Annotated in this window: 47 protein-coding genes and 1 tRNA gene (1 of these 48 only partly in view); 11 read left to right on the top strand and 37 right to left on the bottom strand. The window is 66.8% G+C overall.

All coding sequences use genetic code 11. From position 1 onward, the window contains the following. The 4 genes from Q5064_RS01820 to coaD form a co-directional block, all read right to left on the bottom strand. A protein-coding gene (locus Q5064_RS01820) for a heterodisulfide reductase-related iron-sulfur binding cluster (RefSeq protein WP_302961779.1) crosses the window boundary here: on the bottom strand, positions 1-352 show its beginning. It extends 1,751 nt beyond the left edge of the window; the window shows 352 of its 2,103 coding nt (coding positions 1-352); the start codon lies at positions 350-352; its stop codon lies off the left edge, out of view. Positions 353-376: 24 nt separating this feature from the next. Further along, entirely contained in the window at positions 377-1,360 is a 984-nt protein-coding gene (locus Q5064_RS01815; RefSeq protein WP_302961777.1) for an electron transfer flavoprotein subunit alpha/FixB family protein, read from the bottom strand. Positions 1,361-1,391: 31 nt separating this feature from the next. Next, the gene (locus Q5064_RS01810; RefSeq protein ID WP_302961776.1) at positions 1,392-2,150 is read right to left on the bottom strand and encodes an electron transfer flavoprotein subunit beta/FixA family protein; all 759 of its coding nucleotides are present in this window, start codon (positions 2,148-2,150) and stop codon (positions 1,392-1,394) included. A gap of 216 nt (positions 2,151-2,366) precedes the next feature. Next, positions 2,367-2,861, bottom strand: a complete 495-nt coding sequence (gene coaD / locus Q5064_RS01805) for a pantetheine-phosphate adenylyltransferase (RefSeq protein ID WP_302961774.1) — start codon at positions 2,859-2,861, stop codon at positions 2,367-2,369. Between the two features lie 288 nt (positions 2,862-3,149). On the opposite strand from coaD, the gene Q5064_RS01800 reads away from it, so the two are divergent. Beyond that, positions 3,150-3,914, top strand: a complete 765-nt coding sequence (locus tag Q5064_RS01800; protein WP_302961772.1) for a phage tail protein — start codon at positions 3,150-3,152, stop codon at positions 3,912-3,914. A 75-nt stretch (positions 3,915-3,989) separates the two neighbouring features. Here the strand turns inward: Q5064_RS01800 and Q5064_RS01795 are convergent, their stop codons facing one another. After that, complete coding sequence (locus Q5064_RS01795; RefSeq protein ID WP_302961771.1) at positions 3,990-5,174, bottom strand: acyl-CoA dehydrogenase family protein; 1,185 nt, start codon at positions 5,172-5,174, stop codon at positions 3,990-3,992. 117 nt (positions 5,175-5,291) lie between these two features. Then, a complete protein-coding gene (locus tag Q5064_RS01790; protein ID WP_302961768.1) occupies positions 5,292-7,373 on the bottom strand; it encodes an FAD-dependent oxidoreductase in 2,082 nt (693 codons plus the stop codon). Between the two features lie 417 nt (positions 7,374-7,790). On the opposite strand from Q5064_RS01790, the gene Q5064_RS01785 reads away from it, so the two are divergent. Further along, entirely contained in the window at positions 7,791-8,444 is a 654-nt protein-coding gene (locus Q5064_RS01785; RefSeq protein ID WP_302961767.1) for a TetR/AcrR family transcriptional regulator, read from the top strand. A gap of 193 nt (positions 8,445-8,637) precedes the next feature. Further along, positions 8,638-9,852 carry an acyl-CoA dehydrogenase family protein gene (locus tag Q5064_RS01780; RefSeq protein ID WP_302961764.1) on the top strand — a complete coding sequence of 405 codons (1,215 nt, stop codon included), beginning with the start codon at positions 8,638-8,640 and terminating at the stop codon, positions 9,850-9,852. Positions 9,853-9,986: 134 nt separating this feature from the next. On the opposite strand, the gene Q5064_RS01775 is transcribed toward Q5064_RS01780, so the two are convergent. From Q5064_RS01775 to serC, 6 genes are all read right to left on the bottom strand, one after another. Continuing rightward, entirely contained in the window at positions 9,987-13,028 is a 3,042-nt protein-coding gene (locus tag Q5064_RS01775; protein ID WP_302961762.1) for a YDG domain-containing protein, read from the bottom strand. Between the two features lie 129 nt (positions 13,029-13,157). After that, positions 13,158-14,849 (bottom strand): AMP-binding protein, encoded by a 1,692-nt coding sequence (locus Q5064_RS01770; protein WP_302961759.1) that lies wholly within the window; start codon positions 14,847-14,849, stop codon positions 13,158-13,160. Positions 14,850-14,857: 8 nt separating this feature from the next. Next, positions 14,858-15,436 carry a helix-turn-helix domain-containing protein gene (locus tag Q5064_RS01765; RefSeq protein ID WP_302961757.1) on the bottom strand — a complete coding sequence of 193 codons (579 nt, stop codon included), beginning with the start codon at positions 15,434-15,436 and terminating at the stop codon, positions 14,858-14,860. Between the two features lie 132 nt (positions 15,437-15,568). After that, positions 15,569-17,089, bottom strand: coding sequence for a 2-isopropylmalate synthase (locus tag Q5064_RS01760; protein ID WP_302961755.1), 1,521 nt, complete (start codon positions 17,087-17,089; stop codon positions 15,569-15,571). A 215-nt stretch (positions 17,090-17,304) separates the two neighbouring features. Then, a complete protein-coding gene (gene serA / locus Q5064_RS01755) occupies positions 17,305-18,882 on the bottom strand; it encodes a phosphoglycerate dehydrogenase (protein ID WP_302961753.1) in 1,578 nt (525 codons plus the stop codon). A gap of 48 nt (positions 18,883-18,930) precedes the next feature. Then, positions 18,931-20,013, bottom strand: a complete 1,083-nt coding sequence (gene serC / locus Q5064_RS01750) for a 3-phosphoserine/phosphohydroxythreonine transaminase (RefSeq protein ID WP_302961752.1) — start codon at positions 20,011-20,013, stop codon at positions 18,931-18,933. 414 nt (positions 20,014-20,427) lie between these two features. Here serC and Q5064_RS01745 point away from each other — a divergent pair, with 414 nt between their 5' ends. Then, positions 20,428-20,682 carry a glutathione S-transferase N-terminal domain-containing protein gene (locus Q5064_RS01745; protein ID WP_302961749.1) on the top strand — a complete coding sequence of 85 codons (255 nt, stop codon included), beginning with the start codon at positions 20,428-20,430 and terminating at the stop codon, positions 20,680-20,682. A gap of 95 nt (positions 20,683-20,777) precedes the next feature. Beyond that, positions 20,778-21,554, top strand: a complete 777-nt coding sequence (locus tag Q5064_RS01740; RefSeq protein ID WP_302961746.1) for a dimethylarginine dimethylaminohydrolase family protein — start codon at positions 20,778-20,780, stop codon at positions 21,552-21,554. Between the two features lie 254 nt (positions 21,555-21,808). Here Q5064_RS01740 and Q5064_RS01735 read toward each other — a convergent pair whose 3' ends face one another. From Q5064_RS01735 to Q5064_RS01725, 3 genes are all read right to left on the bottom strand, one after another. Continuing rightward, positions 21,809-22,114, bottom strand: a complete 306-nt coding sequence (locus Q5064_RS01735) for a hypothetical protein (RefSeq protein ID WP_302961744.1) — start codon at positions 22,112-22,114, stop codon at positions 21,809-21,811. Positions 22,115-22,218: 104 nt separating this feature from the next. Then, the gene (locus Q5064_RS01730) at positions 22,219-26,046 is read right to left on the bottom strand and encodes a UvrD-helicase domain-containing protein (RefSeq protein WP_302961742.1); all 3,828 of its coding nucleotides are present in this window, start codon (positions 26,044-26,046) and stop codon (positions 22,219-22,221) included. After that, entirely contained in the window at positions 26,043-28,772 is a 2,730-nt protein-coding gene (locus Q5064_RS01725) for a PD-(D/E)XK nuclease family protein (protein WP_302961741.1), read from the bottom strand. The genes Q5064_RS01730 and Q5064_RS01725 overlap by 4 nt, the downstream gene beginning before the upstream one ends. A gap of 252 nt (positions 28,773-29,024) precedes the next feature. Here Q5064_RS01725 and Q5064_RS01720 point away from each other — a divergent pair, with 252 nt between their 5' ends. Then, complete coding sequence (locus Q5064_RS01720; protein WP_302961738.1) at positions 29,025-29,342, top strand: hypothetical protein; 318 nt, start codon at positions 29,025-29,027, stop codon at positions 29,340-29,342. A gap of 81 nt (positions 29,343-29,423) precedes the next feature. On the opposite strand, the gene Q5064_RS01715 is transcribed toward Q5064_RS01720, so the two are convergent. Both Q5064_RS01715 and Q5064_RS01710 read right to left on the bottom strand, forming a co-directional pair. Next, the gene (locus Q5064_RS01715; RefSeq protein WP_302961737.1) at positions 29,424-30,374 is read right to left on the bottom strand and encodes a tetratricopeptide repeat protein; all 951 of its coding nucleotides are present in this window, start codon (positions 30,372-30,374) and stop codon (positions 29,424-29,426) included. After that, the gene (locus Q5064_RS01710; protein ID WP_302961735.1) at positions 30,367-30,693 is read right to left on the bottom strand and encodes an HIRAN domain-containing protein; all 327 of its coding nucleotides are present in this window, start codon (positions 30,691-30,693) and stop codon (positions 30,367-30,369) included. The genes Q5064_RS01715 and Q5064_RS01710 overlap by 8 nt, the downstream gene beginning before the upstream one ends. A 198-nt stretch (positions 30,694-30,891) precedes the next feature. Here Q5064_RS01710 and Q5064_RS01705 point away from each other — a divergent pair, with 198 nt between their 5' ends. Beyond that, the gene (locus Q5064_RS01705; protein WP_302961733.1) at positions 30,892-31,152 is read left to right on the top strand and encodes a hypothetical protein; all 261 of its coding nucleotides are present in this window, start codon (positions 30,892-30,894) and stop codon (positions 31,150-31,152) included. Between the two features lie 58 nt (positions 31,153-31,210). Here the strand turns inward: Q5064_RS01705 and Q5064_RS01700 are convergent, their stop codons facing one another. Genes Q5064_RS01700 through Q5064_RS01690 form a run of 3 tightly spaced genes read right to left on the bottom strand, consistent with a single transcriptional unit; the run spans position 31,211 to position 34,535 of the window. Beyond that, positions 31,211-32,761, bottom strand: a complete 1,551-nt coding sequence (locus Q5064_RS01700) for a DUF2130 domain-containing protein (protein ID WP_302961731.1) — start codon at positions 32,759-32,761, stop codon at positions 31,211-31,213. Between the two features lie 12 nt (positions 32,762-32,773). Beyond that, on the bottom strand, positions 32,774-33,211 hold the full coding sequence (locus Q5064_RS01695; protein ID WP_302961730.1) for a hypothetical protein: 438 nt from the start codon (positions 33,209-33,211) through the stop codon (positions 32,774-32,776). Continuing rightward, positions 33,204-34,535 carry a DNA repair protein gene (locus tag Q5064_RS01690; RefSeq protein ID WP_302961729.1) on the bottom strand — a complete coding sequence of 444 codons (1,332 nt, stop codon included), beginning with the start codon at positions 34,533-34,535 and terminating at the stop codon, positions 33,204-33,206. Before Q5064_RS01690 ends, Q5064_RS01695 begins: the two co-directional genes overlap by 8 nt. A gap of 367 nt (positions 34,536-34,902) precedes the next feature. Between Q5064_RS01690 and Q5064_RS01685 the strand changes: the two genes are divergently transcribed. Further along, a complete protein-coding gene (locus tag Q5064_RS01685) occupies positions 34,903-36,012 on the top strand; it encodes a 4Fe-4S binding protein (RefSeq protein WP_302961727.1) in 1,110 nt (369 codons plus the stop codon). A 76-nt stretch (positions 36,013-36,088) separates the two neighbouring features. Continuing rightward, positions 36,089-36,451, top strand: a complete 363-nt coding sequence (locus Q5064_RS01680; protein ID WP_302961726.1) for a hydrogenase maturation nickel metallochaperone HypA — start codon at positions 36,089-36,091, stop codon at positions 36,449-36,451. A gap of 507 nt (positions 36,452-36,958) precedes the next feature. On the opposite strand, the gene gdhA is transcribed toward Q5064_RS01680, so the two are convergent. The 4 genes from gdhA to Q5064_RS01660 all read right to left on the bottom strand — a co-directional run bounded on the left by gdhA (position 36,959) and on the right by Q5064_RS01660 (position 43,808). Continuing rightward, positions 36,959-38,290 carry an NADP-specific glutamate dehydrogenase gene (gdhA, locus tag Q5064_RS01675; RefSeq protein ID WP_302961724.1) on the bottom strand — a complete coding sequence of 444 codons (1,332 nt, stop codon included), beginning with the start codon at positions 38,288-38,290 and terminating at the stop codon, positions 36,959-36,961. Between the two features lie 190 nt (positions 38,291-38,480). Beyond that, positions 38,481-39,182: a hypothetical protein gene (locus tag Q5064_RS01670; protein WP_302961722.1), complete on the bottom strand. Its 702-nt coding sequence runs from the start codon at positions 39,180-39,182 to the stop codon at positions 38,481-38,483. Positions 39,183-39,384: 202 nt separating this feature from the next. Continuing rightward, a complete protein-coding gene (gene uvrA, locus Q5064_RS01665) occupies positions 39,385-42,300 on the bottom strand; it encodes an excinuclease ABC subunit UvrA (protein ID WP_302961720.1) in 2,916 nt (971 codons plus the stop codon). Between the two features lie 203 nt (positions 42,301-42,503). Beyond that, positions 42,504-43,808 (bottom strand): MFS transporter, encoded by a 1,305-nt coding sequence (locus Q5064_RS01660; RefSeq protein WP_302961719.1) that lies wholly within the window; start codon positions 43,806-43,808, stop codon positions 42,504-42,506. 285 nt (positions 43,809-44,093) lie between these two features. On the opposite strand from Q5064_RS01660, the gene Q5064_RS01655 reads away from it, so the two are divergent. Further along, positions 44,094-44,318 carry a helix-turn-helix domain-containing protein gene (locus Q5064_RS01655; RefSeq protein WP_302961717.1) on the top strand — a complete coding sequence of 75 codons (225 nt, stop codon included), beginning with the start codon at positions 44,094-44,096 and terminating at the stop codon, positions 44,316-44,318. A gap of 313 nt (positions 44,319-44,631) precedes the next feature. Here the strand turns inward: Q5064_RS01655 and Q5064_RS01650 are convergent, their stop codons facing one another. The 8 genes from Q5064_RS01650 to Q5064_RS01615 form a co-directional block, all read right to left on the bottom strand. After that, a complete protein-coding gene (locus Q5064_RS01650; RefSeq protein WP_302961716.1) occupies positions 44,632-45,573 on the bottom strand; it encodes a tyrosine recombinase in 942 nt (313 codons plus the stop codon). Between the two features lie 13 nt (positions 45,574-45,586). Beyond that, positions 45,587-46,951 (bottom strand): methylenetetrahydrofolate--tRNA-(uracil(54)-C(5))-methyltransferase (FADH(2)-oxidizing) TrmFO, encoded by a 1,365-nt coding sequence (trmFO, locus tag Q5064_RS01645; protein WP_302961715.1) that lies wholly within the window; start codon positions 46,949-46,951, stop codon positions 45,587-45,589. An 81-nt stretch (positions 46,952-47,032) separates the two neighbouring features. Further along, positions 47,033-47,983: a DNA-processing protein DprA gene (dprA, locus tag Q5064_RS01640; RefSeq protein WP_302961714.1), complete on the bottom strand. Its 951-nt coding sequence runs from the start codon at positions 47,981-47,983 to the stop codon at positions 47,033-47,035. 1 nt (position 47,984) lies between these two features. Continuing rightward, a complete protein-coding gene (locus Q5064_RS01635) occupies positions 47,985-49,484 on the bottom strand; it encodes a YifB family Mg chelatase-like AAA ATPase (protein ID WP_302961712.1) in 1,500 nt (499 codons plus the stop codon). A 3-nt stretch (positions 49,485-49,487) separates the two neighbouring features. Continuing rightward, complete coding sequence (locus Q5064_RS01630; protein WP_302961710.1) at positions 49,488-50,069, bottom strand: YraN family protein; 582 nt, start codon at positions 50,067-50,069, stop codon at positions 49,488-49,490. A 250-nt stretch (positions 50,070-50,319) separates the two neighbouring features. Beyond that, positions 50,320-51,108: a ribonuclease HII gene (locus Q5064_RS01625; RefSeq protein ID WP_302961880.1), complete on the bottom strand. Its 789-nt coding sequence runs from the start codon at positions 51,106-51,108 to the stop codon at positions 50,320-50,322. A gap of 115 nt (positions 51,109-51,223) precedes the next feature. Next, entirely contained in the window at positions 51,224-51,571 is a 348-nt protein-coding gene (rplS, locus tag Q5064_RS01620) for a 50S ribosomal protein L19 (RefSeq protein ID WP_016308631.1), read from the bottom strand. A 186-nt stretch (positions 51,572-51,757) separates the two neighbouring features. Beyond that, on the bottom strand, positions 51,758-52,696 hold the full coding sequence (locus Q5064_RS01615; protein ID WP_302961706.1) for an SPFH domain-containing protein: 939 nt from the start codon (positions 52,694-52,696) through the stop codon (positions 51,758-51,760). 211 nt (positions 52,697-52,907) lie between these two features. Here Q5064_RS01615 and Q5064_RS01610 point away from each other — a divergent pair, with 211 nt between their 5' ends. Further along, positions 52,908-54,215 (top strand): isochorismatase family protein, encoded by a 1,308-nt coding sequence (locus Q5064_RS01610; protein WP_302961703.1) that lies wholly within the window; start codon positions 52,908-52,910, stop codon positions 54,213-54,215. A 73-nt stretch (positions 54,216-54,288) separates the two neighbouring features. Here the strand turns inward: Q5064_RS01610 and Q5064_RS01605 are convergent, their stop codons facing one another. The 5 genes from Q5064_RS01605 to Q5064_RS01585 form a co-directional block, all read right to left on the bottom strand. After that, the gene (locus Q5064_RS01605; RefSeq protein WP_302961702.1) at positions 54,289-55,227 is read right to left on the bottom strand and encodes a PLP-dependent cysteine synthase family protein; all 939 of its coding nucleotides are present in this window, start codon (positions 55,225-55,227) and stop codon (positions 54,289-54,291) included. A 268-nt stretch (positions 55,228-55,495) separates the two neighbouring features. Then, on the bottom strand, positions 55,496-56,290 hold the full coding sequence (locus Q5064_RS01600; RefSeq protein WP_302961701.1) for a hypothetical protein: 795 nt from the start codon (positions 56,288-56,290) through the stop codon (positions 55,496-55,498). A 346-nt stretch (positions 56,291-56,636) separates the two neighbouring features. Beyond that, entirely contained in the window at positions 56,637-57,041 is a 405-nt protein-coding gene (locus Q5064_RS01595; protein ID WP_302961700.1) for an HI0074 family nucleotidyltransferase substrate-binding subunit, read from the bottom strand. Further along, on the bottom strand, positions 57,022-57,321 hold the full coding sequence (locus Q5064_RS01590) for a nucleotidyltransferase domain-containing protein (protein ID WP_302961699.1): 300 nt from the start codon (positions 57,319-57,321) through the stop codon (positions 57,022-57,024). Before Q5064_RS01590 ends, Q5064_RS01595 begins: the two co-directional genes overlap by 20 nt. 50 nt (positions 57,322-57,371) lie before the next feature. Next, positions 57,372-57,448, bottom strand: a tRNA-Asp gene (locus Q5064_RS01585). Positions 57,449-57,519 lie beyond the last annotated feature (71 nt).

The raw sequence follows: 57,519 nt of genomic DNA, 5'->3' as shown, positions 1-57,519 counted from the left end.
ACAGGAAGTACAGGTAGAAGTCGCCCTGCACGAGCGGCAGGCCCAAGTCGGCCTGGGCCGCCACCGTCACCGTGGCGATGAGCAGGATGATCATGGCCGCGTACATGGCCACGTGCACGAAGCCCGGTCCGCGGCGCTCGGCCACCTTCACCTGCAGCAGCGCGTCGCGGAACATTCCCAAGAAGCGCCCGCGGGGCCGGTCCGAGCGGTCCTCGGGCAGGCCGATCTTCCACAGGCGCCAGCGGCGCACGAAGAAGTACACGGCGCAGGCGAGCGCCAGAAGGAAGCACGGGTAGATGATCCAGTGCTCGGATATGTTCCACAGAACCTCGCGGGTGGGCACCTCTGCCATAGGGCGAACCTTTCTCGTCAGCGGTTAGGCGCGGCGGGACAGCTCGGCCTCAAGCAGCGGCACGGCCTCGAAGAGGTCGGCCACGATGCCGTAGTCGGCCAGGGCGAATATCTCGGCCTCGGGATCCTTGTTGATGGCCACCACGCACTTCGAGGCGGCCATGCCGGCGGCATGCTGGATGGAGCCGGAAATGCCGCAGGCGATGTAGAGCGAGGGCGCCACCGTCTTGCCGGTCTGGCCCACCTGGTACTGGATGTCGATCCAGCCGTTGTCCACCGCCGGGCGGGAAGCGCCGATGGCAGCGCCCAGCGCATCGGCCAGACCCTCGATGACGGCGAAGCCCTCAGGACCGCCGAGGCCCCGGCCGCCGGCCACCACGATATCGGCCTCGGCGAGGTCCACCCGATCGCTCGCGGCGCGCATCACCTCGGCGATGACGCGGCCCAAGGCCTCGGTATCGGCCGGCACGCGCACCACCTCGGCGGCGCGAGAGCCGTCCGGCTCGGCGGGCGGCAGGGCCGCTCGGCGCACCGTGGCCACCACAGTCGGCGTGCCCGGGGCCGCCTGCATGCGCTCCACCACCTTGGCGGTGTAGGGTTCGCGCACGAACACGGGAGCCGTGCCCGCCGCGGCCTCAATGCCCACCACATCCGAGAAGAGCGCGGCGCCCACCGCCTGAGCGAGCGCCGGTGCGGCCGCACGCGCCTCGGCGCCGTCGGCGAGCAGCACCACGGCGGGCGCCTCGGCGGCGTCGCCGATCATGCGGGCCAGGGTGCGGGCCAGCGTCTCGGGAGGCAGCGGTGATTCCTGCGCCTCCACCACGGCCACGCGGTCGGCGCCCAGCGCCGCCAGCTCATCGGCGTGGCGCCCGGCGGCATCGTTGTACAGCACGGCCACCACCGACGCGCCGTCCGCATCGGCCATCCGGCGCGCCGCGCCCATCATCTCGGCATTCACCTGGCGCAGGACCTCTTCGGCACCGTTCACGCCCACCCACATATCTGCCATAGCTCAATCCCTTCTCCGGTGAAAATCGTCTCTAGAGCACCTTCGCCTCTTCGGCGAGCAGGCGCACGGTCTCGGCCACGGCCTCGGCCGGCGCGCCTTCCACGATGCGACCGCCCGCCCGCGCCGGCTTCAGCTCGCGCGATAGCACCTGCACGCCGAGGGCACCGTCGTCCAGCGCCACAGGCCGCGTGTCGATCTTCTTGCGACGCGCTCCCATCACATCGCGCACCGAGGGATAGCGGGGCTCGGCCAGACCCTGCTGGGCCGCCACAACCGCCGGCAGCGGCATATCAGAGGCCTCCACGCCGTCGTCCACCTCGCACAGCACGCGAATGCCCGTATCGGTCACCTCGCAGGAGGTGGCCATAGATGCCAGCGGCAGCCCCAGCAGCGCGGCTACGCGACCCATCACCTGAGCCGCCGCCGTGTCGCCCGACTTCCAGCCGCCCATAACGAGGTCGGCGCCCATCGGCCGTATGGCATCGGCCAAGGCGGCCGCCACCTCGGCCGCGTCGCGCTCGCGCCAACGGTCGTCTTCCAGGAGCACGGCCTCGGCAGCCCCCATGGCAAGCCCGTGGCGCAGGGCCTGAGCACAGCCCCCATCGCCGAGGCACACAAGCGTGACCGTGCCGCCCTGTTCCTCGGTCAGCTGCACGGCGCGCTCGACGGCGAACTCGCTGTAGGGGTCTATGACAAGGGTCTGCCCCTCCAGGCTCACGGCCCCCTCCCCGTCCAGCTCGATAACGGCCTCGGTATCGATTACCTGCTTCACGCACACGACGATGTTCATCTCTCACCTTTCCGCTCTCAAACGGGTCATATTCCCTATTTTAGGGAAGAGCCGTCCGATGAGATATGCCTACTCGCCGCATTTTGCCCATAACGAATGGACGATACTTCGTATTTGTCCCAAAAACAAGAAGACCCCGATCTATCACCATGGGACAGATCAGGGTCTTTTGTTTCCTATTGGAATTTCTTATTCCCTAATAAGGGAAATTTTGTCCTACTTTTCGGCGGCAAGCTCGGCGTAGCGGCGCCGCAGGGCCTCCTCCACGCAGGGGCTCACGAACTGGGACACATCGCCGCCGAGCGAGGCGATCTCGCGCACGATGGACGAGGAGAGGTACATGTGCTGGGGCGTGGACATGATGAACAGGGTCTCCAGCTCCTTGTCGAGCTGGTAGTTGAGCGCCGTCATCTGGAACTCGTACTCGAAGTCGGTGATGGCGCGCAGGCCCTTCACGACGGCCTGGGCGTCCATGCGGCGGGCGAAGTCGACGAGCAGCTCGTCGAAGGGCTCCACGCGCACGTTGGGCAGATCGCGCGTGGCCTCCTCCACGAGCGCCACGCGCTCCTCCAGCGAGAAGAGCGGCTTCTTCTTCGCCGACACGGCCACGGCGACGATCACCTCGTCGACGAGCTGGGCGGCACGGCTGATGACATCGAGATGCCCGGCGGTGATGGGATCGAAGGTGCCGGGGGTAAGCGCACGTTTCACGGTGGCTCCTTTGCGTTCGGTTGCGTGTGCGGGCAGACGGCCCGCCCGCTGAGTGTACACGAACGCCGCGCCCGCAGCGGCGGCATTCGCCAAAGGGAGCGAAATTGTCGCCCCGCCCGTCATTGTAGGGAAGCGCCCTTCCTTGATAAATAGACATATCTACGATTATGTCCCATAAATTTCCCGTATCGGCCATTATTAGCATCAATAAGCCGCTAAATACCGCCACAATAATAGGATTCATTGCTAGAATAGTCCTATAAATACCGACGAGGAACCGAGGACATCATGCAAGTGCACACTATCCACGAGATCGACTGCGCGGTGGACGTCATCGAGCCTGCCGTGGTGGAGGCCTTCCTCGACGCGGAGCTCTCCGACGACCCCATGCTCGCCGACTCCATCGCCGCACTGGCCGACCCCCTGTGCGCGGCCCTGCGCCCCCGGGGCGTGTACAAGCTGTTCAACCCGGCCATCTGCACGCTGCCGCCCAAGTACACCGAGCCGGCCATCAAGCTCGTGGGCACGCTGGCGGTGCTCCACGGCCAGGACGCCTACGAGCGCATGAGCGAGGCGGAGCACACGGCCATGGCGGTGTCCACCGTGGGCACCGATGAGGAGATCGCCGCCCTGCGCGACAAGCTCGTGCGCAACGACCTCGACGCGCTTCTGTTCGAGGCCTGCCTGGAGGCACTCGCCTCGCTGGCCGCCGACAAGCTGGCCGCCGCCGTGGCCGACGACGCCCACGAGCGCGGGCTGCACCGCGGCAGCACCCTGGAGTGCGGCACGGGCGATTTCCCCCTTGCCATGAACAAGACGCTGTCGTTCTTCGTGCAGACCGAGAAGCGCCTGGGCCTTACCGCCGACGAGGACGGCACTCCGTCGGACCGCTGGAGCACCTGGGGCGTCATCGGTCTGTACAACGAGACCCAGAAGAAGCGCCGCGGCTGCGCCTACTGCCACAACGTGCGCACCTGCACCATCCGCAAGATCGGCATGACCTGCCACGGCCGCCGCACCAAGAAGAAGGCGAAGACGGCGCCCCGAGCCTAGTATCAACCCCCCAACAAAGAAAGGGACCTGCCGCGGCAGGTCCCTTTGCTTCCGAGTTGGTATCGCGGGCGCGATTTAGATGGTCCAGAGGTAATCCGGATCCTCGGCAGCCTTGGCGTACTCCTTGAGGATGCCGCGGCCGGAGATGTGCACCATGATCTCCACGGTACCGCCGCCGATCTGGAAGCCGCGGCAGTCGAGCATGAGGCGGGAGACGCGGGTCTCGTCGGTGAAGCCGAGGCCGCCCATGAGCTGCAGGGCGCGGGAGCACACGTCGGTGAGCGCCGGGGCGCCGTAGCGCTTCAGCATGGCGGCGTCGTTGTTCACCGGAATGCCGTTGTCCATCTTCCAGCAGGTGCGGTACAGGAAGTTGCGGGTGTTGGTCAGAGCGATCTGCATCTCCACGATGTGCTCCTGCACGAGCTGGAAGGTCTTGATGCCCTTGCCGAACTGCTGGCGCTCGTTAACCCACGCGCAGGCGTCGTCCATGGCGGCCTGGGCCTCGCCGAGGAGCTCGGCCAGAAGCACGCAGCGCTCCCACTCGAAGTTCTTCATGAGCTGCAGGAAGCCCTTGCCCTTGATGCCGAGCAGCGCGGACTCGTCCACCACCACGTCGTCGAAGATGATCTTCGAGAAGGGCATGATCTGCATGCCGATCTTGTTCAAAGGCTCGATGGTGACGCCCTTGGCGTTGGCGGGCACCAGGTACATGGACATCTCCTTGTTCTCAGCGGAGGGGTCCTCGTCCTTGCACACCACGATGAAGCCGTCGGAGTTCTCGCCGGAGGTCACCCAGGTCTTGGTGCCGTTGATGTGGATCTTGCCGTCGGCGTCCTTGGTGGCGGTGGTGGTCATCCACTGGTTGGCGGAGCCGGCCTCGGGCTCGGAGATGGCCAGGCAGTACGGCGGGTAGCCGTTCTCCTTGTAGTAGTCGATGGCGTACTGGATCTGCTCGGGGGTGCCGAACTCGACCATGTCGAACATGATGAGCAGGTTGGGAGCCATGGGGATGTTGCCGCCGCAGTGGTTCAGCTCCTCGATGATCATGGCCATGGTCTGATGGTCGACGGGCTTTCCGCCGTACTCCTCGGGCAGGCCGTACATTCCCCAACCGTCGTCGACCCAGGCCTTGGCCACCTCAGGGGCGATGCCGCGGTTCTTGTAGCCAGCCGCGATGACCTCCTCGGTCAGGTGCTTCTTGCCCCACTCGCGAATGCCGCGCTTGATCTCGAGCTGCTGCTGGGAATAGCTGAAATCCATTTCTTCCTCCTTTAAGGCTTTGACTTTATTCAAAACGCTGATGCGTTTGAACCGAATGAAAGGTGGGCGCCGCGCCGATCAAACACGGCGCCCGGTATATCGGGGTTAAGGCCCGAGTTAGATGGCCATCGAGGCCTCGAAGCCGCCCTTGACGGCCTCCAGGGTGCGGTACACCTTGCCGGCCGGGGTGGTGGCGTCGCCGATGAGCTTGGCGTGCGGCCACACCTTCACGATCTCGTCGTACAGATCGGTGTTCTGCTCCACGCCGAGCGAGGTGAGCACGGTATCGCATTCGAGGAGCTGCTCCTCGCCGGTCTCCACGTTCTTCACCTTGGCACCCTTCTTGGTCACCTCAATGAGCTCGGTGAGCGGCATGAGCTTCACGCCCTTCTTCTTGAGCAGGTTGATGGTGGGGTTCTTGTCGATGATGCCGATGCCGTTGCCGAGCTTCTTGGCCGGGTCGATCACCGTGATCTCGCGGCCGTCGCACATGGCCTCGGCCACCTCCAGGCCGGCGAAGCCGCCGCCCACGACCACCACGCGCTTGCCGACGATGGCCGTCGGGCCGGTCTTCATGTTCAAGCCCATGCGCATGAACCCGACGGTGCCGCCCTGGGCCTTGATGGCCGCCACGGCCGCCTTCCAGATCATGCCCTTGCCCTCGGGCACCTTGCCGGCCACCATGTCCTTGATGTCCTCGGACTTCACGACGTTCTTGCCGTCGATGCCGGGCACGTCCAGCGGGATGATGCCGCCGCCGGGAGAGACGATGACCTGGTCGGGGTTCAGGGCCTTCAGGGTATCCACGTCCACCTTGGTGTTCAGCTTCACCTCGATGTTGGGATGCAGCTTGATCTCCTCGTTCCAGTAGTCCACCAGAGGCTCGATGTTGGCGTTGAGCACCTGGGCCATGGAAAGCAGGCCGGTCAGGCGGTCGGACTTGTCGAGCAGGGTCACCTTGTGGCCGCGCTCGGCCGCCACGCGGGCCGCCTCCAGGCCGCCGGGGCCGGCGCCGATGACGGCGACGTGCTGCTTCTCGGTGGCGGGCTTGTCCTCGGGAAGACCCGCCTCCACGCCGGCCCACACGTTCGCGTTCACGGAGCACTGGCAGGGCTTGCCGATGAAGATGTTGTCCAGGCAGCGCGAGCACACGATGCAGGGGCGCACCTGCTCGGGATGGCCCTCGGCCACCTTGCGCGCCGTGGCCGGGTCGGCGATGAACTGACGGGCCATGCCCACCGCGTCGCCGTAGCCCTCGGTGACGACCTTCTCGCACATGTCCAGCGTGTTGATGCGGGTGCCGGGGAACACCGGCTTGTCGGTGACGGTCTTCACCTGCTTGGCCAGGTCGATGAACTCGCCCTCGGGCACGATCTGATTGGCCACGGGGCGCGGTGCCTCGTGGAAGCCGGCCTGCACCGACCAGGCGTCCACACCGTGCTTCTCGACGATCGGGATGATCTCGAGGGTGTCCTCGATGCGGTTGCCGTCGGGCATGAGGTCGTCGGCGGAGATGCGCACCAGGATGGGCATGTCGTCGCCGCAGGTCTTGTGCACCTCGTCGATGATCTCGCAGAGGAAGCGGGCGCGGTTCTCAGCGGATCCGCCGTACTCGTCGGTGCGGTGGTTGGAGTACTTCGACAGGAAGCGCATCACCATGTAGCCGATGCCGGCATGGATCTCGATGATGTCGATGCCGGCCTCCTTGGCGCGGCGGGCGGCCTCGCCGTACTGCTTGACGACCTGGGCGATCTCCTCTTTGGTGTACTCGCGCTCGGGCATGCCCACGAACGGGCCGGAGGGCACATCGGCCGACGGCGCGTAGGACAGCAGCGGCACATCGCCGTTCGGGCGCCACTCGTAGCAGAGCTCCAGCTGGGCGGCCACCTTCGCGCCGTGCTTGTGGGCCACCTCGGCCACGCGGGCGAACCCGGGGATGAACTGGTCGTCCCAGATGCCGCAGGCACCGGTGGTCGTATGGTACTTGGGCTCGGTGCCGAAGCAGTCGCACACGTAGCAGGAGCCGATCTCGATGAGGCCCACGCCGCCCTCGGCGCGTTGCTCGTAGAAGTCCGCCAAATCGTCGGTGATGTGGTAGTTGTCCACCTTCTCGATGGTCATCGGCAGCATCACGAAACGGTTGCGCAGCTCGACGTTGCCGATCTTGAACGGCTCCAGCAGTTTCTGGTACTTCGCCACAGCTAAACTCCTTTCAAATCCTTCCCCATTGCTTGCCAAGGATTATCGGGCCGCCCGGCCCTGCCCTCATTTCTTGGAAAGTCGGACAGAAAGAGCGTTTTTGTTACCCAACGTGACCTGCTTTGTCCACTTGAAACCCTGTGGCATTCTCTTGAGGTCTCCTCGTGACTCATATTCTACGGAGTTCGCTTCACTTTTCGATGGACAGATTTCCATTATTGTGTGGCTTATCATAGGGAAAACTTCTCGAATCATAGGTTTTATAGGAAATGACAGCGGTTTTTACCCCTCAAAATAGGCAAAACTAACGGTGCTATTGAATCTTTCACTGGGCAGACCGCAAAATCTGTCCCACTTTTGCGGCTCTAGTGCCTATAATGGGGACAACTGATCATATTTGTGTCAAAAGGAGGGGCCATGAACGCGCTCACCACCATGGAACTGATCTCGGACGCCTTCGTGGAGCTGTGCAACGAGATGCCGCTGCGCAAGGTGTCCATCAGCGACATCGTGGAGCGCACGGGCAAGAACCGCAAGACCTTCTACTACCACTTCGAGAACAAGGACAAGCTCATCATCTGGATCTTCCGCTACGATTTGGGCAACGTGCTCAAGCAGCACTTCTCCGAATCGGTGCTGCTCTACGAGGACGCGCCGGACGATCCGGTGGCGCGCTTCCCCTACTACATCACCCAGAAGTCCGGCGTGCGCTCCCTCGACCACGCCGAGTTCTTCCAGTGCTTCGCCGAGGTGCTCCAGGGGCGGCGCAGCTTCTACCGCCAGGCCCTCGTGGACAACGGCCCCTACTCCCTGCGCAACTACCTGTATGCGCTCTACCTGGGCGCCATGAAGCGCGATATCGACATCATCCTGTCGAACCGCTACCTGCCCCGCGAGAACATCGACTTCCTCGCGGAGTTCTACACCTGCGCCTTTTTGTACTACTACATCCGCCGCTGCGACCAGAACGGCGTGGAGAGCCTCGCGGCCGACTGCGGGCCCTTCGCCAACATCATCCACAGCTCGCTGGAAAACGAGATCAAGGAAGCCCAGATGCGCCGCAACCTCTAGGGCCGCGGCCCTGCCCCCGCTCCATAGCTTTTGCCTATTTCGCGCCCGAAAATTTCGGGCGCTTCCTATTGGACTTCCCTCTTGCCGCCCTGTCAAACTTACAACCAGGGTATACGCGCGCCCGCAAGGACGTGCATCGAAGGGGCGCGCGGCCGCGGGCCGGCCGTCTGCGCACGGACAGTCAGGAGGATCCATGGGTAAGCTAACCGAGGAGGAGTTCCGCGCGTTTCTGAAGACCTGCCGCGAGCTGGCGGAGGGGCCGTTCGAGGAGATGCAGCGCGAGGTGGAGGTCACCAACAAGTTCCCGCAGGAGTTCATCGACCTGGCCCGCGAGAACAATCTGTACCGCTACGCCCTGCCCGAGGAATACGGCGGATGGGGCTTTACCGAGAAGGAGATCCTGCAGGTGCAGGAGGAGTTCTCCCGCGGCCCGGGCGGCATGCGCATGCACCTGCACTACGCCGCCGACCTGAACTGGCGCATTCTGGACGACTACGGCTGCGAAGAGCTGAAGGCCCAGTACATGGACAAGTTCGCCGACAAGACCATCTTCACCTGCTTCGCGCTGACTGAGCAGACCGGCGGCACCGGCGCCGACGTGCACACCACCGCCATCAAAGACGGGGAGGGCAACTACATCTTGAACGGCGAGAAGTGGCTCATCTCCCACACCGACGTGGCCCAGTTCGCCTACGTTATCGCCGTGACCGACCCCGATGCCGAGGGCGACGCGCGCCTGTCGGCCTTCTTCGTGCCCATGGACGCCGAGGGCTTCGAGCTGGTGGACATGCCCCACATGATGGGCTGCCGCGGCGCGGGCCACGCCGGCTTCAAGATGACGAACGTGAAGCTGTCGCCGAAGTACCTGCTCGGCGCCGAGGGCCAGGGCATGGAGGTGGCCATGCACTCGCTGGCCATCTCGCGCGTGCACATCGCCGACTCGAATCTGGGCATGTGCCAGCGCATGCTGGAGATGTCGCTGGCCCGGGCGCGCGACCGCGTGACCTTCGGCAAGACCATCAATACGCGCCAGGCCATCAAGATGAAGCTCGCGGACATGGCCACCATGACCCACGCCCTGCGCTGCATGGTCATCGACTTCGCCGAGGACTACGACCGCGACCCCCACAACCCCTACATCGCCGAGAAGGCCGCCATGTGCAAGCTGTTCTCCATCGAGGCGGTGAAGAAGGTCTCCGACGAGATGCTGGAGATCTTCGGCGGCGACGGCTACTTCGAGGACTCCCCCTACGGCCCCACCGAGCGCCTCTACCGCGACTGCCGCGCGCTGTGGCTGGAGGAAGGCTCCCCCACCATCCAGCGCATCACCATCGCCCGCGAGGTGGAGCGCCACAACGCCGTGGTGGACTACCCGGCCCTCGACTGGATCGCCGGCACCGATCTATAGGGGCGTCGGCCAAAGAGCCTCCTACGCCGAAGGGGCCCGTCCAAGACGGGCCCCTTCTCGTTTGCCGTAAAGCCGCCCCCCGCCGCGCTGCCTGCCGCGGTCCCCGACAGCCGCCGAGGCGGATTCGGGGAAGCTTAGCCGCGGGCGCGCGAGCGGCGCCTGAGACCGATCGTCAGAAGGGCGACGGCCGCCGAGAGGACCGCCGAGGCGGCGAGGGCGGACGCCGCGGTGTCGTCGCCTGTGGCCGCCAGCCTCAGGCGCGTCTTCCCCGCCGCATCCGAGGAGGCGCCCCCGGCGTCCGAACCGGACGGACTCTCCGCAGGCTCCCCGGCACCGGATGTGCCGGTGCCCGCGCCGCCCTCGCCGAGGGGCGCCACCACGTAGGTGCGGCGTACGATACGCACGTTGCCGTCCTCGTCGATGTAGGTGGCAATCACCACATAGGTGCCGGGCACCGCCGGATCGACGGCATCCACTTCCTCGCCATCGCGCGTGATGGTGATGACCGGCTCCGTCTTCGGGAAGTCGGGGCGGTTGCCGTAATCCTCGTCGATAGCGTCCTTCAGATCGTCCTTGGTGAGGGGATCGGCGTCCGGATCAAGCGGGATGCGGACCTCGTCGTCGACGATGACCTCCCCCTCGTCGGGCTCGCCGACGGTGTACACCACGCGTACGACCTTGTCCTCGCCGCCGTCGGGATCGGGATAGGTGGCAATGATGACGTACTCGCCGGGCTTGGTGGGGTCGATGGCGTCCACCTCGTCCCCGTCCTTCGTGATGACGATGGACGGCTTGACGCCCGCGGGCACCTTATCGCCCGCCGCGTCGCCGACGATCTGCTCCACATCGTCCTTGTCCAGCGGCTCCTTGCCCGGGACGGGCTTCTTGTCGACCGTCTCCTCGATGACATCACCGATGCCGCTGAAGTCCTCGCCCTTCGGATCGTCGGTCACGATGAGCTTCGCGTCCCTGAGCGTGAGCAGGTAGTTGCCGATGTCATAGCGACCGTTCCCCAGCTCCTTCACCGTGATGGCGTCGAAGGAGCCCCCGTCGCGGGCAGCCGCGAGCGCCATCGTCACGGCCGAGCGCCCCCGGGCCGCCGTGAGGGGGTTCACGTTCGCGAACCGCACGGCTACCGTGTAGGTCCCCGTCTGGGGGCTGTCCGCGTCCAGAGCGGCGCCATCGCCGTCCCGGCTGCACGCGAGCTCGGCCTCGCCCAGAATGGACTCCAGCGCTCCGTCGACGGCGCGGCGGGCATCGCGCGGCGCGAGCATGTTCGCCGCCCAGGTGCCGGAGGACCAGACGTCCTCGTCGCTTGAGAACGACACGGCCGCGCCCGACGAGTCAGCGAGCGGGCGGCCGGCCAGGCCCCAGCGCACCGAGGCTGATGCGGAGATGACCAGCTCGCGCGGCAGAATGCGCGCCGGCACCGTGAGATCGCCGTCCGACACCCCGGCAAGCGTGTAGTCGGCCGCATCCGCCCCGGCGAGCGAGACGCCCTCGAGCGTGACCGTCGTCTCCCCCGCCGCCACCGTGCTATAGCGAGCCCCGTCGCAGGCGACGCGCACGTCGGCCCCGGCCAACGCAGTGTCCGCCAAGCTGATAGAGGACGCGTCGAAGGCATCGGTGCCGTCGTAGACCTTCACGAAGGGACGCGGCACCACACCGTCGGGATCGGAGGGGTCGGACGGGTTGGCAGAGTCCACCCCGTCAGAAGAGAAGTCGATGGCCTTCGGGCGGATGGTGAAGGTATCGGAGCCGGCTTTGTAGGACTCCACCGTGCCGTCATCCTTCACCGTGTGCACGGCACTCGATTCCACTTTGTAGGTGCCCGCGTGCACCGGCTCGCCTTTCTCGTTCATCTCGTCGGGCCGAAGGTCGCGCCAAGCACCCGTCTCGGGATCCTTGATCTGGTAGGTGTGCTTCACCTCGGCCGGCTGCTGCACGCCGCCCACCGTCGTCATCACGTTCTCGTCCCCGTTGACGTTCTCCTGCACGCGCAGGGGGTCGCCCACCGCCACGTCGTAGGCCTCGGTGGTGATGGTCTTGCCCGTGGGATCCACGTCGATGTCCACCTTCACGAACACATCGACGTTCGCATCGCCCGAAGCCGTGTCGTCGGGATCCTCGTCATCCTCGAGGCCGCCGTACTCGACCACGTAGTTCACCTTGTAGCCCGCGTTGGTGTTCGCGAGGTCGTTCCACGAGCCCGGCTTCGAGGGATCGCCGGTCCAGAACTGCATGTAGTACTCGGTCCCTCCCCCGCAGTCGGGCTGCACGGGATTCCAATTCAGGAAGAACGGCTCCTTCGTGGCGGGGTTGGTGCCCGCCACGTGCGTGTGACTGGTGGTGTCGCTCGTGCAGAGCAGCTGGCCCGCTTCCGGCCCCGTTACCCAGTAATAGGTCACGGAGTGGCTCGAGGGGTTGGCCGTAGAGGCGCCCCCGGAGTAGTCCTTGGTGTAGTTGTTGTCGCAGGTGGCCCCCATCCAGCAGTCGGTGCCCACGAGCGAGTAGACGAAGTCGTTCTCCTCTTTGCTCGTAATGGTCACAAGGTACCCCTGCATGCCCATGTAGTTGTAGCCGGACGCGGCAGCGAAGGCCTCCCTCCAGCCGATGCTCCCCATCACCGCCTCGTAGTAATGGCCGTTTAACGAGTTGTAGTCGAGGGTGCGCGTGACAGGGTCGAAGCTGGCGATCATGCGTAAGCTCTTGGTGTCCGTCTCGTTGGCAAGCTTGATCTGCAGGTTCTCGCGCAGGTAGTCGCGCCACTGATCGGCCGAGGCGCCATCCTTGTTGTTCACCGACTTGTTGCCGTGCTTATCGGCGTTGAATACCTTGAAGTCGCCGGAGTCCGTGAAGTATATCTCGTCGTCGGCCGTAATGGCGGAGGTGAACTGCACCGTAATGCCCTTGATGAGACGGGTCGGATCGGAGGCGATCACCTCCAGCTTCGGAAACGAGTACGTGTTGGCCTGCCCCGCCACCGGCGTCGCAGGCCCCGCCTTGATGGTGAGGGCCGGGCCGGCGGCCTGGGCGCTCGCGGTCGGCTCGTCGGCCCAGGCCCTCTCGGGGCAAGGCCCCGCGACCGATGTCGAGCCGATGACGGAAACCGCCATCGCAGCGGCCAAAACCAACCGTCCGAAGGCGCCCCGTCCCCGTTTCATTACGTGTTTCATACCAGGTCACTCCCTGCAATTGTCTGCATAAATGTGAATATTGTACTCCCCAAGAAACAAGTTGCCAACAAAAAGACGCCGACGGGCCTGAAGCCCTCGGCGCCTTTCGGGCGGAATCGACCGGTTTCCCTACTGCCCTGCCCGCACCAGCTCCTCAGCCATCTCGCGCAGCTTAAACTTCTGCACCTTCATGGAAGGCGTCATGGGGAAGTCGTCCACGAAGAACACGCGCTTGGGCACCTTGTAGCGGGCGATGCGCGGGATGGCGTACTCGCGCACGTCGTCCTCGGTCATGGCCTCGAAGCCGGGGCGGGTGCGGATGAAGGCGCCCACGATCTCGCCGAGGCGCGCATCGGGAATGCCCACCACCTGGGCGTCCAGCACGCCAGGCATGGTGAGCAGGAAGTTCTCCACCTCGAGCGGATAGATGTTCTCGCCGCCGCGGATGATCATGTCCTTGATGCGGCCGGTCACGCGGAAATACCCGTCCTCGTCCACCGTGCCCATGTCGCCGGAGTGTAGAAAGCCGTTCGCATCGATGGCCTTGGCCGTCTCCTCGGGCATCTTGTAGTAGCCCTTCATGACGTTGTAGCCCTTACAGCACAGCTCGCCGTGCTCGCCGGGCGCGCAGATGTGCCCGTCGTTCACGTCCAGCACGCGCACCTCCACCGGCGGGTGCGCCCGCCCCACGGTCTCGCACTTGTGCGGGATATCGTCGTCCACCGAGGTCTGGGTGAACACCGGGCTCGTCTCGGTGAGGCCGTAGCAGATGGTCACATCGCGCATGTTCATGCGCTCCATCACCTCGCGCATGGTCTCGGGCGGGCAGGGGCTGCCGGCCATGATGCCCGTGCGCAGATGCGACAGGTCGAAGGAGTCGAAGTCGGGGTGGTTCAGCTCGGCGATGAACATGGTGGGCACGCCGTAGACCGCCGTGGCGCGCTCCTTGTGCAGGGCCTGCAGCACGAGCCCCGCGTCGAAATCCTCCACGATGATCATGGTGCAGCGGTGCGTGAGCGACGCCATGACGCCCAGCACGCAGCCGAAGCAGTGGAAGAACGGCACCGGCAGCGTGACACGGTCCTCAGGCCCCAGACGCTGGCCCTCGCCGATGTAGAAGCCGTTGTTCAGGATGTTGCGGTGCGTGAGCATGACGCCCTTGGGAAAGCCCGTGGTGCCGCTCGTGTACTGCATCATGACCACATCGTTGTTGTCGAACTGCCCCTGGGCCCATTCCAGCGAGCTGTCGGGCTTGTGGCGCCCGAGCAGCAGAAGCTCCGGCACGCTGTAGAAGCCGCGGTGCTTCTCGGGCCCCATGTAGATGAGGTTCTCCAGGAAAGGGTATTCTTCCGAGCGGAGAAATCCGCGCTGCACGTTCAGCGACTCGGGCACCAAATCGCGGATGATCTGCAGGTAGTCCACATCGCGGTAGGCGTCGATAACGCAGAGCGACTTCATGTCGGACTGCTTCAGCACGTAGTCCAGCTCGTGGGACTTGTACACCGGGTTCACCGTGACCATGACCACGCCGATCTTGGCGCTCGCGTACATGAAGGTGAGCCAGTCGGGGATGTTGCGCGCCCACACGCCCAAGTGATCACCCGGCTTCATGCCGATGGCCAACAGGCCCTTAGCCAGGTTGTCGGTGCGCTCGTCGAAGTCGCGGTAGGTCCAGCGCAGGTCGCGATCGGGATACACCACGAACTCGTGATCGGGGTCTTTCGCCACCTGCTCCTTCAGGTAGGCGCCAAGGGTCAGCTCCGAGTGCAGCGGGTAATCCGGCGACCCGGGCACCGGCGCGGCGTTCTGCTCTTCAGTCATCGCGCCTCCTAAAAGGGGGTATATACACAGGCGAGGAACTTCGCGTTCTGGCCGTTGTGGGCACGCACCTGGTGGGGCACGATGGAGTCGTAGTAGATGGACTCGCCCGGCCCGAGCACGTAGGTCTCGCTGCCGTACTCGATCTCTATCTCGCCCTCCATGCCGAACAGCCACTCCTCGCCCTCGTGGGAGTCCAGCTTGTGCGTGGCCTCGCCGGTGGGCGTCACCGTGATGATGAAGGGATCCATATGGCGCGAGGGACGGCCCGCTGCCAGGCTGAAGTAGGCCAGATCGCCGGCGTCCTTCGCCGTCTGCAGCGACTTCACGCGCTCCACCTCGGCCATGGCCTCGGCCGAGATATAGGCGGGGCCGAAGTCCTCGTCGTCGTCCATGAGCGTGCCGAGGCGCACTCCCAAAGCGCGCGTGAGCTTGATGAGAGGCGCGAGCGATGCGGGCACCTCGCCGCCTTCCAGCTGCTCGATGACCGTAACATCGCATCCACAGCGATCGGCCAGGTCCTGGGCCGTGAGGTGATGCGCCTCGCGCAGGGTCGTGATCTTGCGGCCGAGCTTGTTGTCCTCTGCCATAGCCTCTCCTTCTCCTTCGGGTATCGGCGTATCATACACGAAAACACCTGGGAAAAGAAGAAGCCGGCGGACGGGCCGCCGGCTTCGCGCAAGCAGGATGATGCGCCGTGCGGCGCGCGGGCAGAGCGTGCCCTAGCGCTTCTCGGACAGAAGGCGGTTGAGCGCGTTCAGGTAGGCCTTGGCCGAGCTGACGATGATGTCCCCGTCGGCGCCGCGGCCCACGTACACCTCGCCGCCGGCGGCCTTCACGCGCACCGTCACCTCGCCGAGCGCGTCGATGCCGCGGGTCACGGCCGTCACCGCGAACTCGGACAGGTCGTTGTCCACCTGCACGATCTGGTCGATGGCCTTGTACACCGCATCGATCGGGCCGGTGCCCCAATCGCACACGGTGCGCTCGTCGCCCTCGGGCCCGCGCAGGGTGACCGTGGCCGTGGGCTTCAGCGGGAAGCCGCAGCTCACCTGCACGCCCTCCAAGCTGTAGAGGGCGGCCATCTCGCGGTCGCTCTCGTTGACGAGCGCCTCCAGGTCCTCGTCGTAGACTTCCTTCTTCTTGTCGGCCACGTCCAGGAAGGCCGTGTAGATGCGGTCGAGCTCCTCGCCCTCGAACTCGTAGCCGAGCTCCTCCAGGCGGTGCTTCAGGGCCGCGTGCCCGCTGCGAGCCGTCAGCACGATCTGGCTGGCGCCCACGCCCACCTCGGCCGGGTCGATGATCTCGTAGGTGTCGCGCTTTTTCAGCACGCCGTCCTGGTGGATGCCCGAGGAGTGCGCGAAGGCGTTGGCGCCCACAATAGCCTTGTTGGCCTGCACGTTCATGCCGGTGATGGAGCTCACCAGACGGCTCGCCTTGATGAACTCGCGGGTGTTGATGTCGGTGTGGGCATCAAGTTCCTCGCCGTGCATGCGCATGGCCATGACCACTTCCTCCATGGCCGTATTGCCCGCACGCTCGCCGAGGCCGTTGATGGTGCACTCGATCTGGGTGGCGCCGTTGCGCACGCCCGCGAGCGACAGCGCCGTGGCCATGCCCAGATCGTTGTGGCAGTGCACCGACACGGTGACGTCCTCGATGCCCTTCACGTTGTCCATGAGGTACTTGATGCGCGCGCCGAAGTCCTCCGGCAGCGAGTAGCCCGTGGTGTCGGGAATGTTCACCACCGTGGCACCGGCGGCGATGACCGCCTCGATGACGCGCGCGAGGAAGGCGAAGTCCGACCGGCCCGCGTCCTCGGCGTAGAACTGCACGTCGTCGACGAACTTCTTCGCGTAGCTCACGCACTTCACGGCGCGCTCCACGCACTCGTCCTCGGTGATGCGCAGCTTGTCGCGCATGTGCGAGGGCGACACGCCGATGCCGGTGTGGATACGGGGGCGCTTGGCGTAACGCAGCGCGTCGGCAGCCGAGTCGATGTCCTTCTCAACGGCGCGGGTGAGCGCGCACACCGTGGCGGCGTCGCCTGCCAGCTCGGCGATGCGGCGCACGCTCTCGAAATCGCCGGGGCTCGAAATGGGGAAGCCCGCCTCGATGACGTCGACGTTCAGGCGAAGGAGCTCACGCGCGATGACCAGCTTCTCCTCGGTGTTCATGGAAGCGCCCGGCGACTGCTCGCCGTCGCGCAAGGTGGTGTCGAAGATGTCGATCTTGCGTGTCATGCCGTTCCTTCTTTCTTTCCGTGGCCCCGCGTCGCGCGGCGCGGGCAAAACTGACCGAGAGCATCATAGCAAAACGAGCGGCGCCACCTCGTGATGGCGCCGCTAAAAGCAGTTAAAACTTCCGATAGCCTATCATCGGCACGCCCGATGGCGCCCGAACCCGCATCCGGCACGGCTCGGGCGAGAGAGCGGCCGCGCGGCCGCCAGGCTCTCCCCTACAGCGCGATCTTCCACAGGTTGCGCAGATCGATGGCGTCCCGCAGGCGGCCGAGCACCGCCTCGTCCACATCGCCCTCCACGTTCATGTACACGAGCGCGCAGGACTCCGCGGGCTTGGTGCCGATCTGCATGGTGGTGATGTTGGCCCCAGCCTCGCCCAAGATGGTGCCGATGGTGCCGATGCGGCCCGGCGCGTCCACGTACTCGAAGATGAGCGAGGTGGTGCCGGGGGCCATGTCGATCTTGTAGTCGAGCAGCGAGATGATGCGCGGAGTGTGCTCGGTGCCGAACAGGGTGGCGGCCACCTCCACCTCGTCGGCCACGATGCGCACCGAGCTCGCGTACTCCTGGGCGTCGAGCACCGAGGCCGTGGTGACGGAGATGCCGTGGCGCGAGGCCACCGACTCGGCGTTGGCCGCCGAGAACGCGCCGAGGCGGCGGTAGGACAGGCCTCCGTCCAGCACGGCGGCCAGAAGCGGGGCCGGATCGGCGTCGGCGATGGCGCCGGCCAGCTCCAGCTTGAGGTTTTTCGGCGTGTGCCCGAGCAGCTGGCTGGCCATGGAACCGAGCATCTTGCAGGCGTGGATATAGGGCCCCACGATATCGAAGGCCTCGGGCGGCAGCGGCGAGAGGTTCACCGCCGTGGCCACCATGCCGCCCTCCAGGCCCGCGGCCACGTACTCGGCGATCTGGGTGGAGGCGCGGCGTTGGGCCTCGTGGGTCATGGGCGACAGGTGCGGCGTGAGGATGGCGCGCTCAAACTCGTGCAGCGGCGAGGAGGTGCAGGGCTCGCACTCGAAGGAGTCGATGGCCACGCCCGCCACCTTGCCCGCCGCCACGAAGTCGGCCAAAGCCTCCATGTTGAAGATGCCACCGCGGGCCGCGTTCACGAGCACCACGCCGTCTTTCATGGCGGCGAACTCGTCGGCGCCGAACATGCCCAGGGTATTCACCGTGCGCGGGAGATGCACGGTGATGAAGTCGGCTTGGGCGAGCACGGGGGCCATGTCCTCGTAGAGGGTCACGCCCAGATGCAGCGCCCGCTCCGGCGAGCAGTAGGGGTCGTGCCCGATGAGGTTCATGCCGAAGGCGGCGGCGCGCTCGGCCACCAGCCCGCCCACGCGCCCCAAGCCGAAGATGGCGAGCGTCTTGCCGTACAGCTCACTGCCCATGAAATCGCCGCGACGCCACTGGCCGGCGTGCATGGAGGCGCTCGCCTCGGGAATACGGCGCGCGGCGGCCAGCAGGAGCGCCATGGTGTGCTCGGCGGCGCTGATGACGTTGGAGGTGGGCGCGTTGCACACCACAACACCGCGCTCGGAGGCGGCCTCCACGTCGATGTTGTCCACGGTCACGCCCGCGCGGCCCACGATCTTCAGGTTCTCGGCCGCGTCGAGCAGGGCGGCGTCCACCACCGTGTTCGGGTGCACGATGAGCCCGTCGTAGGGCGCGATGGCACCTGCGAGCTCGTCGGCCGAGGGGTCGATGAGCACGTCCACCTCGTAGCCCCGCTCGATGAGCGCGTCGATGCCCTCCTGCACCAAGTCTTCCGTGACCAGAATCTTCTTCGCCATGGCGCGTCCTTTCGCCTTTCGCCCTGCCGCTTCCCTGCGGGTCTTCCCCTATGCGTTGTTCTTCTCGAACTCGGCCATGAAGGCCACGAGCGCCTCCACGCCGGCCTTCGGCATGGCATTGTAGATGCTCGCACGCATGCCGCCCACCGAGCGGTGGCCCTTGATGGACTCGATGCCATGGCTCTTCGCCTCGGCCACGAACAGCGCGTCCAGCTCGTCGGAGCCGGTGACGAAGGGCACGTTCATAAGCGAGCGATCCTCCTTGCGGGCCGTGCCGCGGAAGAGCTTGCTCTGGTCCAGGTAATCGTACAGGAGCGCCGCCTTCTCGCGGTTGCGCTCGGCCATGACGGAAAGGCCGCCCATCTCCTTCAACCACTTGAACACGAGCCCGCAGATGTAGATGCCGTAGGCCGGCGGCGTGTTGGAGAGCGACTTGGCCTTCACCTGGGTGGTGTAGCGCATGATGGACGGCGTGAAGGGCAGCACGTCCTCGCGCACCAGGTCGTCGCGCACGATGACGATGGTCACGCCGGCCGGGCCGATGTTCTTCTGGGCGCCGCCGTAGATGAGGCCGAACTTCGACACGTCCATGGGCTCGGAGAGGAACATCGAGCTCACGTCGGTCACGAGCGGAATGTCGCCGGTGTCGGGCAGCGCGGGATAGGTGGTGCCGTAGATGGTCTCGTTCTGGCAGATGTACACGTAGTCGGCCTGGGGGTCGAACTCAAGGCCCGCCACATCGGGCACGTAGGAGAAGTTCTCGTCCTCGGAGCTTGCCACGCAGCGCGCCTCGCCGTAGAGCTGGGCCTCCTTGAAGGCCTTCTTCGACCAGGAGCCCGACACGATGTAGTCGGCCTTCTTGTTCTGCATGAGGTTCATGGGAATGGCCGCGAACTGCTGGGTGGCGCCGCCCTGCAGGAAGAGCACCTGGTAGTTGTCGGGAATGGCCAGAAGCTCGCGCAGGTCGGCCTCGGCGGTCTCGATAATCTCGGCGAAGGGCTTGGAGCGATGGCTCATCTCCATGACGGACATGCCGCAGCCGTTGTAGTCGAGCATCTCGGCGGCCGCTTGGCGCAGCACCTCCTCGGGCAGCACGGCGGGACCGGCGGAAAAGTTGTAGACGCGAGCCATGGGCGGTTCTCCTTCGTCATAAGCCCGAAGCGACCTTTGCGGGCGTGGCCGCGGGCTTTCCTGAGCTAACGGGGCCATTGTACCCCCAACCATGAGCACGCTGCCCCACGTAAGCGCCGAGCGGTTCGTTCGCAGCGAGCCAGCAGGCAGCCCCCGTCCAGACGGCCGCCCCATCGTTCCCCGGGATTCCCGTCAGCAAATCGAGCCATTCTGAATTTTTGGCCAAAAGAACCCTCGAGTGCGCTCGCCGAAGAGTCAAAAAAGGCATAAACCCGCGGGTTACGCTTTCCCAAACGCTTTCATTCGCCCGATTTGCCGCGAAACGGCGCGATTACAATCCGAATCGGCCGCTCTCGAGCGCACTCGAGGGTCTTTTTGGCCAAAAATACGAAACGACTCATGAAAGGAGCGATCATGTACCTCGACAACATGGTGCTGTACTACAAGCCCACCTGCCCGTTCTGCCAGAAGGTGCTGGCCTTCATGGAGGAAGAGGACATCGCGCTACCCATGCGCAACACGCTCGAGCCCGGCGTGAAGGACGACCTTATCCGCCTCGCCGGCAAGGGCCAGGTGCCGTGCCTGGTGGTGGATGGCGAGCCCATGTTCGAGTCCGACGACATCATCCGCTTTCTGGGCGACCTCATCATCGAACGCGAAGAAGGCTAAAAAGTAAGGAAGATTCTCCCCCGCTGACTCCTTGTTAGGGATACACTGTCTTACACACGCACGGAGGCGTGTTCCGCGAAGACAAGGAGTCAGCTATGACCAAGTTCACCAACGTCATCGTCCGCAAGCCGGGCCGGTCGCTGTGCGACGGCATCACGAGCGCCCCGGAGCTGGGCCAGCCCATCTACGAGCGCGCCGTGGAGGAGCACGACGACTACATCGCCGCTCTGAAGCAGTGCGGCGTGGAAGTGACCGAGCTGCCGGCGCTGGAGGCCTACCCGGACTCCTGCTTCGTGGAGGATCCCGCGGTCATCACCCGCTGCGGCGCCATCATCACCAACCCCGGTGCCGCCAGCCGCAACGGCGAGAAGGACGAGATCGAGCCGACCATCCGCCAGTTCTTCGACGACGAGCACGTGGCGCACATCGTGGCCCCGGGCACGCTGGACGGCGGCGATGTGATGATGGTGGGCGACCACTTCTTCGTGGGCCGCTCGGCCCGCACCAACGAGGAGGGCATCCGCCAGTTCATCGAGATCCTCGAGGGCTGGGGGCTTTCCGGCTCCGAGGTGCCGCTCGAGGAGGTGCTGCACCTGAAGACCGGCGTGAACTACCTGGAGGACGGCAACATGCTCGTGTCCGGCGAGTTCATCGACAAGCCCGACTTCGCCGAGTACAACAAGGTGATCGTCCCCGAGGACGAGGCCTACGGCGCCAACTGCATCTGGGTGAACGGCACCGTCATCGTGCCCGAGGGCTACCCCACGGTGCTGAAAGCCGTGCAAGATCTCGGCTACAAGACGCTCGTGGTGGACACCTCCGAGTACCGCAAGGTCGACGGCGGCCTGTCCTGCCTGAGCCTGCGCTTCTAAGCGCGGCCACAACCTCAAGTGCACGAAGGAGCCCTACGGGGCTCCTTCTGTTTCAGTTCGCAGTTCCCCGCCAGTGGGAGACACGGGGTATTGTGATTCGCTCAGACAGTCTTCGCTTTGCGGAAATGTCCACGGGGCGTTCCCGGTCGCTGCGGAACTCGCTCGGTCAGAACACCCCGCGCCTCTTCTACACCCAGCCGCAGCCTCGGAAGGGGACGCCCCATCCGGGCAGCGAGGATCGAGTGTTCCCGAGGCTACTCCACGGTGCCGTAGACTTGGCCCCAGGCATGTCCCGCGATGGCGGAGTTCAGCTGGGTGCACAGGCGGGCGCGGGTGTAGTCGCCGGGCGGCAGCAGGGTGACAATGCGCAACAGCTCCTCGGGCAGGTCGGCCGCCTCGGCGGCTACCACCACGTCGAGCCGGCGCACCTTGGCGCCGATGGCCTCGGCGATGGTCGGGTCCATATCGCCGTACTGCGCGAACAGGGCGTCCACGATGTCTTGCAGCGCGCCGTAGTACTCGCTGCGCTCGCGGTTGGTTCCGGTATGCTCACGGGCCACGAGGGGCCTCCTTTTCTCGGAGAATGGAACACCGTACCCGGTAGGAAATGGGACACCTTACCGGGCAAGGCGTCCCAAGGGCGGGTCGGTGCGGGAGGACGGCCCTAGCCGGCCGCCTCCCTCTGCATGCTGATTATAAGCGCTTCCAGCGTGGGGAGGTCGGCCTCATCGAAATGATAGGGAACGATCTGCGGGTCGCGGGGGTTTTCGGCCGAGGGCCGCTCGATGCGCAGGAAGTGGGCGTCCACCGAGGTGTAGCCCGCGCGTATGAGGGCGTAGGCGTAGCAGCTGGCCTGCAGGCGGTGCTTGGCATCGAGCGCCTCATCGGTCTCGTCGTCGCGGCCGCCGGTCTTGTAGTCGATGAGGAAGGCGGCCCCATCGCCGTTATCGGCCAAACCGTCGATCTCGCCTTCCAGGAAGAAGCCCTCCGCCGCCTCGGCGACCGAGCCGTCGGCTGGGGCGGCAGGCACGCGCACGATGAAGGGCACCTCGGCGGCGCGGTACTCAAAGGAGGCGAAACGGGCGGCCTCGTCGCTTGCGAGCCAGCGGTCGAGCGCTGCGCGCAGGCGCGCCTGCTGGCCCTCCGACAAGCCCTCCTTCTGGATCTGAGCCGCCACAGCCGCCTCCCCCGGGACAAAGAGCGCGCCTTGCCTGCTGAGCTCGATGGCCTGCTGGGCGAGCCGGTGGAAGGCGGTGCCCAACGCCGTGGCGCTCTCGGGGGCGGCATCCGCAGCGGCCGCGGCGCCGTCTGCGCCTTCGGCGTCGGACGCTCCTGCGCCCTCGAGGGACAGCGCGTCGGCCGCAGACGCCCCGGAGGCGGTGACCCCCTCCTGATTCGCGAGAGCCCCACCCGCAACCTCAGCAACAGACACCGCACGGCCTTCCTCGTCCTCGGTCGCCGGCTCGTCGCTGTGGGCATGGGTTCCCGAGAGCGACGTGTAGGAGTACAGGTGCGCTCGGGCGAAGTTGAAGGGAAGCAGCGCGGGCGCGGCCAGCTCCTTGCGCACGGCGACGACAAAGGAGTCGTCGGAATCCTCGCCGCCAGCGCCGCCTTCGCCGAGGGCACCGGCGCAGGCGGCCTCTCCCCCGCCGCGGGCGTCGGGGGCGGCCGCATCGTTCGCGCCGTCCGCATCTGCCGAAGACCCCGCACCTTCCGCATCTTCCCCATCGCCGAGCAGGCGGAACACCACCCGAGCCGGGGCGCTTCCACCGTAATCAAGCTCGCTTACCGCGCGCGCACCCTCGCTGCTCCAGGGCAGTGCGCCGTGAATATCCTCGAAGATGCCCGTATCTTCGTAGCCCTTGGCGGGGTCGCGCTTGAACACCATGGACACGAACAGCGAGCGGCTCGCGCGGGTGAGCGCCACGTACAGCAAGCGTCGCGCCTCGGCGAGCGCCTGGGCGCGCGCATAGGCCGCCAGGGCCCCGTAACGGCGCCCGCAGCTGAGTGCCCTCAACCGCTCGGGCGCCGCGGCCGCGTCCTCGAAGAGCGCGAGCAGCTCGTCATCGTCGTCGAGCCCGAGTTTCTTCGCCTGGCGGTCGTACTTCGCCGCCGCATCGGCCCACGGCCCCTCGGGCGAACGGCTCGCCGCCGCAAAGCTGAACGAGCCCACGTTTTCCACCACAAGGGGCCCGGCGCTCTCCCGGCCGTCCTTCAGATCAGCCACGGCCACATGGGGAAACTCCAAGCCCTTGGAGGCGTGCACGGTCATGATGCGCACGAAATCGCCCTCGGCGGCAGCGAGCGCGCCGGGCGCCTCCTTAGCGCAGGCCAGGTGCGCGTCGAAGGCGGCGGACAGCGAGGCGATGCCCTGGCTGGCCGCTTCCATGTCGGCCACGAGCCGCAGGGACTTGGCGAAGTTCGCGCCCTGGGCCAGGCCGTCCACCCCCGCGCTCTGCAGGCGGTCGAGCAGCCCCGACCCCGCGAGAAGCCCGCGCAAGGCGCCAGTGGCATCACCGGCGTGGGCGCGGCGGCCGAAGGCGAGAAGCTGGCGCCGGGCCATGGCAAGGGCCGCTATGTCGTTCTCCGACAGCCCAAACGCGCGGGCCTCATCTTCCATGGACGGCGAGAGGAAGCCCGACGACAGGCGCCGGCGCCGAGGAGCGCCATCGTCGCCTGTCGAGGACGCCAGCGCCAGAAGCGCGTCGTCCGACACGGCGAACAGCGGCGAGGCGAGCACCTGGTAGAGCGCCTCATCGTCGGCGGCGTTCACAGCCCAGCGCAAAAGCGCCGACACGAGCGCCGGCTCGGGCAGGCGCGAGAACACCGAGCCGCCGGCGATCATGGAAGGAATACCGCGTGCCCGCAGCGCCGCGGCATAGCGGTGGGCGTGGGTCATCTTCCCCAGCAGGATAACCATCTCACCGGGACGCGCCCCGGCGGCCGCGAGCTCGGCGAAGTGGTCGGCCACCGCCTCGGCGCCCGCATCGCGCGCCCGGGAGGCGTCGAAGCCCCGCGCCGGGTAGTGCACCGCCGAGAGGGAGACGCGCGGGCGCACACCTCCATCGAAGAGCGCGTCAGGCTCGGCATTCACCGCGCCCTTTGCCTCCAGGCGCAGGAAGTCATCGCCGAACACCGTCGGCTGCGAGAAGACGCGCTCCACGAGCGCCAGCACGTCGCCGTGGCTGCGGAAGTTCCAGTCGAGCTGCACGAGGGCCTCTTTCCCGGCCCGCGCCTCCAAATCCGAGCGGTACTCGGTGAACACGTTCACATCGGCGCCGCGGAACCGGTAGATGGACTGCTGGGCATCGCCCACCGTGCACACGTTCGAGAACCCGGGCTGCGCGATGCGGCCGATAATGTCCACCTGCAGGCGATCGGTGTCCTGGAACTCGTCCACCATGATGATCCTGAAGCGCTCCCGCAGGCTCTCGGCGATGGAGGGATGCTCGGAAAGCGCGTCGGCGCAGCGCGTGAGCAAGTCGCCGTTGTCGAGACGCGAGGGGCCCTTAACGCGGGCGAACTCCTCCTCGATCTCGCGGGCGAGCATCGTCACCGCAGCCTGCCAGCGCACCGAAAGCCCCGCCCGCACCTCGCGTTCCAACTCCACCATGGCGGTCTGCCATGCCTCGAAGGCCGGCGCGTCGGCCTTGCCCACCGCGGCCCCCGTGGTGAGGGGAAAGCCATAGAAGACGGCGCCGAACCCGTCGGCGTCGAAGTCCGCGTCGGCGAAACCGCTGCTCGGCGCATCCGCGAGCCACGCCTCGGCGGCCTCTACGGCCGCCTCCAGCCGCTCGAGGAAGGCCACCTTGGTCTTCGACGGCTTCGCCCACGCCTCGGCGGCCGCGCGCATCTCGACAGCCGCCTCGCAGGCGCAGCGCACCACAAGCGAGGGCGAGACGGGCTCAGGCGCGTCGGCGAGCCCCTCGAAGCCGCGGGGCATGGCGTGCACGCGCTCGGCGATGGCCAGGGCGAAGTCCACCGCTCCCCTGTCGTTGAACGAGGAGCCCTGGAGCTTCTCACGGGCCAAGAGCTCGTGCACCGGCCCGGCGCCGGCCTCGCGCGCCCGGGCCACCACGCGCTCGGCGGCCTCGGCCAGAAGCTCGCCGGCCTCCACCTCGCCGATCACCTGGAAGGCCGGATCGAGCCCCACCTCCAGGGCGTGCTCGCGCAGGATGCGGGCGGCCATGCCGTGGATGGTGGACACCCAGGCGTCGTCCACCTTCAACGCCTCGGCCTCAAGCCCCTCGGTCAGGAGGAGCCCTTTGATGCGCCCCTTCAGCTCGGCCGCAGCTTTGGTGGTGAAGGTGATGGCCAGAAGCTCGTCCACCGATGAGAGGCCGGCGCCTCCCGCCTCGGGAGAAAGGGCGAAGGCCACTCGCTGGGTGAGGGTGAAGGTCTTGCCGGAGCCGGCGCCGGCCGACACCATGAGCGGCGCGTCGAGCGTCGTCACCACCGTTCGCTGGCCATCGGTGCAGCGTTCGAGATTCATGCGAGCCTCCTTTCGCAGCCCACGGCCGGGCAGTAGGAGCAGATGCCCGCAAAGCGCGGATCGGGGGCGATGTCCCCCGCGTACAGGTGACGCACCCGCTCGGCCACGAGCGCCTCCACGGCATCCAGGTAGGCGTCGAAGTTCATGGGCACCACCGAGGCGCGGCCCACGAAGGGATCTTCCCCGAAGACCGCCGCGTCGGCGGCGCCCGCCACCATATCCTTGTCGGCGCGGGCGCGGTAGGCCAGATACAGGGCGCCGGCGCAGTGCAGATGCGGAAGGGAGGGACGCAGCGCCTGGGCGTAGACGAGCCCCTGGATGCGCTTGGGCAAGGGAGGCGCCTCGGCATCATCGCCCATGGCGGCCGCGTACTCGGCACCTGCCGTGCCCTTGTAGTCCACGACGGCGAAGCGGCCGGAGGCCTCGTCCACGTCGATGCGGTCCACGCGGCCGTTCACGCGCACGCCGGCGTAGTCCACGCCGTCCTCGGCGGCTATGACGTGCTCGTGGGACCGCACCGCGAACGACGGCGCGAAGCGGGCCTGGCGGTGCAGGCTCTCGCGCAGCTGCGATCGCAGGCGCGCAAGCTCCAGCCCCTCGGCCTCAGTAAGCGCCACGAGCCGGCCGCTGCCCGGCTCGAGCCCGCTCTGCTCGGCGGCCACCGCGTCGAAGGTCGCCTCGAACAGCGGCTCCCATGTCGCGGCGGAAACGCCGTCAAGGCGCGCGATGCCGCACCGGGCCGCCTCGTCGTAAAAGCGCGCAAGCACGCTGTGGGCGAAGCTGCCCTTCTCCAGGGGGCCGAACTCCTCGTCGAGGGCGGACACTCCCACGCGTCGTTCCAAAAACCACGCGTAGGGACAGCCCACGTACAGTTCGAGCGCCGAGGGGGACAGCACGATGACGGCGCGCCCCTCCTCGTCGGCCGTGCGCAAGAAGCGCACCAGGTCGAGCCTGTCGAGGCGCCCACGGTGCACCGCTTGCAGGGACACGCGCTCCGCCACGGGCGCGAAGGCACCGCCGACCGAGGCCGGCAGATCGTCCTCGCCGAGACGACATGCGTCGCGCAGAAGGGGCACGGGAAGGCCGAAGGCGTCCTCATCGCACTCGTCCCACGCGGCCGCCTCGGCAACACGCCCCGCAGCCCGGGCAGCCGCGCGGGCCTCATCGGCAACCGCCTCGGCGAATTCCTTCAGGAAGAAGGCGGGATAGGCCTCCTCCCCCTCGGCCGTACGCTGGGCCACAACGAGGGCGAGGCGCCGCCGCGCGGCGGCCTTTCCGGCGCAGAAACGACGACGCTGCCGCTCCAGAGCGTCGGCCGATGCGGGAAGCCCCAGCTTCCGGGCCAGGCCGTCCAACGCCGTCCGCGTCTGGGCGGCGGGAAAGGCCGCATCGGTCGTATCGGCCAGAACCACCGCGTCGTAGCTTTCCGGCAGAAGCGACGTCAAGCGGTCGAGCTCGGCGAACTCCACGGACGCGCCGCGAGCGCCCCCGACGCGGGCGCTCACAGAGACCTTGCGGGAAGCGAGAAGGGCCCCGGCGTCTGCGAGCGGAATGCCGAGAGACCAGGCAGCCTCGGCAAGCTCGGCGATGGCGGCAGCGGCAGCTAGCTCCCGTGCGCGCTGGACAGGCGAAAGCCCCCGGGCCTCGCGCACTGCCTGCTCGAGCGCCCGGAGGTCGGCACCGACGGCAGCGCGGGCGGCAGCGGCATCGCTGACGGAGAAGGCGCGCTGCAGGCGTTCGAAGACGGCGAAGGCCGGGGAGGCCTCGCGCAGAAGCGCGGCAGCGGCCGGCCCGTCGGCAAGGCGGTCGCCGCGCAGCGTGCCGTTCAGGCGGCGCCCCGCCACGGCATCCATACCGGAGAGCGCGTTGTAGGCGAAATCGGTGGCCGCGGCGGCAGGGCGCGCCGCGGAGCCGAGGCGCCCTACGGCATCCCATGCCCGCCCGACGAGCGTCTCCCCCCACGGCGCAGCGCAGCGAAGGGAGCAGCCGATACCGTCGGCGGCCAGCGACGGCGCCAGCATATCGTAGAGCGAGCGAGCGTCGGGAGCGCACACGAGGGCCGTCTCAGCGCCCTCGTCCAGCGTCCGGCGCAGCTCGCCCAACACGAGCGCCGGCGTGGCCGCCGGGCCCGCGGCCAAAAGCACGGAGAGCGCCACTCCCGCAGGCAGGCCGCCGACGGCGAAGGGCTCGCCGCCCTCGTCGCCCCCGCACCCGCACTGGCCCAGCAGCGCCATCACGCCCGGCCCGGCATCTACCGGATCGACCGCCGTGACGGGGTGAAGGCGCACCTCGCCCGCGCGAGCCGCCTCCGCAAGCAGAAACGCCGCCTCCTCCGCCTCGACGAGGGAAACTTCCTCGAGGGCGGCGCGGTAGTCGGCGGAGGCCCGCAGCACGGCACGCTCCCGCTCGGTTAAGGCGGACTCGTCCCCGCAGCGTGCCAGAGCGCTGCCGTAGCGGGCGAAGAACCGCGCGAGCAGCTCCGCTGTTCCCGCCGAGGCCACAAGCGCGTCCCGGTGTCGCAGCGCGGCGCCCACGAGCAGCTCCCGCTGCGCGCGGCTCACAAGCGCGCGCCCGTCGCCCCACAGCTCCCACAGCTCTGCCACGAGCGTGGTCGGCGTCGCGCGCGCGGTGCCGAGCGACGCCGCCTCGCCAGCGGCCGCGGCGCGCTTGGCGGCCGCGTGAGCCTTCTCGATGGTCGTATAGAGCTCCGTGACGGATTCGCGCACGCCCTGTTCCTTCCTCGCAGGTATTTCGACCGATTATTGTACCCCAACTGCACGCCGCCTCCATGCTCCCCTCCTCCTGCGGACCGTACAGCCAACGTGAGGGTTTGGCAACGAGTCGCCCTCCGCGCGTTGACCCCGCGCGCCCTTTTCCGGGAAAAGCCTCGGGCCGCGCCTATCATGAAAGCCAGCCCGACCGCCGCGGTCCGCCGCATGTCGCCGGGCGCTACCGGCAAACACCTTAGGAGGCGCACCATGACCTATCAGGAACTCGTCGTCAAGCTCATCGAGATTCAGAAACACCTGATGCCCGACCTGGAGAAGCTCGAGCGCGAAGACCGCCTGTCCCACGATCTGAAGGTCGCCAAGGCCGAGATCATCGAGTGGGAGCACACCGTGGACGGCAAGGGCGGCCTGGAGGAGGCCCCCGAGATCTGGCCCGTGGAGAAGTTCGCCCGGGCGCTGCGCGAGCACTACGACGACTTCAACGACTTCATGCGCCGCAACGTCGCCGAGTACGAGACTTTGGCCGGCCAGCTGCCCGCCGCCTTCGACAACCCGCTCGGGCAGTAAGGCCGACGACACCCGATCGTGCGCCGATGCGCACGCCGCTCCCTCAAGGCCGCCGCTTCCCCGCGGCGGCCTTTTCCACGCTCAGTAGCAGCCGGCCAGCTCCTGGGCCATGCGGGCCACGCCCCGGCGGGCCTCCAGGCGCTCGCGCTTGAAGTGCCACTGCCCGGCATCGAAAGCCGCGCCGAGGGCCACGGCCGCCACGCGGTACCACGTGCGAGCGCGGCGGAAGCTCTGCTCGCAGCCGCGGCCGCACTCGAAGGCCCGGGCCAGGCGCAGGGCGGCATTGCCCGTCTGGGCGCGGTCCTCGTCGACGCGCCCGTTCTCCGCGTCGAAGGCCTGGCGGTACAGCGCGAGCGCCCGGGCCTCGTCGGCGGCGCACCCGCGCCCGGCCGCCACCAGCTCGCCGAGCCGCCAGGCGCACTCGCCGTGGCCGTGCAGAGCGCCGAAGGTGAAGTGCCGGTAGGCCCGCTCGTCCAGGGGCGTGTCGGCGGCGTGGAGCGCGCGGCATTCCAGCAGCCCGCGCCAGTACTCGCCCTCGCACAGGTCATCGGCGTAGATGATGCCGAGCCGGCAGTGGGCTCCCACGCTGCCCCGGGCCGCGGCGTGCAGAAGCAGGATCTCCGCCGCCCGGTAACAGTCGATGCGACGGCGGCGGCACTCCGGGCCCGCAAGCCCCAGCGCCTCGGCGAAGCACGCCTCGGCCAGCTCCATGGCCCGCCAACCGCCCCGATCGGGGCCAGCGGGATAGGATGCCGTGAACACCCGGCCGGGGCCGTCCTGGGCAGGCTCGCTCACCCAGATGCGCGGCAGGCGCTCGGCGGCCTCCGTGCCCTGCCGGTCGATGGCGAACACGCCCGCATCGGCCTGGCGACGACGCCAGCGAGGGCCGCGCAGCACCCGAGGCACGAAGCTCGTCTTCGCCCCGCCGTTGGCCCGGCGTACGCTGGGCGAGCCGAACACGGCGCGGGCCGTGCGCTGGCCGAGCGTGATGGCGCCGTCCCGGCGCTCCAAAACAGCGGCGGCGCTAGTCATTGAGATGCACCTCCATCACCAACCGGCACCACGAACCCACCTGCTCGCGGGCCGTCAGGCGCCCCTCCACCGACTTGCCGCCATCCAGAAGCCGGCCCACGAACTCGTTGCACTCGCAGGACACGTACCCGATGCGCCGGTCCTGTCCGTCGCGCACCTCCACGGCCCAGGGGTCGAAGCGGTTCGCCGCGTCGCGCACGAGCGAGAAGCGCTCGCCTTTCGCGTAGCCCTCGGCCATCTCGGCCACACCGGCCACGTGCCGCGTGCCTGCCACCGTCGTGTTCTCCACGACGCAGATCGATGATGCTGTGTTTGCCATGGCGTCCTCCGTTTCGTTGAATGCGATAGGAGCATCTTACGCCGCGGCAGTGTTCCATGTGTACCTTTTCTGGTACAGCAATGGGTTCTTGTGCCAAGATGGCATCGGATTGCCGGCCCCGGTTGATCACCCTGGAAGCCCCATGGTACACTGCCCGTCGATCACTGGGGAAACCGTGCCCGACGATGAGGAGCGTCCATGAAGGACCAGAAGAAAAAGAAGGACAAGAAGCAGCGCAAGGCCGAAGGCGACAAGAAGGCCGCCAAGCTCGATCGCAAGAAGAAGCACACCGGCTGCAAGGGCGAGAAGAGCGCCGCGGGCTGCAAGGGCTGCGAGAAGGCGAAGGCCGCCCTCAAGATAGAGCACTGCACCTGCTGCAAGAAACACTGCCCGCTTTCCAAACCCAAATGCGGCAAGGGCCGCCGCCTCGCCGCCGCCCTCAAGCTGCGGGAGAAATAGCCTCGAGGCTTCCATTACAGACTCGGATTTAACCCGTTTCCGTAGAGCCGGAGCCTCTCTAGTCCTCATCCAGAGGCTCGGCGTCCACGACCTCGCCGTCGCTTACAGCGTCGGCGCGACCCGCTGCCTTGGCGTCGCGGGCCTCGTCCAGCAGGGCCTTCATGGTGGGGTTCTTGCGGGTGAGCTTCTTCACCGTGAGATCCTCGGCCTTGTCGTTGGCCAGGCGCAGCTGGTTCTCGCTGCCGAGCAGGTTGTCCTTGATCTTCTGCAGATGGTCGATGGACTTGTCGATCTCCTCGATGGCCTTGCGGAACTTGTCGGAGGCGATGCGGTAGTTGCGGCCGAACTTGTCCTTGAAGTCGGCCAGCTGGTCCTCGAAGTTGGTCACGTCGATGTTCTGCTGGCGCACGAGCGCGAGCTCGCGGCGGTACTGCAGCGACGAGAGCGCCGCGTTGCGCAAAAGCGTGATGAGCGGGATGAAGAACTGCGGGCGGATGACGTACATCTTATCGTAGCGGTAGGACACGTCGGTGATGCCGGCGTTGTACAGCTCGTTGTCCGGCTCGAGCAGCGACACGAGCACCGCGTACTCGCAGCCCTTCTTCGCACGATCGCTATCGAGCTTCTTGAAGTGCGACTCGTTGGTCTTCTTGTGCGTGGAGTCGTCGGCCTCGTTCTTCATCTCGAACATGATGGAGACGATCTCGTTGCCCTCCTCGTCGAAGTCGCGGAAGACGAAGTCGCCCTTGGTGCCCTCCACCACCTCGTTGTCCTTCTCGAAGTAGGCGCGCGGGAAGGCCGTGGGGCGCAGGCGGTTGAACTCGATCTCGCAGTGCTGCTCCAGCGTCTCGCCGAGCATCTTCGTGGACAGGCGCGCCTTCATGTCCTGGATGCGCTCGATCTCGCGCTCGCGGTCGGCGATCTGCTCGTCCTTCAGGCGCATCCGCTCGGCCAGGTCGGCCTTGTGCTCGGCCTGCACGCGCACGAGCGCGTCCTTCTCGCGTTCCACCTGAGCGCGCAGCTCGTCGCGCTCGCGCTCCACGGCCACCTGGGCGTCCTTCGCGCGCGCCTCGGCCTGCTGCACCGCCAGCTGCGACTCCACGACCGCCTGGCGCTGCTGGGCCTCGAGGCGCTGGGCCAGCTCGTCGCGCTCGCGCTCGGCGGCGCGCAGCTTCTCCGCCTCGGCCGCAATGGCGTCGGACACCGCCAGCTTGCGCGCCGTCTCGGCCTCGCTCGTCTGCGCGGCCAGCTGCGCCCGCAACGCGGCGAGCTGCTTTTCCAGATCGGCCTTCTCGGCCTGAGCCGACAACCTGAACTCGCTCGCCTGGGCCTTGAACTGCTCGGTCTGGGCGGCCAGCTTCCGCTGCTCCTCCGCGAGCTCGGCGGCGCTCTTCTCCCGGCTCTCGCTCAGCTGGCGGCTCATCTCGTCGCGCACCTGGGCGCGGGCAAGCTCGATCTCCTTGGCGCGGCTCTCGTCCAGCAACCGCTCGCGGTCTGCCAGTTCCCGCTGGAACTCCTGGTCGCGCACTTGGTTCAGAATGGCCGCGTACCCGCTCTCGTCCACGGTGAAGGCCTTCCCGCAATGGGGGCACTTGATCTCGTTGCTCATAGGGCAATCCTCTCAGCCGACGACTTCCAAGGCGCACAAGCTCGCAAACGGAATGCGCGTCCGTACAATCCATAGGTCATGATAGATCATATCAACCTGGCTCACTGTCCCGACAATGGTTCGGTAAGCGTCTTTTTCGTAAAAGACGGCTTTCACCATAGCGCCGCGGCGGAGGCTCGCGACGGCCTCATCGAGGGTGCGGGCCTCCTCCTCGGAAAGAGGTTGGCGCGGCTCGACCACCTGCTCCCGCTCGTGCACGAGCTCGTAGTAACCGCGCAGGGCGGCGAAGGGCGAGAACTGCCGGGCGCGGTCAGGGTGGGGCCGCCCCAGGCCCGCGGGGACGGGCCGGTCGATGCCCTGCGGTGCGCCTTCTCTTACGGCGCCTCCGCCGACCGCGGCTTCTCCCACCCCTTCCCAGACGAGGTTCTCGAAGGCCCCTCCCCTAGCCATGGTGGCCTCCCACCATCTCGTTGCGCTCGCGGCCGAGGGCGTGCTCCCTCAGGCTCACGCCCTTGATGAGCGCGTTCTTCCCGAACTTCCCCTTCACCGCGAGCACCGCCTCCTGGCGCCGCCGCTCGCGGGCGGCCGCTTCCACGTCGGTGAACAGGTCCGCTGTGGCCAGATCCTCGTCCACCAAGTTCCCGAAGCCGACGCTGATCTTGCGCATGGTGCGCGCCGGATCCACCGTCTCGCGGAAGAGCGCCTCCACATACCCGAGCAGCTTCGCGAAGGAGTTCGTGCGCTCGGGAATCTTGCGCGATCCTCCCCCGTGCGGGCCGCTGCGGCCGTCTGCCCGGCGCAGGCCATGGCCGCCCTCGAAGAGCCCGCCTGCGGCCGCGCCGTCGATCCGCGCGTCGCGCACATAGCTCACGTGCAGCGAGATATGGTCGGTCACCAGGTGCTTGTCCACCAAATCGAGCACCGTGTCGTCCACCATCTCGCGCAGGACCATGAGGGTGTCGTCGAAGCTGTAGCCGCAGGGCAGAATCTGCCCGTTCATGAGCGAGGTCGTCTCCGGCTCGTAGGCCTTTATCTCGGCGATGGTGCAGGGCTCCAGGCCCCAGGCGTGATCGATGAGGTACTCGGCGTTCACCCCGAACTCCCCGTAGAGCACATCGGGGTCCATCTCGGTCACGCCGCGTAAATCGAACACGCGGTACTTCGCCAGCCGCCGCGCAATGCCCGGGCCGATGTTCCAGATGTCGGTGATGGGCCGGTGCGGCCAGATCTGCTCGCGGAAGGTTCGCTCGGTGAGCTCGCCGATGCCGTCGGCGGCATGCTTGGCGGAAATATCGAGCGCCACCTTCGCGAGGAACAGGTTCGGCCCGATGCCCGCCGTGGCGGGGATGCCCGTCTCGGCCTTCACGGCGGCCCGCAGGGTGTCGGCGAATCCGCGCGCGTCCATGCCGTAGAGCTCCAGGTAGGGCGTCGCATCGATGAAGCACTCGTCGATGGAGTACGGGTGGATGTCGTCAGGACTCACGTAGCGCAGGTAGGTAGCGTAAATATCTGCCGACACCTGCATGTACGTTTTCATGCGCGGGCGTGCAGTGATGAACTCCATCCCCTTCGGAATCTCGTGGAGCCGGCAGCGGTTCCGCACGCCGGCCGCCTTCATGGCGGGGCTCACCGCCAAACAGATGGTCATCTCCGAGCGCGTGGGGTCGGCCACCACGAGCTTGGTCTCCATGGGATCAAACCCGCGCGCGACGCACTCCACCGAGGCGTAGAAGCTCTTCAGATCAATGCAAACGTATGTGCGCTCTTGTTCCATGCCCGCAGTATATCATGGAACATCGGTTCGCCTCTTATATTCTCGGGCATTCCGCGGCAGTGCGAGTGCAAGCGGAAGCTCGTCCGCTGCGAGGGGCGCCCCCTCAGGACGCGCAGTAGCCCTTATCGGCATGGGGAAACGAGAAGCGCCTCGATATCCTCCTGAATCGCCATCGATCTCTTTCTCCGGCGACCCCCATTGGGCGCATCGCTGCATCACGGGTGCGCAGAGAGCTAGGCGCCCACAACCGAGAACAGCTCGGCCCCCTTGCGAACCTCCGCCTGCTTCTTGATGGCCAGCGCCGCCGCCTTCACCAGAAGTCGCCGGATTCGGCTCCTACATCACCAAGGATCACCAGCTCGATCTCATGCCCTACTTGTTCAGCGAGGACGAGGCCCTCGCCTACAGTCAGATGCCCCACTACCGCAACTTCCCTGCCGCCGAGTTCGCCGAGGCGTCGGGGCGCGCCGAGGACGAGTGCCTCGCCATCTGCAACGCGCTCGACGACCGCGCGCTTTTGCGCCGCATCTACGACAACGGCACGCCCAAGTTCCTCACCCTCGACAGCGAGTACGGCTACTACGAGGCCTACGTCCAGAACTTCGACACCGAGCACATCGGCCTGAAGGACCTCAACGCCGGCGCTGGAACGCCCTTCACCTTCCTCGATGCGAAGTACACCATGTACCGCACCGTGCCGGTCGACCTGAGCATCGTCGTCGACGGCGACTACACCGAGGACGACGACTGGCACGCCATCCTCGACCGCCACGACACCTTCGCCGTCTCGCCCTGCATGTGCCGCGTGAGCACCCTCATCCGCGAGGGCGAGGCCACCAACACCCAGGAGGCCATGGAGCTGTTCGGCGACGGCATGCGCGACTGCAACCACCCCATGGAGACCTGCCTGGTCACCGGCAAGCAGGCCGAGTGGTTCATCGAGATCGGTGCCGGCCGCGAGCTGACGCGCGACGAGGCCGAGGCCCTTCTGCAGCGCTCCGTCGATGAGGGCATGGTCCTCGACTGCCTCTACACCAAGGAGGCCGAGAACATCTGCAGCTGCCATGCCGACTGCTGCCTCTACGTGGGTGCCGTCCGCAAGCTCAACGGCGGCCCGGCCCTTGCCGACTGCAGCCACTTCGAGCTCGTCCACAAGAAGGACGACTGCATCAAGTGCGGCATGTGCGAGAAGCAGTGCCCCATGCTCGCCATCACCATGGACGACGAGGGCTACCCCATCGTCGACAGCGCCTGCGTGCGCTGCGGGCAGTGCGCCACCGTGTGCCCCCAGGGCGTGCGCGGCCTCAAGATGAAGCCGGTATCCGAGCACCTCGAGATCCCCGAGGATCTCGCCGACTACTACGAGAAGAAGGCCCGCGTCCGCGCCAGCAAGGGCTACCTGTTCGATATCGAGAGCCAGGAAGCCATGGCCGCCCGCGTCGCCGAGGGCGAGGCCGCCGGCCTACAGTTCAGCTAATATTCAGCCCTCCCTTAGCGCCCCTGTCCCAGGCGGGGGCGCCCCCCCTTTACGGAAAGGAGCCGCCATTCACGAGATGGCACTGTGCACCGAGGTCGTGGACACCGTCCTCGACGTGGCCCGCGACGCCGACGCCGTATCCGTCGACGGAGTCACCATGGTCATCGGGGAGATGCGCGACATCATCGAGGATATGTTCGACAGCTTCTTCCATTACCTGACCCGCGGGACCATAGCCGAAAACTGCACGGTCTCCTTCCTCACGGTTCCCGTGATGGTTACCTGCAAGGACTGCGACGCGGGCTACCGCGTCGACCTTCACAGCGGCGAGCCCCTCTCCTGCCCCCAGTGCGGTTCCCGCGAGTACCAGTTCGCCTCCGGCAACGAGTTCCTCATCGAGTCCATCGATATCACCACCCGCGACGAGGCCGCCGCTTGAGGCGCGCAGCCGAAACCGCCGCGATCCTCCCGTCCCGCGTCGAAAAAGCGCCGCCGATGCACGGAAAGTCGCCCGTTGGGGCGCTCACGGCACACCTGGTGTGGCAAAGCGGCTCACTCTGATCGCGTTTCCCCAGGTCGCTTTGCTCCCATAGACGAATTGTGCGGAAAGTCGCCTCGCAGCAGGGCGACTTTCCGTCGTTAAGCGGCGCTTTTTCGCACCAGCGGATGAAAAGGGCGACTTTTCGACATCCTGCGGCACGCAGCAGGTGCCCCCCCCCAGCGCGCCCAGTGGAGGGCAGAACGGCACTAAAGCCGCGCGTCTCGCATACCGTCCCAAAGACAGAACCCGAACGCCCCTCGACAAGCGAACGAGCCGCAAAAAAAACCGCCGCCCGCAAGATGCGAGCGGCGGTAACGGGGCGGAGAACCGGCGGGTCTGGATCGAGCCCGGTCTTCGGGGCTCTTCTCGCACCCGCGAGCGGTAGGTCGGCGTAAGCGGGCGTCCCTACACGATGCCCTGGGCCATCATGGCATCGGCGACCTTCTCGAAGCCGGCGATGTTGGCGCCCATGACGTAGTTGCCCTCGTGGCCGTAGCGGCGGGCGGCGTCGTCGATGGCGTGGTAGATGCTCACCATGATGCCCTTGAGCTTCGCGTCCACTTCCTCGAAGGTCCAGGAGAGGCGCTCGGAGTTCTGGGACATCTCGAGGCCCGAGGTGGCCACGCCGCCGGCGTTGGCGGCCTTGCCGGGGATGAACACGACGCCCTGCTCCTGCAGGTACTCGGTGGCATCCAGCGTGGTGGGCATGTTCGCGCCCTCGGCGAGGATCTTGCAGCCGTTGGCCACGAGCGTCTTCACGTCGTCGATGAGCACCTCGTTCTGGGTGGCGCAGGGCAGCGCGATGTCGCAGGGGACGACCCACACGCCGCGGCCCTCGTGGTACTCCACGCCCTCGCGGCGGGCGGCGTACTCGGTGAGGCGGGCACGCTCCACTTCCTTCACCTGCTTGAGCAGCTCCACGTCGATGCCAGCCGGATCGTGCACCCAACCGGTGGAGTCGGACACGGTGACCACCTTGGCACCGAGCTGCTGGGCCTTCTGCGTGGCGTAGATGGCCACGTTGCCGGAGCCGGACACGCACACGGTCTTGCCCGCGAAGGAGTCGTCATGGCAGCGCAAGTACTCCTCCACGATGTAGACGAGGCCGTAGCCGGTGGCCTCGGTGCGGGCCAACGAGCCGCCGAAGGAGAGGCCCTTGCCGGTGAGCACGCCCTCGAAGACGTTCTTGATCTTCTTGTACTGGCCGAACATGTAGCCGATCTCGCGGGCGCCCGTGCCGATGTCGCCGGCGGGCACATCGGTGTCGGCGCCGATGTGGCGCTGCAGTTCGGTCATGAAGGCCTGGCAGAAGCGCATGACCTCCATGTCGGACTTGCCCTTCGGGTCGAAGTCGCAGCCACCCTTGCCGCCGCCCATGGGCAGCGTGGTGAGGCTGTTCTTGAAGATCTGCTCGAAGCCGAGGAACTTGATGATGCCGAGGTTCACCGACGGATGCAGGCGGAGTCCCCCTTTGTAGGGGCCGATGGCGCTGTTGAACTGCACGCGGAAGCCGCGGTTCACCTGCACCTTGCCGGCGTCGTCCACCCACGGCACGCGGAACATGACGATGCGCTCGGGCTCCACGATGCGCTCGAGGAGGCTCGCGGCCTCGTACTCGGGGTGGGCCTCGATGACCGGCTCGAGGGACTGGAGCACCTCGGTGACGGCCTGGATGAACTCGGGCTGCTCGGCGTTCTTCGCCTTCACCTGCTCGATGACGTTATCGACGTAACTCAATGCGGACCTCCTTGACGTGTCGGGGCGCCGCGGCGCGCGCACGCCCGCTGGCTTCTGGCCGCATTATAGGACGCTCGTTTTCCAAAACGATGAGTTATTAACTGAGCCGAAACAAAGCCCGAAACCAATGGCGGCCGGAACCAGCCAGCGGCAGAAGGCAGAAGCGGGTCCAGACCAGGCGGAACGGGCCCTACAGCGAGGCGTACACCTTCGACGAGGGCACGTTCAGGGCCGTGAGCAGCACGACGCCCACCGAGCCGCGCTCGGGCGCGTACACGATATGGGCGCCCTCGCTGCCCTCCCCCGCCCCGGGCGTCGCCTGGTCGTCGTCGGTCACGATGACCGCCTGGAAGCCCTCGATGGTGGCCAGGCACGACAGGCGCGGCACCAGGCAGACGAGCGACTGGGCTCCGGCCTCGGTCAGCTCGCGGCGCACCTTCTCGAGCTGCTTTTTGGACGCGTAGTAGTCGATGGCCACAACACCGATCTTGCGGTCGCCGGCCATGAGGATGGTCGGCTCCTCGTAGCGGCGCAGGTCGGCGGCGTCGAGCGTGATGGCCCCGGCGCCCTTCTCCTCGTAGAGCGTGCGCACGTCCGAGGCGTACACGGGCCTCTCGCGCATGGACAGCGGCAGCCGCGACAGCTCGGCGAGCACCATGCCGCCGAGGCTCGTGGGCTCCTCCGCGCCGATGTCCTCGTGGTCCATGGCGGGGCGCAGGGCGTCGAGGGTGTCGAAGGTGCCGTCGTAGACGATGGCGGTGTAGCCCTTCATCTGCCCGAAGGCGTCGTCCACCACCGTGGCGGCCATATTGAGGGGGCGGCCCGTCTCGAAATAGCGCAGAAGCACGCTGCCGCCGAGAACGACGAGCAGCGCGAAGACCAGGAGGGCCACTTTTTCCCTTGTGCGTTTCTTCATGCCCCAATTATAGCGAAGCCCCGCCGCGGCGGCGCGGCGGGGCCCGAGGCTCCATATCTGCGACGGGGCGCGATGCCGGCCAGGCGGCCGCGGAGGGTGCCGACGGCCGGCCACGGCCCCGCGAGGCGCTCCCCTCGCCGACGAGCCCGACGGCCGAGCCCGCAACAGCAGGCGCGCGTTAGCCCACCGGCGGCAGCTTGGCCTCCTCGAGCATGCGGGCGACGAAGTGCCCGGTGTAGGAGCCCTCCACCTTCGCCACCTCCTCGGGCGTGCCCGTGGCGATGATGGTGCCCCCGCGGTCGCCGCCCTCCGGCCCCAAGTCCACGATGTGGTCGGCGCACTTGATGACGTCCAGGTTGTGCTCGATGACGAGCACGGTGTTGCCGGCGTCCACCAGGCGCTGGAGCACCTCGAGCAGCTGGCGCACGTCCTCGAAATGCAGCCCCGTGGTGGGCTCGTCCAGGATGTAGAAGGTCTTGCCGCTCTGGCGCTTCTGCAGCTCGCTCGCGAGCTTCACGCGCTGGGCCTCGCCGCCCGAGAGCGTGGTGGCCGGCTGGCCCAGGCGGATGTAGCCGAGCCCCACGTCGAAGAGCGTCTGCAGCTTGCGCTTGATACCCGGGATGTTCTCGAAGAACGCGAGCGCGTCCTCCACGGTCATGTCGAGCACCTCGGAGATGTTCTTGCCGCGGTAGGTCACCTGCAGCGTCTCGCGGTTGTAGCGCTCGCCGTTGCACACCTCGCAGGGCACGTACACGTCGGGCAGGAAGTGCATCTCGATCTTGATCTGGCCGTCGCCCTTGCAGGCCTCGCACCGCCCGCCGCTCACATTGAACGAGAAGCGGCCCGGGGCGTAGCCGCGCGCCTTGGCCTCCTGGGTGCTGGCGAATAGCGCGCGGATATCGTCCCAGAGCCCGATGTAGGTGGCCGGATTGGAACGGGGCGTGCGGCCGATGGGGCTCTGATCGATGTTGATGACCTTGTCGAGCTTTTCCAGCCCGGTGATCTTGCGGTAGGGCCCCGTGCGGCGATGCGCGTGGTTCAGGCGGTTGGCGAGCGCCGGCGCCAGCGTGTCGGTGATAAGCGAGCTCTTGCCCGAGCCGGACACGCCGGTGATGACCGTGAGGGTGCCGATGGGCACTTCCAGCGTCACGTTCCGCAGGTTGTTCTCGGTCGCCCCGGTCATCTTCACCGATCCGCGGCCTGGGCGCCGGCGTTCGGCAGGCACCTCGATGCGGCGGCGGCGCGCCAGGTAGTCGGCGGTCACCGAGCCCTCGGCGGCCATCACCTCGGCCGGCGTGCCCGCGGCGATGACGTGGCCGCCGTGCTCGCCGGCGCCCGGCCCCATGTCCACCACGAAGTCGGCGGCGCGGATGGTGTCCTCGTCGTGCTCCACCACCACGACGGTGTTCCCCAGATCGCGCAGGCGCTCGAGCGTGGCGATGAGCCGCTCGTTGTCGCGCTGGTGCAGGCCGATGGAGGGCTCGTCCAGAATGTAGAGCACGCCCATGAGCCCGGCGCCGATCTGGGTGGCAAGGCGAATGCGCTGGGCCTCGCCGCCCGAGAGCGTGGCCGTGGCCCGCTCCAGCGTGAGGTAGTCGAGCCCCACGTCCACGAGGAAGCGCAGACGCTCGCGGATCTCCTTCACGATGGGCAGCGCGATGACCGCGGCCTGGCCGGTGAAGTGCAGCCCCTCGAAGAAGCCGAGCGACTCGGCCGCCGACATCTCGGTCACGTCGTGGATGGATTTGCCGTCCACCGTGACGGCGAGGATCTCCGGCTTCAGGCGCTTGCCGCCGCAGGTCTCGCAGGGCACCGTGGCGAAGTAGGCCGCCAGCTTCTCGCGCTGGGCGTCGGACTGGGCCTCCTGGTAGCGGCGCTTCACCGCGGCCAGCACGCCCTCCCACTCGATGTACCAGTAGGTGTCGCGGCCGTCCACGGTGCGGTAGTCCACCCGCACCTTCTCCTTTCCCAGGCCGTTCATGATGGCCTTCTGGGCCTTCTTGGGCATATCCTCCCAGGGGGTGTCGGCATCGGTGCCCACGTGGGCCGCCACGGCGCGCAGCACCTGGGGATAGTAGTTGCCGCTCTTGAACGGCGCGATGACGCCCTCGTTCAAGGTGAGCGAGGGATCGGGCACCACGAGCGAGGGATCCACCTCGTCGCGGCTGCCGATGCCGAGGCAGTCGGGGCAGGCGCCGTAGGGGGCATTGAAGGAGAAGTCGCGCGGCTGCAGCTCGTCCATGGAATGCCCGTGCTCGGGGCATGCGAGGGCCAGCGAGAAGAGGTGCTCCCCCGCGCCCAAACCGCCCGTGGCACCCGAGGACGTGCCCCCCGCCTCGCCGAGGGGCGCGCCATCGGGCCCGAGCACCTGCACGAGCACGCGCCCGCTCGCCAGCTTGCAGGCGAGTTCCACGGCCTCGGCGATGCGGCTCGTGGCCGACTCCTTCAGCGTGACGCGGTCCACGACCACGTCGATGAAGTGCTTGATCTTCTTGTTCAGGGTAAGGGGCTCGCCGGTCAGCTTCACGATCTCGCCGTCGATGCGCACACGGGAGAAGCCCTCCTTCTGCAGGTCGGCGAAGGGCTTCGTGAACTCGCCCTTGCGGCCGGCCACGACCGGCGCCATGAGGATGGCCTTGGTGGCCTCGCCCTGGGCGTCGTCGCCCAAACGCAAAATCTCGTCGGTCACCTGGTCGGTGGTCTGCTTCTTGATCTCGCGGCCGCACTCGGGGCAGTGGGGCACGCCTACCCGCGCGAACAAAAGGCGCAGGTAGTCGTAGATCTCGGTGGTGGTACCCACGGTGGAGCGGGGGTTTTTCGAGGTGGTTTTCTGGTCGATGGACACGGCCGGCGACAGACCGTCGATGGAGTCCACATCAGGCTTGGACATCTGCCCGAGGAACATGCGCGCGTAGCTGGAGAGGCTCTCCACGTAGCGGCGCTGGCCCTCGGCGTACATGGTGTCGAAGGCGAGGCTCGACTTGCCCGAGCCGGAAAGCCCCGTGATGACCACCAGCTCGTCGCGGGGAATGGTGAGGTCGACGTCTTTGAGGTTGTGCTCGCGGGCGCCCTTGATGACGATTTCGTTTGCCATGGATCGCTTCGTTTCCTTCGCGGACGTAACGCAGCGGGCGCCCCAAGGGGGCCACCCGCCGCATTGCTTCTTGTTTTCGCAGGTTATTTTAGGGGGCCGCGCGCAGAAACGCCAGCCTTAAAGGGAACTTCTGTTCGCCTTCATGGAATCTTCGCAGTCTGTTCGGGATGGAAGGCCGTGCGAGGGCCGATCGCGGCAACCGGTCAGGAGAGCGCGGGGGCCGGGGCCTCTTCGGAAACGGCGCCGGCATCCTCGCCGGACGGCGCCATCGCGCCGCGCTTCCGGTGGAAGTGGGCCAGTGTGAGCCGCTTCGACTTACGACGCGCGGGAGCGGCGCGCACGGCCGAGAACACGAAGGCGCAGGCCGCCGCCAGCACGAACGCCATGACGGCGAACACCACCGCATAGGAGGTCGCGCCCAGAAGCGCGCCACACGCAAGCCCCGTCACCGCCGAGCCGGCGTAGGCCACGAGGTTCACCGACGACAGGATGGCCGACAGCTGCAGCACGTTCACTTCCAAAAGCAGCATGCGCAGCGCCGTGGCCAGAGCCGCGCCGGACGCCACGCTAAACACCGCGCAGACTCCCATGAAGGCGAGCTCCGCCCGCGCGGCCACGGTAACCGCGAGAGCTGCCGTGCACGCAAGCGAGAGCACCATGGCCGCGGCGAGCGCGCGGCGCGAATCGAGCCTCTGCACGAGAGGTCCGCCGAGCACGCTCGGCGCCATGACGAGCGCCAAGATGATGGAGCCGGCCAGAGGCGAGGTCTCCCCGAAGCAGGTGTAGGCGATGGGCGAGGCGAAGGACTGGAAGAAGCAGCTCACCATCCAGGTGGACAGGTACACCACGGCCACCGCCGCGAACAGGCACCGGCAGTCCCGCGGCACGAACACGCGGGGACGGATGGTGGCGCGCAGCGAGACGGTGCGATCCAGAGGCTCGTGGACGAAGTTCACGAGGAACAGGCACACGGCTAGAAGGGCGATCATCGTGCCGTAGACGACGGTCAAGTCGGGCACCATGCCGTAGAGCACGCCCACGCCCACCGAGCCGATCATGATGCCGAACATGGCGCCGCAGCTGGCCACGGTGGAGCCCCAGCCGAGGTGACGCTCCCCCACGCAGTCGATGACGAGGGAAGAGACGGCGCTCATGCCGAAACCGGCCGCAAGCCCCTGCACGAAGCGGGCGGCGAGCACGTCGGTGCCGCTTCCCGCGCGCAGGAACATGATGCAGCCGAAGATGGCGAGCATGATAGTGAGGCTCGTCACCGGCACGCGCCCGAAGGAATCGGAGATGCGGCCGGCCAGAAGCAGCGTGAGGGTCACGCCGGTGAGATAGGTGAACATCGTGTTGGAGATGTCGGCCGTGGTGAGCCCGATGGTCGCCTGATAGTCGGCGTACAGTGGAATAGGCACCGCCGTCGAGGCGAAAATGGTCAGAAACGCGAAGGTCGCGAGCAGAAAACCGCGCAGCGACTGCGCATTGGTGAGCTGAGCCTTGTGCATCCTCTTCCTCCATGAACCGACGAGCCAGCCTGTCGCCTTCCACGGGTCGTACCCGAGATGGTGCGAGCAGTATGAACCTCGCGAACGCAGAATTCAAGGGGGAAAGATCACTTCGCCACTCAGCGATGAATAGGCCCCTTTGGGCGCCGGCAACCGAGCCTCCTCGCGCCGTCCGCCGCCCGGAGAGACCGCCTATCCGCAACAGATGCCCAAGGCGGGCGGCAAACGCCGATTTATGCGAGTTCTGGCATACGTCAAAGAGGGCATGACCCTAAGATGGTCGCCATGAACAGAGCAGCGACACGTCAGCGAATCATGGAACTGGGCGAGGAGATCCGCCGGCAGCGAAAGGACCAGGGCCTGTCCCAGGACAAGCTGGCCAAGATGATCAGCACTGACCAGGCCCACATCCATCGCATCGAGAAGGGCCAGCACAACCCGAGCATCGCCATGTACATCTCCATCGCCGATGCGCTCGGCATGGAGCTTCACGACCTCATCAAGTTCTAGATTCCGCACGCTGCCCTACATGACAATGGCGTGGCCGGCAGTCTGCATGAGGTAGGGAATATAGGCGAGCACGACGAGCGCCGCCCAAAACAGCATTTTCGCCTTCTTACGACTCATGGCCCCTCCCTTCGGCGAGGCGATCCGCTCCGATCGCCCGGATCATCTTTGGAGATATGATCCCACGGCGCGAGAGGGAGCCACAGGGCGCCGCGAAACCGTAGACGACGGGCCACCGATCCGAAATTTCCGCGCCATGAAGGCGTTTTCGGCCCGTCAAGCGAGGAAGCCGCCGAAGGGCGCGTCCGCGGCCGCCCTAGGCGCGGGGGTGCGCGAGCCCGTGCACCTGCTTGAGCCGGTCGGGACTCACGTGGGTGTAGATCTGCGTGGTCGACAGGCTCGCATGGCCGAGCATTTCCTGGACGCTGCGCAGGTCGGCATCACCCGCGAGCAGCTCGGTGGCGAACGAGTGGCGCACCGCGTGGGGCGACAGGCTCTCGTCCAGGCCGGCCGCCCGGAGCGCCCGCTTGAACATCTTCCTGATTCCGTCGGGGCTCATCCGGCCGCCCCGGTTCGACACGAAGAAGTAGTCGCTCTCCCGCCCGGAAAGGAGCGTCGGGCGCGCCTCGCGCAGATACCGCTCCATGGCGCGGGCGCCCTTCGACGACAGGGGGACGATACGCTCCTTCGACCGCTTACCGAACACCTTCACCTCCCCCTCTGCGAAGTTCACCCACTCCACGAGCAGCCCCGAGGCCTCGGACACGCGGGCGCCGCAGGAGAACAGAAACTCCAGCAGAGCCGCGTCCCTCATCTCGGCGGCCGTCTGCTCCCGCGGCGCGCCGGACGCATCGCGCTCCCCCCACACGGCCAGGAGCGCCGCCATATCTTGCCGCGAGATGGTCTTCGGGAGCCTCTTGGGAGCCTTGGGGGCCTGGATCACGCTCGCCGGATCGCCAGTGGCGAGGCCCTCCCGATTGGCCCAGCGGAAGAACGCGCGGAGGGAGGACAGATGGCGCTTGATGGTCGTGCGCGCGTAGCGAGCCTGATCGAGCTCGGCCAGATACCGGCGAAGCTGGCGGTAGGACGGCTGCAGGGGCGCGATGCCGCCGCGGCGCGCCCAGCGCAGGTAGGCGATCAGGTCGTCGCGGTAAGCGCGCACGGTGTGCTCCGACGCCCCCTGCTCGACGACGAGGGACTCGCAGAAGTGCTCCACCTCGCCGAAGCCGGCCAGATCCTCGTCCCGAAGCTCCCCCATCGCCGCACCGCCGCTACGCCATGAGGCCGGCTGCGTCGAGCGCGTCCCGGTAGGAGGCCAGCGCCGCGTTGGCCCTGGCCGCGTAGGCGGCGTAGCGGTCGCGCTTGTTGCGAACAGGGACGTCGAGCGGCCTCATGAGCCCGAAGTTCACGTGCATGGGCTGGTAGCCGGTTGTCGCCGGGTCGGAGGCGTAGGCCACCAGCGCCCCCCACACCGTGTCGGCGGGCAGCGCGGGCAGCTCCGCTCCGCGCAGCTCGGCCGTCACGGCCAGGGCCGCGTGCATGCCCGACCGAATGGCCTCGCAGTACCCCTCGGTGCCGGCGAGCTGGCCGGCCACGTACACGGGGACATCCAACTCGGCGGCCCTCCCGCCGACCAGGCGACCGCGGGCGTCGAGCAGACGCGGGGCGTCGATGAACGTGTTGCGGTGCATCACGCCGTAGCGGGCGAACTCGGCGTTCTCCAGGCCTGGGATGAGCCGGAACACACGGCGCTGCTCGGGGAAGGTGAGGTTCGTCTGGAAGCCCACCAGGTTGCAGCTCTGACCGCATGCATCCTCAGCGCGCAGCTGGAGGGCCGCCCAGGGGCGGCGCCCGGTACGCGGGTCGGTGAGCCCCACCGGCTTCAGGGCGCCGAAGCGGGGGGCGTCGCGGCCGGCACGGGCGATCTCCTCGATGGGCTGGCAGGCCTGGAACAGCTCCCGGCTCTCGAAATCCTTGGCGATCACGCGCTCGGCCGCGAGCAACTCGTCCACGAAGCGCTCGTACTCCTCCCGCGAGAAGGGGGCGTTGAGGTAGTCTCCGGCCGCGCCGGCATCTTCGTAGCGGCTCTGCCGGAACACGCGCTCCATGTCGATGGAGTCCGCCATCACCACGGGGGCCGCCGCGTCGTAGAAGGCCAGGGCGTCGCTGCCCGTGAGGCCCATAAGCGACGACGAGAGCGCATCGGAGGTGAGAGGGCCGCTCGCCAGGACGACCGCATCGGCGTCGCGCGTGAGCGTCGCTATATCGGTCGCCTCGCCGCGCACCACCTCGATGAGGGGATGAGCCTCCACCTGATCGGTCACATCCCGGCTGAAGAGGGCCCGATCCACCGCCAGGGCGCCCCCCGCCGGCACGGAGTGCCGCCGGGCCGCCGCCAGAAGAGGCGACCCCAGCGCCGCGAGCTCCTCCTTGAGGAGCCCCGCGGCGCTGTCGGGCTTCGTGCTCTTGAGAGAGTTGGAGCAGACGAGCTCGGCCAATCCGCCGGTATGGTGGACCGGCGTCTGCTTCTGCGGGCGCATCTCCCACAGGCGCACCGCGATGCCGCGGCTCGCCAGATCGAGCGCCGCCTCGCTGCCGGCCAGACCGCCGCCTGCTATGGTCACATGGTATGTCATAGCCCAGAAGGATACCAAATAACGGCACCGCGACCCCCGTCAATCCGGCAGCGCCGCCCCCGGGCACGGAAACGGCACGACTCATGGCCGCACCCCCATCCCGGCGCGCAGGCGCGGGCCGTAGCGCCCGTCGGGATACTGGGCGATGAGCCCGTCACGCTGGGCGGTGGTGAGCCACACCATGAGCCACGTGAGCGAGTCCGATCCCGGCCCGTGCTCGCGGGCCAAATCGCGCAGCGCCTCCATGCCCAAAGGCTCGGCCTGGAGGGCCGCGAGCAGGGCGGCCTCCCCGCCGCGAGCGCGACGCCCGCGGCGCGCGGGGGCGACGGGGACGGGCGCCTCCCTCAGGCAGCCGTAGGCGGAGAAGAGCGCATCGGCGAAGGAGTCGTCGTCGATGATGGGCACGGCGCCCTGGTACAGGAGCCGGTTGGCGCCCCGGGAGTTCTCGGAGGTGATGGCGCCGGGCACGACCCACACCTCCCGGCCCGCGGCCAGGGCCTCGTCGGCGGTGGAGAAGGTGCCCGAGGGCAGCCCGGCTTCCACGATGAGGGTCGCCCGGGCCAGACCCGCGATGAGCCGGTTGCGTTCGCGGAAGGTGTAGGGCTTCGGGGGAGCCTCCCACGGCTGCTCGGAGACCACCGCCCCGCCCCCTTCGACGATGCGCTGGAACAGTCCGGCGTTCTCGGCCGGGTACAGCTGGTCGCATCCCCCTCCCAGAAACGCCACCGTGGGAGCTCCCGCCGCGAGCGCCGCCTCGTGGGCGACCGCATCGCAGCCCCGGGCACCGCCCGATACGATGGGAATTCCCCGATCGGCGGCGAGGGAGGCGAAGTGGCGGGCGGCCGAGCGGCCGTAGGGCGTGGCGCGTCGGGCACCCACGACGGCAAGCCCCTCCCTCAACGCAGCCGGGTTCCCCACCCCGTACAGGCAGGCCGGGGGCTTCGGGATGGCCCGCAGCAGCCCGGGGAAGGCATCGTCGGACATTCTCAGCTCGAAACGATCTCCGTCGAGCCGCTTGGTCAGCACGGGCATCTCAGCATCCTCCTATTCCGTCGCGGACGCGGTAACTCACCGCCTCGGCGAGGTGCTCGCACCCCACCGAGTCCGCTTCCTCCATATCGGCGATCGTGCGGGCCACCGCCAGCGTGCGCACGATGGCCCTCCCGCTCATAGAGTGCAGCTCGGCCACCGAGACGAGAAACGATCGCGCCTCGTCGGTCATGGCCTGATCGCCGACCCGATCGGGAGCGCCGCCTCCTGCGGCCCTGCGGCGCTGCGCGAAGGCGCGGCCCCGCATCACCCCCTCGCGCAGCTCGTCGGAGCTCGCGCCGTTGCGCGGGGCCAGCACCTCGGACGGCGGCGTGCGCCGCACGTCCAGGTGCAGGTCGATGCGATCCATCAGCGGCCCTCCGATGCGGTTCTGGTAGGTCCGGATCTGCGGCACAGTGCAGGTGCACTCGTGCCGATCGTCCCCGAAGTAGCCGCAGGGGCACGGATTGGTGGCCGCCACGAGCATGAACCGGGCCGGGAACACCACGTTGCCGTCGGCCCGCGTGATGGTCACCGAGCCCGTCTCCAAGGGCTGCCGAATTCCCTGGAGAACCGAGGCCTTGAACTCGGCGAGCTCGTCGAGGAAGAGGACGCCGCGGTGGGCCAGCGAGATCTCCCCGGGGCGGATAGGGCTGCCCCCACCCACGAGCCCCGCGAGCGACGCGCTGTGGTGGGGGCTGCGGAAGGGTCGCACCCCGGAGATGACGCCGGCGATGGGCTCCCCCGCCACCGAGTGCACCACGGCCGCCTCGAGCATCTCGTCGGCGGCGAGCGGGGGCAGCACGGAGGGCATGCGCGAAGCCAGCATGGTCTTCCCCGCGCCCGGCGGCCCCATCATGAGCAGTCCGTGGCCCCCGGCCGCAGCGATCTGGAAGGCCCGCTTCGCGCCCTCGTGCCCCGATACCTCCCGGTAATCGGGAGCCGCAACGGCCCCGCCCGACCGCTGCTGCCGCCGATGGGGACTCAGGCAGGCCGCAGGTCCCCCTTCGAGCGCCGCCACGTCGAGTCGGTCGATGCCGAAGATGCGCACCCCCTCCAGCGGCACTGGATCGCTTTCCCGGGCGCAGACGAAGTCGAGGCCCATCGAGCGGGCGCAGATCCCGCAGGCCAGGGCGCCCGCCACAGGCCGCACCGCGCCGTCGAGGGAGAGCTCGCCCACGTAAAGCGCACCCTTCACCCAGGCCGGGTCGATCTGCTGGGTCGCCGCCAGGATCCCCAGCGCAATGGGCAAGTCGAACCCCGAGCCGGTTTTGCGCAGGTGGCTCGGAGCCAGGTTCACGACGATCTTCTCGCCGGGCATCTTGAAGCCGGCCGCCCGGATGGCCGCCCGCACGCGCTCGCGCGCTTCCTGGATGGCGGCGTCGGGCATGCCGACGATGGCGACTCCCGGCAGCCCCGCCGAGACCACCACCTCCACCGTCACGGGGATCACCTCCACGCCGCGCACCGTCGCGCTTGTCACCGCGCATTGTCCGAAGGCCATGGCTCAGCCCGCCGAGTAGGCGCCGACATGGTGGCGCACGAAGGCGCGGTCGCCGGGGATCACCGTGATGGAGACCACGTCGAAGCGCACCACGGCCTCGCCGAAGAAGTGGTCGGTCACGTAGGCCAGGGCTATCTTCTCGTACTTCTCGCGCTTGGCCTTCCCCACCGCCTCGGAGGGCAGTCCGCAGATATCGCCGCGACGCGTCTTCACCTCGACGAACACGAGCGTCGCCTCGTCGGCGGCGATGATGTCCGCCTCGCCCGCGAAGCAGGTCCAGTTGCGCTCGAGGATATGGTAGCCCCGGCTCTCGAGGAAACGTGCGGCGGCCTCCTCGCCGCGCGCCCCCAGGGCCTGGTTGCGCTTCCCGCGGCGCTCCCCGGACGTCTTCGAGGCCCCTGCCCTCCCATCGGCGCCTTCCCGCTGCCGAGCAGATGTTGTCCCCTCTTCCGCCTCCTTATCCCCCTGCGCCTGGGGCGGCCGTTTCCTGCGGCCCCTCTCAGCCGCCTTCCGCCCCGCCAGCTCGCCGGGCGCGGCGGCGCGGGGCGCTTGGCGCTCGCGCGCCTCAGCTGTTGTCGTCACCATAGGGTTGTGCTCCTTTCTCGGCAGCACAACCCTACTCTCCCAAAACCGCACTTATGACGCGGGAAAGTCGCATCCTACTCCCGCCGGGAACCGCCGTCGCGTCCCGCCGGCGGCCCGCTCGCCTCCCGCCGGCGTCGCGCCGAAGGCCCGGGAAAGGGCACCGCGGCCGCCTTCGCCCCGTAAAAGCCGAGGGGGCGCTCCGGCGCGAAAACGCCGGGGCGCCCCTCGAGACCCGGAATGCGGCCATCGCTCAGAACAGCGACTCCTGGGCAAACGCCGTGCAGAAGCTGCGCCGGTGGATGGGCGTGAGCCCTTGGGCGCGAATGGCCTCCATATGGCCCTCCGACCCGTAGCCCTTGTTCGATGCGAAGCCGTAGCCGGGGTACTGCGCGTCGTACTTTTCCATGAGCGCATCACGCGCCACCTTGGCCACGAGCGATGCCGCCGCGATGGAGGCGCACTTGGCATCCCCCTTCACCACGTTCACCTCGCGCTCGTCCACATGGAGCGGATTGCCGTCCAAAAGGACCACGTCCACGGCCACGCCCTCCTTCTCCACGGCGGCGATGGCCCGCCCGAACGCCTCGCGCAGAGCCGCCGTCATGCCCATCCGATCGATGTCCACAGGCTCCACGTACTGCACCGTCCACACCCGCGCCCGCTCGCGCACCGCCGCGGCCACGGCCTCCCGCTCGTCGGGTGCCACCTGCTTGGAGTCGTTCAGTCCCGCGATGACGTCGTCCGGATCGAGCACCACGCCGCCCACGGCCAAAGGCCCGGCCAAAGGCCCGCGGCCCACCTCGTCGAGCCCGAGCACCACGCTGCCGCCCCGCTCGGCGGCCAGCTCGCGCTCGAAGGCGTACATTCCCGCCAGACGCTCCGCCTCGGCGGCCTCGGCCTCCAGACGGCGCCGGGCCACTTCCACCGCCTGGCGCACGCCCTTGCGGGTGTCGGCCACAAGCGAGCGCTCGAGCACCGCGAACTCCTCGGCCGAGGCCGCCTGCAGCTTGCGCCGAATCTCGGGGACCGTCAGATCGATCACGCCGGCTCCTCTCCCTGCTCCTCTTCCCCGCTGCGCTTTCAAGCACACTGTCGGGGCTCATCCACGAAAAAGGGCCCCCGAAGGAGCCCTTTGCGATACACCGAAGTAAGGCCTAGCGGAACGCCTTCTCCTTGATCTTGGCGGCCTTGCCCACCTTGTTGCGCAGGTAGTACAGCTTGGCGCGGCGCACGTCGCCCTTGCGGGTGACCTCGATCTTCTCGATCTTGGGAGAATGCACCGGGAAGGTACGCTCCACGCCCACGGCGAAGCTGATCTTGCGCACGGTGAAGGTCTCGCGGACCGAGGCGCCCTGGCGGCGGATCACGTCGCCCTGGAACACCTGGATACGCTCGCGGTTGCCCTCCTTGATGCGGTAGTGGACCTTAACGTTGTCGCCCACGTTGAACTCGGGGAGGTCCTGCTTGATCTGCTGCTGCTCGATAGCGCGAATGATATCCATTGCCTTTTCCTACTCTATACTCACATTCGGTCTTATGAATCATCTTGGTAAAGACGCGATTTGACAGTATATCGCCACACCCCGTCCCGTGCAAGGGGAATTTTCCTTCCTCCCGGTGAAAATTCACGCGAACGGCACGGACCGGCCGCCGCGGCAGCCCGCGTCGGAGGAAAGCGGCCCCGCGTCCTAGGCGCGCGGCTCCTCCTCCACGATGACGAACTCGTCCTCGCCTTCGGTCTCCTGGGCCACGAGCATCTGCTCGAACATGCTCGCCGTCTGGGAGAAGTCGCTCGGCAGCACCACGGTGGACTGGCGGCCGTTGCGGGCGAACTCGCTCATCATGTCGGTCCACTGGGTGAAGATGAACAGCTGGTTGGCCTCGGCGGCCGACACGCCCGAGCTCTTGATGACCGCGAGCGACTCGGAGATGCCGTCGGCGATGGCCTTGCGCTGGGCGGCGATGCCGCGGCCGGCCTGCTCCATGGCCTCGGCGCGAGCGCGGGCCTCGGTGACCACCTTGATGCGCTCGGCCTCGGCGAGCGACTGGGCCGCTTCCTTTTCGCGCTGGGCGGAGTTGATGCGGTTCATGGACTGCTCCACGTCGGCGGGCAGGTCGATGGCCGTGATGAGCGTGCTCACCACATCGTAGCCGTAGGCCACCATGAGGCCCGACACCGTCTGGTTCACGTCGGAGGCGATGGCGTCCTTCTTGTCGAACACCTCGTCCAGCGTGTACTGGGGCACGCTGGAGCGCAGGGCGTCGATGAGGTAGGAGCGCATCTGGGCCGTGGGGTTGGCCAGCATGTAGTAGCTGCGCCACACGCCCGAGGGCTGCCCCTGGGCGGCCGGCTGGGCGCTCACGCGGTACTGGGCGGCGATAGCCATGGTCACCGTCACGTTGTCGCGGGTCTTCGCGTCGATGGTGAACTGCTCCTGGCGCGTGCGCATGTCCACTTTGGCGGCCACGGTCTCGAAGAACGGGATCTTGATGTTCAGGCCCGCGCCCACGGTGCGGTTGAACTTGCCGAGCCGCTCGATGATGTAGACGTTCTGCTGCGGCACGATGAAAAAGATCTGCGGCGCCAGCAGCACGAGCAGCACGATGAGGATGCCGAGGACGATCATGGGGATTCCCTTTCTCTCAGTTGCGCGGTGAGAATATTGGTGGCAGTATAACACTCCCGTACTCGTCGCCGATCGGAGGTGCGGGACGCCCTGATTCGCTCAGACAGTCCTCGCCCGGAACATGCCGCGTATGTTCCGGCTGCGGAACTCGCTCGGTCAGGGCGCCCCGCACCTCCTCTACGCGTTGACGCCGTTGAAAGAAGGAGTTTCCATGACCGACGCTGCCCGCACCGCGCTGATCCTCATCGACATGCAGAGGGGCTTCATCGATGCCGCCTCGCCCCTGTGCATCGCCGGCGCCGCCGCCACGATCCCCGCCTGCGAGCGCGCGCTTGCCGCGGCGCGAGACCAGGGGCTTGCCGTCTACCACGTGCGCCGGGAATACGCCGTCGACGGAAGCGACGTGGAAGCGGTGCGCCACGGGACGTGGGCGGAAGGCGGCCGGCCCCTCTCGTCGGCGTGGCCCGAGAGCCTCGCCTGCCCGCTCGATCTGGCGCCGCGCGAGGACGAGCCCGTTATCGTGAAGCCGAGCTGGTCGGCCTTCTTCGGCACCGATCTGCACGAGCAGCTGCAGGCGCGCAGCATCGGCACCATCGTGCTCGCGGGCACCACGACGCCGAACTGCGTGCGCTCGACGGCCTACGACGGCATGGCCCTCGGCTACAACGTGGCCGTGCTCGCCGACGCCACCTCGTCGCGCACGCCGGAGGTGCAGCAGGCGAACCTGGCGGATATGGCATACGTCGGGGTGCAGATTCTGACCGCTGACGAGCTGGCGGCAACGGGAACGGCGAGTCTCTCAGATGTCGAAGGCGCCGCAGCGGCTGCCTCCCCCGCCCGGCAGACCGCGACAACGGCCAGCGTCACGTCCGAAGACGCGACCGAGCCCCGCGAGGCCCTTCCCTCCTTCGACGCCGCCCCCACTCCCCGCCTCGCCTCCATCGAGACCGTCTCCACGGGCTGGATCAACAAGTACCACCTGCACTACACGATGCCCGACGGCCGCCCCTACGCCTACGAGGGCGTCTCGCGCAAGGGACCCGACGCCTACCGCGCGGCGCTCGACGCGCTCGGCGCCGGCGAGCCTCCCACGCCCGATGCCGTGTGCATCGTGCCGATTCTACCCGACGGCTCGGTGCTTTTGGAACGCGAGTTCCGTTATCCGCTGAACAGCTGGTGCATCTCGCTTCCCGCCGGCCTCGTGGATGCCGGCGAGTCGCTGGAGGAGGCCGTGGCCCGCGAACTTTACGAGGAGACGGGCTACCGCCTGCGCGACGACGTGGACGCACCGGTGCGCCCGCTGCCCCAGTCGGGATTCTCGTCCACCGGCCTCGCCGAGGAGAACGTGCACGTCGTATTCGCCCAGGTAGAGCCGGGTGGCGCAGCGGCCCCCGAAGCTGCCGAGCTCATCGAGCCCTTCGTGCTCCCCCGCCGCCAGATCCGCGCCTTCCTGGATGCCAACACCACCCCCATCGGCACCCGCTGCCAGCTCATCCTGGAGCTGCTGGCCCGCGCCTGATCTCCTCTCTCGTCAAAAGGCCCGGGCATTTATGCGCCCGGGCCTCCCAATGCAGTGAACGGTAGATAATGAGCTACCCTGCGAGCAGCGGCGTGGAGAAGTAGCGCTCGCCGGTATCGGGTGCCAGCGTCACCACCGTCTTGCCCGGGCCGAGTTTGGCCGCCAGGCGCAGAGCCGCGGCCACATTGGTACCCGAGGAGATGCCGCAGAACAGGCCCTCCTCACGGGCAAGGCGCCGGGCGCATGCTAGCGCCTCCTCGTCGGTCACCACGACGACCTCATCGATGATCGACGTGTCCATGATGGCGGGCAGGATACCGTCGCCAATGCCCATCTGCACGTGAGTGCCGATGGCTCCGCCCGAGAGCAGCGCGGCATGCTCGGGCTCGGCGGCCCAGATCTGCACGTCGGGGAACACCCGCCGCAGCTCGCCGCCAATGCCGGTGATGGTGCCGCCCGTGCCGAAGCCTGAGCAGAAGCCGGCCACCGTGATGCCCGCAGCCTGGACATCGGCGAGAATCTCGGCGGCAGTGCCCTGAATGTGGGCCGCCAGGTTGTCGCGGTTCTCGAACTGCTGGGGCACGAACACACGCGCATCCTCGGCGGCCATAGAGGCGGCCAGCGCGATGCACTCCTGAATGCAGGCGCCGATATCGCCCTCATCGTGCACGAGCACCACCTCGGCCCCGTAGTGCTCCATGATGCGCCGGCGCTCCTCGGAGCACGAGTCCGGCATGATGATGCGGGCCGCATAGCCCTTCACGGCCGCCACGAGTGCGAGGCCCACGCCCTGGTTGCCGCTCGTCGGCTCCACGATAATGGAATCGGGCGCGAGCTCGCCGCGGGTCTCGGCCTCCTCGATCATCTTGAGCGCCGTGCGCGTCTTCACCGAACCGCCCACGTTCACGCCCTCGAACTTCACGAGCACCTGGGCATCCTCAGGCCCCGTCATGCGCCGCAGACGCACGAGCGGCGTCCCTCCCACCGCCTGGAGCACGTTGTCGCAAACCATCGCTTCCCCTCACCTTCGGGGTCATCATATCTCGAAGCGCATTCTAGCAAACAAAAAATCGCCGCCCCAGAAGGAACGGCGACTTCGGTTCAAAATGGCAGGATGTACGAAACTCGAACTCGCGACCTCCGACGCGACAGGCCGGCGCTCTAACCCCAACTCGCCTTAGCCTCTCATTAAACCGTCAACAAGATACTCCGAGACGCATTATCATTGGTTTCGATTTAATTAGGCGATTGATCTTCATTATCGGCACTGCGTTCTTCCTCTATGCCTCATATTCTTCTACGTCTTCAACGGCTATCGTTTTCACGACATATGTGTCTGGGTTGGCGACTTCCAAGCCGGCAAGGTAGTCCTTCAACTTTAGGCACATCGGAGCGTATGTCGCCAAAGTAATGCCGCCCGAAATGACACCGCCAATAAAGGGGATGACCTTGGAGACGCCTTTCGCGAAAATGTCCTTTGTCATCTTGACGCCGATATACCCTGCAACTTTTTTGACAATTGGATATATGGCACCTTTGGTCAATGCCTTTTGCGGAAGCTTCCTAGCCACAGCAGCCGCAACTTGATTTGAGATCTTAGTGACAGCATCCGTGGCACCATTGGCCCCGAACATTACCCCGATAAACAAGATGAGAAGATTCTTCGTCTCATCATCAATCTCTTCTTCCGTTCCCTCAAAGATATGATCCCATCCATACAGAAAGGCCAGTTTTTGAGTTATTCGCAACACGTGAGCAAAGTACTGCGCTAAATCAGCAGGAACCGCGCCCGCCATCGCGAAGCCGCCGGGTATCCCAGCAACTGCTGAAATCGCAGTTACTTTTGTAGACTCATACCGGATAGAGGCATCGGCGATATGGCTGAGTTCTTCGGGCTTTATGCCAGCGGCAGCCGGAGATGATTCAACGGCGGTTGCAACAACCTCTAGAGAGAACTTCTTGCCTAAAGCTCCAACGAGATATTTCTCCCTATCTATCCTGACTCCCGGTAACCGTGCCGCTGAAGACAGCACTAGCTCGAAACTCTGTGCGGCATCTTTCTTCTCTTCATCCATAATATGAGCCTCCTAGACCTGCCATTATCGATTCATAATAGTATCCTATTGCTCATGGCAATACATACCGGCACAATGGATATTTTCAGTAAGACACCTCGGAACTCTGACAGACGCGATTCGTAACTCACGGCGATTTAGTCGTTGGGCCATTTAAGCCTCATTGAGTCAGCACCCGAACAGCCCCTTTTTCTATTTACGAAATCCGTGGATAAGGATCAGGGAAAACGACTCTCAAACTCGTGTTTTGATAGCGAGACCCACGATGCTCAAGCAGGTAACTCCGACGTGACAGGCCGAGGCTCTAACTTATTAGGCCTCCCACTAACAGGAACCCGCCGCTCAGCTAGAAGGTCTCGAGCAGCTCGACCGGGTAGAGGCGCTCGAGGTTGGCAAGCAGGTCGTCGAAGGCGGCAATGTAGGTGTCGATGATATCGTCCACGAGGCGGCGCGCGAGCATCGCGTCGTAAACATGCTCAGCCGCGTTGCGATCGTCAAGCATGCGCAGCCAGATGCCCTCGTCGATAAAGTCGTACGCATCGTAGGCCGCCTTGATGATCCCTCTCGGAGACCCCGTGGCCGCATCCAATCTGCCCTCGTACTCGAGAGTCTTGCGCAGCAGCTTCCAGGAGAGCTCGAATTGCATCGCGAACTTATCGATGATGCCGCTGAGGACGAACTCGTTTTGCAGATCCTGCTCGGGGGCTTGCCGCAGCACGCTCAGGTTCGCCTTATAGTTCGCATGCTTCATAAAGAACGACTCCCTCCTGCGCGATGCGCTCCCGCAGCCCCTCGCTCACCTCTTGGGACAGGTCGATGAAATCGAAGGTCAGCAAAGTCGGGCAGCTCTCTTCGAGAAGCTCGATATAACGGTCGAAAGATGAGCCGTAGATAGCGAGATCGATATCGCTCTTCTTAGAAAAACGGCCAGATGCGCGAGAGCCGAAGAGGATGACTTTCGCAATCCCGCATTCCCTCGCCTGCTCGACGATGAACGCGGTCACTTCTTCTCTCAAGCCGTAGGCATCCATGCTGATCCTTAGCAAAAAGGCCAGTATCGCTACTGGCCTTTCAGTTCAAATGGCGGGATGTACGAGACTCGAACTCGCGACCTCCGACGTGACAGGCCGGCGCTCTAACCAACTGAGCTAACACCCCGAATGGTGTGCTTCTAAAATGGCGGGATGTACGAGACTCGAACTCGCGACCTCCGACGTGACAGGCCGGCG

Source organism: uncultured Adlercreutzia sp. (assembly GCF_958431955.1).
Classification (GTDB): domain Bacteria; phylum Actinomycetota; class Coriobacteriia; order Coriobacteriales; family Eggerthellaceae; genus Adlercreutzia.
This window is presented reverse-complemented; position numbering and strand designations above follow the sequence as displayed.

Excerpts from the sequence above, each read along its gene's own strand:
- Q5064_RS01815 (WP_302961777.1), bottom strand. The coding sequence starts at position 1,360 with ATGGCAGATATGTGGGTGGGCGTGAACGGTGCCGAAGAGGTCCTGCGC.
- Q5064_RS01810 (WP_302961776.1), bottom strand. The coding sequence starts at position 2,150 with ATGAACATCGTCGTGTGCGTGAAGCAGGTAATCGATACCGAGGCCGTT.
- Q5064_RS01800 (WP_302961772.1), top strand. The coding sequence starts at position 3,150 with ATGCAAGTGCACACTATCCACGAGATCGACTGCGCGGTGGACGTCATC.
- Q5064_RS01795 (WP_302961771.1), bottom strand. The coding sequence starts at position 5,174 with ATGGATTTCAGCTATTCCCAGCAGCAGCTCGAGATCAAGCGCGGCATT.
- Q5064_RS01785 (WP_302961767.1), top strand. The coding sequence starts at position 7,791 with ATGAACGCGCTCACCACCATGGAACTGATCTCGGACGCCTTCGTGGAG.
- Q5064_RS01780 (WP_302961764.1), top strand. The coding sequence starts at position 8,638 with ATGGGTAAGCTAACCGAGGAGGAGTTCCGCGCGTTTCTGAAGACCTGC.
- Q5064_RS01775 (WP_302961762.1), bottom strand. The coding sequence starts at position 13,028 with ATGAAACACGTAATGAAACGGGGACGGGGCGCCTTCGGACGGTTGGTT.
- Q5064_RS01770 (WP_302961759.1), bottom strand. The coding sequence starts at position 14,849 with ATGACTGAAGAGCAGAACGCCGCGCCGGTGCCCGGGTCGCCGGATTAC.
- Q5064_RS01765 (WP_302961757.1), bottom strand. The coding sequence starts at position 15,436 with ATGGCAGAGGACAACAAGCTCGGCCGCAAGATCACGACCCTGCGCGAG.
- Q5064_RS01760 (WP_302961755.1), bottom strand. The coding sequence starts at position 17,089 with ATGACACGCAAGATCGACATCTTCGACACCACCTTGCGCGACGGCGAG.
- serA (WP_302961753.1), bottom strand. The coding sequence starts at position 18,882 with ATGGCGAAGAAGATTCTGGTCACGGAAGACTTGGTGCAGGAGGGCATC.
- serC (WP_302961752.1), bottom strand. The coding sequence starts at position 20,013 with ATGGCTCGCGTCTACAACTTTTCCGCCGGTCCCGCCGTGCTGCCCGAG.
- Q5064_RS01745 (WP_302961749.1), top strand. The coding sequence starts at position 20,428 with ATGTACCTCGACAACATGGTGCTGTACTACAAGCCCACCTGCCCGTTC.
- Q5064_RS01740 (WP_302961746.1), top strand. The coding sequence starts at position 20,778 with ATGACCAAGTTCACCAACGTCATCGTCCGCAAGCCGGGCCGGTCGCTG.
- Q5064_RS01730 (WP_302961742.1), bottom strand. The coding sequence starts at position 26,046 with ATGAATCTCGAACGCTGCACCGATGGCCAGCGAACGGTGGTGACGACG.
- Q5064_RS01720 (WP_302961738.1), top strand. The coding sequence starts at position 29,025 with ATGACCTATCAGGAACTCGTCGTCAAGCTCATCGAGATTCAGAAACAC.
- Q5064_RS01715 (WP_302961737.1), bottom strand. The coding sequence starts at position 30,374 with ATGACTAGCGCCGCCGCTGTTTTGGAGCGCCGGGACGGCGCCATCACG.
- Q5064_RS01710 (WP_302961735.1), bottom strand. The coding sequence starts at position 30,693 with ATGGCAAACACAGCATCATCGATCTGCGTCGTGGAGAACACGACGGTG.
- Q5064_RS01705 (WP_302961733.1), top strand. The coding sequence starts at position 30,892 with ATGAAGGACCAGAAGAAAAAGAAGGACAAGAAGCAGCGCAAGGCCGAA.
- Q5064_RS01700 (WP_302961731.1), bottom strand. The coding sequence starts at position 32,761 with ATGAGCAACGAGATCAAGTGCCCCCATTGCGGGAAGGCCTTCACCGTG.
- Q5064_RS01695 (WP_302961730.1), bottom strand. The coding sequence starts at position 33,211 with ATGGCTAGGGGAGGGGCCTTCGAGAACCTCGTCTGGGAAGGGGTGGGA.
- Q5064_RS01690 (WP_302961729.1), bottom strand. The coding sequence starts at position 34,535 with ATGGAACAAGAGCGCACATACGTTTGCATTGATCTGAAGAGCTTCTAC.
- Q5064_RS01685 (WP_302961727.1), top strand. The coding sequence starts at position 34,903 with ATGCCCTACTTGTTCAGCGAGGACGAGGCCCTCGCCTACAGTCAGATG.
- Q5064_RS01680 (WP_302961726.1), top strand. The coding sequence starts at position 36,089 with ATGGCACTGTGCACCGAGGTCGTGGACACCGTCCTCGACGTGGCCCGC.
- uvrA (WP_302961720.1), bottom strand. The coding sequence starts at position 42,300 with ATGGCAAACGAAATCGTCATCAAGGGCGCCCGCGAGCACAACCTCAAA.
- Q5064_RS01660 (WP_302961719.1), bottom strand. The coding sequence starts at position 43,808 with ATGCACAAGGCTCAGCTCACCAATGCGCAGTCGCTGCGCGGTTTTCTG.
- Q5064_RS01655 (WP_302961717.1), top strand. The coding sequence starts at position 44,094 with ATGAACAGAGCAGCGACACGTCAGCGAATCATGGAACTGGGCGAGGAG.
- Q5064_RS01650 (WP_302961716.1), bottom strand. The coding sequence starts at position 45,573 with ATGGGGGAGCTTCGGGACGAGGATCTGGCCGGCTTCGGCGAGGTGGAG.
- trmFO (WP_302961715.1), bottom strand. The coding sequence starts at position 46,951 with ATGACATACCATGTGACCATAGCAGGCGGCGGTCTGGCCGGCAGCGAG.
- dprA (WP_302961714.1), bottom strand. The coding sequence starts at position 47,983 with ATGCCCGTGCTGACCAAGCGGCTCGACGGAGATCGTTTCGAGCTGAGA.
- Q5064_RS01635 (WP_302961712.1), bottom strand. The coding sequence starts at position 49,484 with ATGGCCTTCGGACAATGCGCGGTGACAAGCGCGACGGTGCGCGGCGTG.
- Q5064_RS01630 (WP_302961710.1), bottom strand. The coding sequence starts at position 50,069 with ATGGTGACGACAACAGCTGAGGCGCGCGAGCGCCAAGCGCCCCGCGCC.
- rplS (WP_016308631.1), bottom strand. The coding sequence starts at position 51,571 with ATGGATATCATTCGCGCTATCGAGCAGCAGCAGATCAAGCAGGACCTC.
- Q5064_RS01615 (WP_302961706.1), bottom strand. The coding sequence starts at position 52,696 with ATGATCGTCCTCGGCATCCTCATCGTGCTGCTCGTGCTGCTGGCGCCG.
- Q5064_RS01610 (WP_302961703.1), top strand. The coding sequence starts at position 52,908 with ATGACCGACGCTGCCCGCACCGCGCTGATCCTCATCGACATGCAGAGG.
- Q5064_RS01605 (WP_302961702.1), bottom strand. The coding sequence starts at position 55,227 with ATGGTTTGCGACAACGTGCTCCAGGCGGTGGGAGGGACGCCGCTCGTG.
- Q5064_RS01600 (WP_302961701.1), bottom strand. The coding sequence starts at position 56,290 with ATGGATGAAGAGAAGAAAGATGCCGCACAGAGTTTCGAGCTAGTGCTG.
- Q5064_RS01595 (WP_302961700.1), bottom strand. The coding sequence starts at position 57,041 with ATGAAGCATGCGAACTATAAGGCGAACCTGAGCGTGCTGCGGCAAGCC.
- Q5064_RS01590 (WP_302961699.1), bottom strand. The coding sequence starts at position 57,321 with ATGGATGCCTACGGCTTGAGAGAAGAAGTGACCGCGTTCATCGTCGAG.